The sequence below is a fragment of the Marinobacterium alkalitolerans genome (genome assembly GCF_017776525.1).
GTDB classification, from domain to species: domain Bacteria; phylum Pseudomonadota; class Gammaproteobacteria; order Pseudomonadales; family Balneatricaceae; genus Marinobacterium; species Marinobacterium alkalitolerans.
Map to the genome: position 1 here is coordinate 1 of NZ_JACVEW010000002.1, position 56,102 is coordinate 56,102.

At 57.4% G+C, this 56,102-nt stretch carries 54 protein-coding genes, 2 tRNA genes, 1 other RNA gene and 1 pseudogene (1 of these 58 running past the window's edge); 35 read left to right on the forward strand and 23 right to left on the reverse strand.

The features are described 5' to 3' along the window. Position 1: 1 nt before the first annotated feature. A tRNA-Pro gene (locus H9C73_RS01300) sits at positions 2-75 on the reverse strand. 24 nt (positions 76-99) lie between these two features. Then, positions 100-176, reverse strand: a tRNA-Pro gene (locus H9C73_RS01305). Between the two features lie 173 nt (positions 177-349). Here H9C73_RS01305 and H9C73_RS01310 point away from each other — a divergent pair. The 10 genes from H9C73_RS01310 to H9C73_RS01355 all read left to right on the forward strand — a co-directional run bounded on the left by H9C73_RS01310 (position 350) and on the right by H9C73_RS01355 (position 7,870). Further along, positions 350-718, forward strand: coding sequence for a CidA/LrgA family protein (locus tag H9C73_RS01310; RefSeq protein WP_209285977.1), 369 nt, complete (start codon positions 350-352; stop codon positions 716-718). Further along, positions 711-1,424: an LrgB family protein gene (locus H9C73_RS01315; RefSeq protein WP_209285978.1), complete on the forward strand. Its 714-nt coding sequence runs from the start codon at positions 711-713 to the stop codon at positions 1,422-1,424. The genes H9C73_RS01310 and H9C73_RS01315 overlap by 8 nt, the downstream gene beginning before the upstream one ends. A 97-nt stretch (positions 1,425-1,521) precedes the next feature. Continuing rightward, positions 1,522-2,628 (forward strand): cell division protein ZapE, encoded by a 1,107-nt coding sequence (gene zapE, locus H9C73_RS01320; protein WP_209285979.1) that lies wholly within the window; start codon positions 1,522-1,524, stop codon positions 2,626-2,628. 181 nt (positions 2,629-2,809) lie between these two features. Continuing rightward, entirely contained in the window at positions 2,810-3,238 is a 429-nt protein-coding gene (gene rplM, locus H9C73_RS01325) for a 50S ribosomal protein L13 (protein ID WP_209285980.1), read from the forward strand. Positions 3,239-3,251: 13 nt separating this feature from the next. Next, positions 3,252-3,644: a 30S ribosomal protein S9 gene (gene rpsI, locus H9C73_RS01330; protein ID WP_209285981.1), complete on the forward strand. Its 393-nt coding sequence runs from the start codon at positions 3,252-3,254 to the stop codon at positions 3,642-3,644. Positions 3,645-3,907: 263 nt separating this feature from the next. Continuing rightward, entirely contained in the window at positions 3,908-4,504 is a 597-nt protein-coding gene (petA, locus tag H9C73_RS01335; RefSeq protein ID WP_209285982.1) for a ubiquinol-cytochrome c reductase iron-sulfur subunit, read from the forward strand. Further along, positions 4,504-5,760 (forward strand): cytochrome b, encoded by a 1,257-nt coding sequence (locus H9C73_RS01340; protein WP_209285983.1) that lies wholly within the window; start codon positions 4,504-4,506, stop codon positions 5,758-5,760. The genes petA and H9C73_RS01340 overlap by 1 nt, the downstream gene beginning before the upstream one ends. After that, positions 5,760-6,530: a cytochrome c1 gene (locus tag H9C73_RS01345; protein ID WP_209285984.1), complete on the forward strand. Its 771-nt coding sequence runs from the start codon at positions 5,760-5,762 to the stop codon at positions 6,528-6,530. Before H9C73_RS01340 ends, H9C73_RS01345 begins: the two co-directional genes overlap by 1 nt. Positions 6,531-6,623: 93 nt before the next feature. After that, positions 6,624-7,256 carry a glutathione S-transferase N-terminal domain-containing protein gene (locus tag H9C73_RS01350; RefSeq protein WP_209285985.1) on the forward strand — a complete coding sequence of 211 codons (633 nt, stop codon included), beginning with the start codon at positions 6,624-6,626 and terminating at the stop codon, positions 7,254-7,256. A 134-nt stretch (positions 7,257-7,390) separates the two neighbouring features. Then, complete coding sequence (locus H9C73_RS01355; RefSeq protein ID WP_209285986.1) at positions 7,391-7,870, forward strand: ClpXP protease specificity-enhancing factor; 480 nt, start codon at positions 7,391-7,393, stop codon at positions 7,868-7,870. A gap of 42 nt (positions 7,871-7,912) precedes the next feature. Here H9C73_RS01355 and H9C73_RS01360 read toward each other — a convergent pair whose 3' ends face one another. The 4 genes from H9C73_RS01360 to H9C73_RS01375 are packed head-to-tail and all read right to left on the reverse strand — an operon-like array spanning position 7,913 to position 11,367. Beyond that, positions 7,913-8,488 carry a BON domain-containing protein gene (locus H9C73_RS01360; protein WP_209285987.1) on the reverse strand — a complete coding sequence of 192 codons (576 nt, stop codon included), beginning with the start codon at positions 8,486-8,488 and terminating at the stop codon, positions 7,913-7,915. Between the two features lie 6 nt (positions 8,489-8,494). After that, positions 8,495-9,079, reverse strand: a complete 585-nt coding sequence (locus tag H9C73_RS01365) for an SIS domain-containing protein (protein ID WP_209285988.1) — start codon at positions 9,077-9,079, stop codon at positions 8,495-8,497. An 18-nt stretch (positions 9,080-9,097) separates the two neighbouring features. Continuing rightward, the gene (locus H9C73_RS01370) at positions 9,098-9,457 is read right to left on the reverse strand and encodes a YraN family protein (RefSeq protein ID WP_209285989.1); all 360 of its coding nucleotides are present in this window, start codon (positions 9,455-9,457) and stop codon (positions 9,098-9,100) included. Between the two features lie 14 nt (positions 9,458-9,471). Beyond that, positions 9,472-11,367 carry a penicillin-binding protein activator gene (locus H9C73_RS01375; RefSeq protein ID WP_209285990.1) on the reverse strand — a complete coding sequence of 632 codons (1,896 nt, stop codon included), beginning with the start codon at positions 11,365-11,367 and terminating at the stop codon, positions 9,472-9,474. 35 nt (positions 11,368-11,402) lie between these two features. Between H9C73_RS01375 and rsmI the strand changes: the two genes are divergently transcribed. From rsmI to H9C73_RS01390, 3 genes are all read left to right on the forward strand, one after another. Next, on the forward strand, positions 11,403-12,236 hold the full coding sequence (rsmI, locus tag H9C73_RS01380; RefSeq protein ID WP_209285991.1) for a 16S rRNA (cytidine(1402)-2'-O)-methyltransferase: 834 nt from the start codon (positions 11,403-11,405) through the stop codon (positions 12,234-12,236). 41 nt (positions 12,237-12,277) lie between these two features. Beyond that, positions 12,278-12,630: RNase P RNA component class A (rnpB, locus tag H9C73_RS01385), an RNA gene on the forward strand. A gap of 128 nt (positions 12,631-12,758) precedes the next feature. Then, positions 12,759-13,313: a DUF2238 domain-containing protein gene (locus tag H9C73_RS01390; RefSeq protein ID WP_328797916.1), complete on the forward strand. Its 555-nt coding sequence runs from the start codon at positions 12,759-12,761 to the stop codon at positions 13,311-13,313. Here H9C73_RS01390 and H9C73_RS01395 read toward each other — a convergent pair. Next, positions 13,308-14,129 carry an endonuclease/exonuclease/phosphatase family protein gene (locus H9C73_RS01395; RefSeq protein ID WP_209285992.1) on the reverse strand — a complete coding sequence of 274 codons (822 nt, stop codon included), beginning with the start codon at positions 14,127-14,129 and terminating at the stop codon, positions 13,308-13,310. The genes H9C73_RS01390 and H9C73_RS01395 overlap by 6 nt on opposite strands. Before the next feature lie 59 nt (positions 14,130-14,188). Then, complete coding sequence (locus H9C73_RS01400; RefSeq protein WP_209285993.1) at positions 14,189-14,884, reverse strand: pseudouridine synthase; 696 nt, start codon at positions 14,882-14,884, stop codon at positions 14,189-14,191. A 188-nt stretch (positions 14,885-15,072) separates the two neighbouring features. On the opposite strand from H9C73_RS01400, the gene H9C73_RS01405 reads away from it, so the two are divergent. Both H9C73_RS01405 and H9C73_RS01410 read left to right on the forward strand, forming a co-directional pair. After that, positions 15,073-15,615: a heme NO-binding domain-containing protein gene (locus H9C73_RS01405; protein WP_209285994.1), complete on the forward strand. Its 543-nt coding sequence runs from the start codon at positions 15,073-15,075 to the stop codon at positions 15,613-15,615. Then, a complete protein-coding gene (locus tag H9C73_RS01410; protein WP_209285995.1) occupies positions 15,612-16,565 on the forward strand; it encodes a sensor histidine kinase in 954 nt (317 codons plus the stop codon). The genes H9C73_RS01405 and H9C73_RS01410 overlap by 4 nt, the downstream gene beginning before the upstream one ends. Here H9C73_RS01410 and H9C73_RS01415 read toward each other — a convergent pair whose 3' ends face one another. After that, positions 16,566-17,546 carry a nucleoid-associated protein gene (locus tag H9C73_RS01415; RefSeq protein WP_209285996.1) on the reverse strand — a complete coding sequence of 327 codons (981 nt, stop codon included), beginning with the start codon at positions 17,544-17,546 and terminating at the stop codon, positions 16,566-16,568. Between the two features lie 324 nt (positions 17,547-17,870). On the opposite strand from H9C73_RS01415, the gene alr reads away from it, so the two are divergent. Genes alr through H9C73_RS01445 form a run of 6 tightly spaced genes read left to right on the forward strand, consistent with a single transcriptional unit; the run spans position 17,871 to position 23,246 of the window. Then, complete coding sequence (gene alr, locus H9C73_RS01420; RefSeq protein WP_209285997.1) at positions 17,871-19,016, forward strand: alanine racemase; 1,146 nt, start codon at positions 17,871-17,873, stop codon at positions 19,014-19,016. Continuing rightward, a complete protein-coding gene (locus H9C73_RS01425) occupies positions 19,017-19,802 on the forward strand; it encodes a putative hydro-lyase (RefSeq protein ID WP_209285998.1) in 786 nt (261 codons plus the stop codon). Between the two features lie 12 nt (positions 19,803-19,814). Next, a complete protein-coding gene (gene pxpB / locus H9C73_RS01430; protein WP_209285999.1) occupies positions 19,815-20,504 on the forward strand; it encodes a 5-oxoprolinase subunit PxpB in 690 nt (229 codons plus the stop codon). Then, complete coding sequence (locus H9C73_RS01435; RefSeq protein WP_209286000.1) at positions 20,497-21,447, forward strand: 5-oxoprolinase subunit C family protein; 951 nt, start codon at positions 20,497-20,499, stop codon at positions 21,445-21,447. Before pxpB ends, H9C73_RS01435 begins: the two co-directional genes overlap by 8 nt. An 18-nt stretch (positions 21,448-21,465) precedes the next feature. After that, positions 21,466-22,338 (forward strand): DUF4392 domain-containing protein, encoded by an 873-nt coding sequence (locus tag H9C73_RS01440; protein WP_209286001.1) that lies wholly within the window; start codon positions 21,466-21,468, stop codon positions 22,336-22,338. A 50-nt stretch (positions 22,339-22,388) separates the two neighbouring features. After that, entirely contained in the window at positions 22,389-23,246 is an 858-nt protein-coding gene (locus H9C73_RS01445) for a D-amino acid aminotransferase (protein ID WP_209286002.1), read from the forward strand. Between the two features lie 69 nt (positions 23,247-23,315). Here the strand turns inward: H9C73_RS01445 and H9C73_RS01450 are convergent, their stop codons facing one another. After that, positions 23,316-24,668: a DASH family cryptochrome gene (locus tag H9C73_RS01450; protein ID WP_209286003.1), complete on the reverse strand. Its 1,353-nt coding sequence runs from the start codon at positions 24,666-24,668 to the stop codon at positions 23,316-23,318. Positions 24,669-24,794: 126 nt separating this feature from the next. Here H9C73_RS01450 and H9C73_RS01455 point away from each other — a divergent pair, with 126 nt between their 5' ends. Then, entirely contained in the window at positions 24,795-25,238 is a 444-nt protein-coding gene (locus H9C73_RS01455) for a phosphate-starvation-inducible PsiE family protein (protein ID WP_209286004.1), read from the forward strand. A gap of 37 nt (positions 25,239-25,275) precedes the next feature. Here H9C73_RS01455 and H9C73_RS01460 read toward each other — a convergent pair whose 3' ends face one another. Next, complete coding sequence (locus H9C73_RS01460; RefSeq protein ID WP_209286005.1) at positions 25,276-26,196, reverse strand: LysR family transcriptional regulator; 921 nt, start codon at positions 26,194-26,196, stop codon at positions 25,276-25,278. Between the two features lie 229 nt (positions 26,197-26,425). Here H9C73_RS01460 and H9C73_RS01465 point away from each other — a divergent pair, with 229 nt between their 5' ends. After that, on the forward strand, positions 26,426-27,742 hold the full coding sequence (locus tag H9C73_RS01465) for an aspartate aminotransferase family protein (RefSeq protein WP_209286006.1): 1,317 nt from the start codon (positions 26,426-26,428) through the stop codon (positions 27,740-27,742). A gap of 104 nt (positions 27,743-27,846) precedes the next feature. On the opposite strand, the gene csiR is transcribed toward H9C73_RS01465, so the two are convergent. Continuing rightward, on the reverse strand, positions 27,847-28,530 hold the full coding sequence (gene csiR / locus H9C73_RS01470; protein WP_209286007.1) for a DNA-binding transcriptional regulator CsiR: 684 nt from the start codon (positions 28,528-28,530) through the stop codon (positions 27,847-27,849). A gap of 221 nt (positions 28,531-28,751) precedes the next feature. Between csiR and glaH the strand changes: the two genes are divergently transcribed. The 8 genes from glaH to H9C73_RS01510 all read left to right on the forward strand — a co-directional run bounded on the left by glaH (position 28,752) and on the right by H9C73_RS01510 (position 37,016). Then, entirely contained in the window at positions 28,752-29,720 is a 969-nt protein-coding gene (gene glaH / locus H9C73_RS01475; RefSeq protein ID WP_209286008.1) for a glutarate dioxygenase GlaH, read from the forward strand. A 76-nt stretch (positions 29,721-29,796) separates the two neighbouring features. Next, on the forward strand, positions 29,797-30,996 hold the full coding sequence (lhgO, locus tag H9C73_RS01480; RefSeq protein WP_209286009.1) for an L-2-hydroxyglutarate oxidase: 1,200 nt from the start codon (positions 29,797-29,799) through the stop codon (positions 30,994-30,996). 154 nt (positions 30,997-31,150) lie between these two features. Beyond that, a complete protein-coding gene (locus H9C73_RS01485) occupies positions 31,151-32,599 on the forward strand; it encodes an NAD-dependent succinate-semialdehyde dehydrogenase (protein WP_209286010.1) in 1,449 nt (482 codons plus the stop codon). Positions 32,600-33,134: 535 nt separating this feature from the next. Then, complete coding sequence (locus H9C73_RS01490) at positions 33,135-34,157, forward strand: TRAP transporter substrate-binding protein (RefSeq protein ID WP_236014021.1); 1,023 nt, start codon at positions 33,135-33,137, stop codon at positions 34,155-34,157. 59 nt (positions 34,158-34,216) lie between these two features. Further along, positions 34,217-34,753, forward strand: a complete 537-nt coding sequence (locus H9C73_RS01495; protein ID WP_209286011.1) for a TRAP transporter small permease subunit — start codon at positions 34,217-34,219, stop codon at positions 34,751-34,753. Beyond that, positions 34,753-36,069, forward strand: a complete 1,317-nt coding sequence (locus H9C73_RS01500) for a TRAP transporter large permease (protein WP_209286012.1) — start codon at positions 34,753-34,755, stop codon at positions 36,067-36,069. Before H9C73_RS01495 ends, H9C73_RS01500 begins: the two co-directional genes overlap by 1 nt. A gap of 3 nt (positions 36,070-36,072) precedes the next feature. Then, entirely contained in the window at positions 36,073-36,492 is a 420-nt protein-coding gene (locus H9C73_RS01505) for a universal stress protein (protein ID WP_209286013.1), read from the forward strand. A gap of 65 nt (positions 36,493-36,557) precedes the next feature. Next, positions 36,558-37,016: a methyltransferase family protein gene (locus H9C73_RS01510; protein ID WP_209286014.1), complete on the forward strand. Its 459-nt coding sequence runs from the start codon at positions 36,558-36,560 to the stop codon at positions 37,014-37,016. Between the two features lie 5 nt (positions 37,017-37,021). Here H9C73_RS01510 and H9C73_RS16405 read toward each other — a convergent pair whose 3' ends face one another. From H9C73_RS16405 to doeB2, 10 genes and pseudogenes are all read right to left on the reverse strand, one after another. After that, entirely contained in the window at positions 37,022-38,023 is a 1,002-nt protein-coding gene (locus H9C73_RS16405) for a substrate-binding periplasmic protein (protein WP_407944003.1), read from the reverse strand. A 111-nt stretch (positions 38,024-38,134) separates the two neighbouring features. Beyond that, a pseudogene (locus H9C73_RS16410) lies at positions 38,135-38,584 on the reverse strand (methyl-accepting chemotaxis protein); the annotation flags it as partial. 18 nt (positions 38,585-38,602) lie between these two features. Further along, entirely contained in the window at positions 38,603-38,869 is a 267-nt protein-coding gene (locus H9C73_RS01520; RefSeq protein WP_209286016.1) for a hypothetical protein, read from the reverse strand. Between the two features lie 175 nt (positions 38,870-39,044). After that, positions 39,045-40,781 (reverse strand): SulP family inorganic anion transporter, encoded by a 1,737-nt coding sequence (locus tag H9C73_RS01525; protein WP_209286017.1) that lies wholly within the window; start codon positions 40,779-40,781, stop codon positions 39,045-39,047. 21 nt (positions 40,782-40,802) lie between these two features. Beyond that, positions 40,803-42,536 (reverse strand): bifunctional protein tyrosine phosphatase family protein/NAD(P)/FAD-dependent oxidoreductase, encoded by a 1,734-nt coding sequence (locus tag H9C73_RS01530; RefSeq protein ID WP_209286018.1) that lies wholly within the window; start codon positions 42,534-42,536, stop codon positions 40,803-40,805. Positions 42,537-42,580: 44 nt separating this feature from the next. After that, positions 42,581-43,444, reverse strand: coding sequence for an MBL fold metallo-hydrolase (locus H9C73_RS01535; protein ID WP_209286019.1), 864 nt, complete (start codon positions 43,442-43,444; stop codon positions 42,581-42,583). Positions 43,445-43,655: 211 nt separating this feature from the next. After that, on the reverse strand, positions 43,656-45,026 hold the full coding sequence (locus H9C73_RS01540; protein WP_209286020.1) for an NAD-dependent succinate-semialdehyde dehydrogenase: 1,371 nt from the start codon (positions 45,024-45,026) through the stop codon (positions 43,656-43,658). A gap of 10 nt (positions 45,027-45,036) precedes the next feature. Next, positions 45,037-46,317, reverse strand: a complete 1,281-nt coding sequence (doeA, locus tag H9C73_RS01545) for an ectoine hydrolase (RefSeq protein WP_209286021.1) — start codon at positions 46,315-46,317, stop codon at positions 45,037-45,039. Further along, positions 46,317-47,573, reverse strand: coding sequence for an aspartate aminotransferase family protein (locus H9C73_RS01550; protein WP_209286022.1), 1,257 nt, complete (start codon positions 47,571-47,573; stop codon positions 46,317-46,319). Before H9C73_RS01550 ends, doeA begins: the two co-directional genes overlap by 1 nt. A gap of 202 nt (positions 47,574-47,775) precedes the next feature. Next, positions 47,776-48,933, reverse strand: a complete 1,158-nt coding sequence (gene doeB2 / locus H9C73_RS01555; protein ID WP_209286023.1) for a N(2)-acetyl-L-2,4-diaminobutanoate deacetylase DoeB2 — start codon at positions 48,931-48,933, stop codon at positions 47,776-47,778. 131 nt (positions 48,934-49,064) lie between these two features. Between doeB2 and H9C73_RS01560 the strand changes: the two genes are divergently transcribed. After that, positions 49,065-51,014: a sensor domain-containing diguanylate cyclase gene (locus tag H9C73_RS01560; RefSeq protein WP_209286024.1), complete on the forward strand. Its 1,950-nt coding sequence runs from the start codon at positions 49,065-49,067 to the stop codon at positions 51,012-51,014. An 81-nt stretch (positions 51,015-51,095) separates the two neighbouring features. Here the strand turns inward: H9C73_RS01560 and H9C73_RS01565 are convergent, their stop codons facing one another. After that, on the reverse strand, positions 51,096-52,448 hold the full coding sequence (locus tag H9C73_RS01565; RefSeq protein ID WP_209286025.1) for an HD domain-containing phosphohydrolase: 1,353 nt from the start codon (positions 52,446-52,448) through the stop codon (positions 51,096-51,098). A 103-nt stretch (positions 52,449-52,551) separates the two neighbouring features. Between H9C73_RS01565 and H9C73_RS01570 the strand changes: the two genes are divergently transcribed. The 3 genes in view from H9C73_RS01570 to H9C73_RS01580 are tightly spaced (at most 47 nt apart) and all read left to right on the forward strand, a layout consistent with a single transcriptional unit that may run on beyond the window. Then, a complete protein-coding gene (locus tag H9C73_RS01570; RefSeq protein ID WP_209286026.1) occupies positions 52,552-53,115 on the forward strand; it encodes a response regulator in 564 nt (187 codons plus the stop codon). Positions 53,116-53,162: 47 nt separating this feature from the next. After that, positions 53,163-55,124 carry an EAL domain-containing response regulator gene (locus H9C73_RS01575; RefSeq protein WP_209286027.1) on the forward strand — a complete coding sequence of 654 codons (1,962 nt, stop codon included), beginning with the start codon at positions 53,163-53,165 and terminating at the stop codon, positions 55,122-55,124. 16 nt (positions 55,125-55,140) lie between these two features. After that, a protein-coding gene (locus H9C73_RS01580) for an HDOD domain-containing protein (RefSeq protein WP_236014033.1) crosses the window boundary here: on the forward strand, positions 55,141-56,102 show its 5' portion. 163 nt of this gene lie beyond the right edge of the window; only the first 962 of its 1,125 coding nucleotides appear in the window; the start codon lies at positions 55,141-55,143; its stop codon lies beyond the right edge, outside the window.

Genomic DNA, 56,102 nt, shown 5'->3' on the forward strand with positions numbered 1-56,102 from the left:
GTCGGGGTGACAGGATTTGAACCTACGACCCCTGCCTCCCGAAGACAGTGCTCTACCAGGCTGAGCTACACCCCGACTCGATACTCAGATTTCAGCAAGTGGTCGGGGTGACAGGATTTGAACCTACGACCCCTGCCTCCCGAAGACAGTGCTCTACCAGGCTGAGCTACACCCCGACAAAGCTGAAAGCTAAGTATTTGTTCTGATTGAAAGGAAAGTGGCGGGAGCGCCTCAATCAGGAACGGGGCGCATTATAGAGAGCCCGGCTGCACTTGCCAAGAGTCGAAGGGAAAAATGTTAAGAAAATGAGTACACTCGCTGCTTCGGCTGGGAAAAAGAGGAAAAAATCATGTTGGTCGGGCTGCTGTTGCTGTTGCTGTGCCAGTTGTTGGGTGAGTGGCTGGTGCTGGCGCTCTCGCTGCCGGTACCGGGGCCTGTTGTGGGCATGGTGCTGATGCTGGTGGGGTTGATTGTGCTGCGGCGGGTTCCGGATATGATTCGTGAGCCATCGGAAGGGCTGTTAAGGCATCTGGCGTTGCTGTTTGTGCCGGCAGGGGTGGGTTTGACAGTCCATGCCGAGCTGATCGCCGATGAATGGCTGATCATACTGGTGGCGCTGGTGGTGAGCACCGTACTGGCGATCATCGTCACGGCGCTGGTCCTCAAACGCCTGACTCGCAACCTCAATCTTGACGCAAAGGGTGAGGGGCATGACTGATTTCTGGGTCTATTTTGAAGCCAGACCGCTGTGGTGGATCATCGTGACCATTGCCACGTTCATTTTCACCAGTTGGTTGAACAGACGGGTAGGGGGCACTCCCCTGTTGCACCCCGTGCTGGTGGCGCTGACATTGATCATTGTCCTGCTCAGGCTCACCGGGACCGACTACGAAACCTATTTCGACGGGGCGCAATTTATCCATTTCATGCTCGGCCCTGCAACGGTGGCACTGGCGATTCCGCTGTATGACCACTTTGAGCGGGTGAAGAAAATGCTGTTGCCGCTGTTGATCGCCTGCTGCGTAGGGGCCGTAACAGCTTCCCTGTCGGTCGTGGCCGTTGCCTGGGCGCTGGGTGCATCGGAAGGAACAGTGCTGTCACTGGCGCCCAAGTCGGTGACATCACCCATTGCCATCGGGATTGCCGAGAAAATCGGCGGCTATCCATCGCTGGCTGCTGGGCTTGTCCTGATTACCGGTGCCATCGGCTGTTTGACCGCGCCTGTTATTTTTCGGGTACTCAAGGTGAACGATGATGCTGTCAGAGGCTTCACGCTTGGCCTGTCTTCACATGGCTTTGGTACGGCTTTCGCGTTTGAGTTCAGCTCCCTGGCCGGTGCGTTCGCCGGACTTGCGATGGGAATGACCGGATTGATGACGGCGTTTCTGGTGCCCCTGCTGGTGCGGCTGCTTGGACTGGGGTAGGGGTGGCAGGCGTGCCGGATTTGCCAAAAAAAACGACCGGCAGTAAAGTTCGCGTCCGTTAAGGCGTTCATAAACTGATCAGAGGTGCAGATTCGAGATGACTCCGCTTGAGCGATATCGCAAAGACCTGGAACGGGATGACTTTTCCTATGATCCGACCCAGGAGATGGCCGTTGGGCACCTGCAGCGGTTGTACGATGATCTGGTAGCCGCCGAGCGGGCACCCAAGCCGGGCTTGATGCAGCGCCTGAGCGGCAAGCTCAAGCGGCAGAAAGAGGAACCCATCAAGGGGCTCTATTTCTGGGGCGGTGTCGGGCGAGGCAAAACCTATTTGATGGACACCTTTTACGACAGCCTGCCTTTTGAGCGCAAAATGCGTACGCACTTTCACCGCTTCATGCAGCGAGTGCATGCTGAGCTGAAGGCACTGGACGGCACCAAGAACCCGCTGGTCGAAATTGGACGCAAGTATGCCGATGAGGCGCGCATCATCTGCTTCGATGAGTTTTTCGTGTCGGATATTACAGATGCCATGATTCTGGGTGGCCTGATGCAGGAGCTGTTCAACAACGGCGTCTCGCTGGTGGCAACATCCAATATCGTGCCGGATGGCCTGTACAAGGACGGGCTGCAGCGCCAGCGCTTCCTGCCCGCCATCGATATGCTCAAGCGTTACACCGAGGTTGTGAACGTGGACGGTGGCGTCGATTACCGTCTGAGAACGCTGGAGCAGGCTGAGCTTTATCACTGGCCGCTGGATGAAGCGGCGGACAAGAGTCTGGCTAAGAGTTTTGAAAGCCTGGTGCCTGATCTGGAAGAAGAGCAGCAGGATGCCAAGGTGGAGATCAACGGCCGTATGATTCAGGCTCGCCGGGTATGTGAAGACGTGGTCTGGTTTGATTTCAGTGCCCTCTGCGAGGGCGCGCGCTCTCAGAACGACTATATTGAGCTGGGCAAGATCTATCATGCGGTGCTGCTGAGTAATGTGCCTCAGCTGGGACGCCGAAACGATGATGCCGCACGTCGATTCATCAACCTGGTGGACGAGTTCTACGACTCGGGCGTGAAGCTGATCATTTCTGCTGAAGTGGCCATTCCCGACATCTATACCGAGGGGCGGTTGAACTTCGAGATTGAGCGTACCCAAAGCCGACTGCTGGAGATGCAGTCGCATGAATATCTGGCACGCGAACACCGGGCCTGATTATCGATCAGAGGGCTTTCAATGAAGGGCCTCTGTCGGTATAATGCGCGCTCCCTGATAGCAGGGTGCCGAAAAAGTGTACGTTAGTGTCCCTCCGGATACTAACCAATAACTATAAGGTAAGTCGGGACTGTCCGATCCTGTCGGAGTCCGAGGCTTAAATTTTAAGGTGAAACCATTCATGACTACTTTTACTGCCAAACCGGCCGAAGTAAAACGCGACTGGTATGTTGTTGACGCCGAGGGTAAAACCCTGGGTCGACTGGCCACTGAAATTGCACGTCGTCTGCGCGGCAAGCACAAGCCGGAATACACTCCGCACGTTGATACCGGTGACTACATCGTTGTTGTCAACGCCGAGAAAGTGAACGTGACCGGCAAGAAGCGCAACGACAAAATGTACTACCGTCACTCCGGTTTTCCGGGTGGCCTGAAGGAAGCCAACTTCAACAAGATGGTTGAAACCTTCCCTGAGCGCACCATCGAGCTGGCTGTTAAAGGCATGCTGCCGAAAGGACCGCTGGGTCGTGCCATGTACACCAAGCTGAAAGTGTACGCTGGTGCCGAGCATCCGCATCAGGCTCAGCAGCCGAAAGAACTGAACATCTAAGGGGAAGGTGAACATGTCTACTACTCAGTATTACGGTACCGGCCGTCGTAAAACCTCTACTGCACGTGTATTCCTGCGTCCGGGTACCGGCAAGATCATGATCAACAACCGTACTCTGGAAGAGTACTTCGGTCGTGTAACTGCACGCATGATCGTTAAGCAGCCGCTGGAACTGACCGACACAGTCGAGAAGTTCGATGCTCACATCACCGTTAAAGGCGGTGGTGGCTTCGGCCAGGCGGGTGCGATCCGTCACGGTATCACCCGTGCACTGATGGACTACGACGAAACTCTGCGCGGTGCTCTGCGTGAAGCGGGTTACGTTACCCGTGATGCACGTATGGTTGAGCGTAAGAAAGTCGGTCTGCGCAAAGCCCGTAAGCGTCCGCAGTTCTCCAAGCGTTAATCGCCTGGCGGCACGTCCGCCTACTGCGTTGCAAAAAAGCCTGCAGCCCGCGTGGTTGCGGGCTTTTTTCGTTTCTGGGGTCAGGTCAATAAAATGGGTGTTCGCCTAATGGAGGGCGTATTTTACCTTGTAAAAAAAGGGTATTTTCTTTAACATTCGGCGCATTTGAACAAACCGGTTTTGTGTTTTTTCATGACTGAGCGGCCCGTTTGTCTTTTGTGTCCATGCAGAAGCGGCAGGTCGATTGAGGGGAGATGAAGTTAATGAGCAATGACGGCGTGAATAAGGGTCGACGTCGTCTCCTGATCGGTGCCACATCTGCAGTAGGTGCAGTAGGTGCTGTGGGAGCGGCCGTCCCGTTCGTGGCTTCCTGGAATCCGAGTGCCAAGGCGAAAGCTGCTGGCGCACCTGCAAAGGCGGATATCAGCAAGCTGGAGCCTGGTCAGCAGATGACCGTAGAGTGGCGTGGCAAGCCTGTGTGGATCGTCCGCCGCGGCGAAGAGGCACTGGCCAACCTGGAAAAGCTGAACGACCGTGTAGCTGATCCAAATTCCGAGAAGCCACAGCAGCCGGATTACATTCCGAAAACCGCTGCTCGCGCGATCCGTCCTGAAATTGCCGTAATGGTCGGTATCTGTACCCACCTGGGCTGTTCCCCGACCTATCGTCCAGAAGTGGCACCGGAAGACCTGGGGCCGAACTGGCTGGGTGGCTTCTTCTGCCCCTGTCACGGTTCTCGCTTCGACCTTTCAGGCCGTGTATTCAAGTCTGTACCGGCGCCGACCAACCTGGTCATCCCGCCTCATTCGTACGAAGACGACAATACACTGATTATCGGTGTTGATCCGGAGACTGCATAATGGCTGGCACACGAAATAAAGGGAATCCGGGCCTGATGGGCTGGATTGACGATCGCTTCCCGGCAACCGCCATGTGGGAAGATCACCTGTCCAAATACTACGCGCCGAAGAACTTCAACTTCTGGTACTTTTTTGGCTCCCTGGCACTGCTGGTGCTGGTTAACCAGATCCTGACCGGTATCTGGCTGACCATGAGCTACAACCCGAGCGCAGAAGGAGCGTTCGCGTCCGTTGAATACATCATGCGTGATGTGGAATACGGCTGGTTATTGCGTTATCTGCACTCCACCGGTGCTTCTGCCTTCTTCGTTGTGGTCTACCTGCACATGCTGCGTGGCATCATGTACGGCTCTTACCGCAAGCCGCGCGAGCTGGTGTGGATCTTCGGTATGACCATCTACCTGGCGCTGATGGCTGAAGCCTTCATGGGCTACCTGCTGCCCTGGGGCCAGATGTCTTACTGGGGTGCTCAGGTCATCATCTCCCTGTTTGGTGCCATCCCGGTTATCGGCCCTGACCTGCAACAGTGGATTCGTGGTGACTTCCTGATCTCGGGCATCACTCTGAACCGCTTCTTCGCGCTGCACGTGATCGCACTGCCGATCGTGATTCTGGCGCTGGTTGTGCTGCACATCATTGCCCTGCACGAAGTGGGTTCCAACAACCCGGACGGCGTTGAAATCAAAGAGAAGAAAGACGAAAACGGCGTACCGCTGGACGGCATCCCGTTCCACCCGTACTACACCGTTAAAGACATCGTCGGTGTTGTTGTCTTCCTGTTCGTGTTCTGTACCGTAGTCTTCTTCTTCCCGGAAGGTGGCGGTTACTTCCTCGAGAAGCCCAACTTCGAACCGGCCAACCCGCTGAAGACGCCTGACCACATTGCGCCGGTCTGGTACTTCACACCCTTCTACGCCATGCTGCGTGCGATCACCTTCCCGATGTTTGGTCTGGACGCCAAGTTCTGGGGTGTTGTGGTGATGGGTGCTGCGATTGCTATCCTGTTCGTACTGCCCTGGCTGGATCGCAGCCCGGTCAAGTCCATCCGCTACAAGGGCTGGCTGAGCAAAATCTGGCTGCTGATCTTTATCGTCAGCTTCGTGATTCTGGGTGTGCTCGGTGTACTGCCGGCGACTGAGGGCCGTACCCTGGTGTCTCAGATCTGTACCGCGCTGTACTTCGCATTCTTCCTGCTGATGCCGTTCTATACACGCATGGAGCGCACTAAACCGGTTCCGGAAAGGGTGACAGGCTAATGAAAAAGTTTTTTATGACATTGATGTTGGCACTGGCGCCGATGACAGCCAGTGCCGCCGGTGGTGCCGGTGTGCCGCTGGACTCCTTTGAGGCAGACCTGACCAACAAGGCCTCTCTGCAGCGTGGCATGCAGACCTTCGTGAACCGCTGCATGGGCTGTCACGAAGCGGGCTTCCAGCGCTTTGAGCGCGCGGCTCAGGATCTGGGTATTCCCAACGAACTGGTTGAGCAGTACCTGATTTTTGATCCGGAAACCAAAATCGGCAGCCACATGACCAATGCGATGCCGAAAGAAGTTGCCGCTGGCTGGTTTGGTGCGCCGCCGCCCGACCTGACACTGGAAACGCGTCTGCGTGGTTCTGCCTGGGTTTACACTTACCTGCGCAGCTTCTACACCGACGAGAGCCGCCCCTGGGGTGTGAACAACGCGGTATTCCCGGATGTGGGCATGCCGAACGTTCTGGAAGATCTGCAGGGTAAAGTGGTTAACCACTGTACTCCGGCTGAGCTGGCACATGGTGGCAGTGCAGAGATCGATCCGCTGACCGGTGAAACCATGGGCGGATGTCTGACCGTATCCGAGTCAGGTGCACAGTCTCCGGAAGAGTTCGACAAGACGGTTTACGACCTGGTCAACTTCATGACCTACATGGGTGAGCCTTCTCGACTCGAATCCGAGCGTCTGGGTACCAAGGTACTGATCTTCCTGGCGATTCTGTTTGTATTCGCCTTTGCTCTGAAGAAAGAGTACTGGAAAGACGTACACTGATCTCTGGTTGTAACCCGAGGTCCAAAACTACGCGGTCGAAAGGCCGCGTAGATTTTTTGTTTTCAGCACCAACCTTTTGATGGGGATAGTTCGATGGGCGTAGTGGCCAAACGTTCTTCCATGACCTTTTATTCTGATGGTTACGACCATTACAGTCACCGTGTACGCATCGTGCTCTGTGAGAAAGGCGTGGCAGTTGATGTTGTGGATTGTAAAGCAAGCGAGCTGCCGGAGGATGTTGCGGCACAGAACCCTTACAACAGCCTGCCGACATTGCTGGATCGCGATCTGGTACTGTATGAGCCGAACGTCATGATGGAATATCTTGACGAGCGCTTCCCGCACCCGCCGTTGTTGCCGGTGTACCCGGTTGCACGCGCGGAAAGCCGCCTCTACATGCACCGTATTCAGCGTGACTGGTGCGTACTGGTAGACCGCATTCTGGCGGACGAGGGCACTGACGCAGAGCTGGACGAAGCGCGTAAAGAGCTGACCGACAGCTTGGTAGCAGTATCCCCGATCTTTGCCGAAAAGCCGTTTTTCATGAGTGATGAGTTCACGCTGGTAGACTGCTGTCTGGCCCCGATCCTGTGGCGCCTGCCGCAGCTGGGTATCGAGCTGCCGGAAGCCCAGACTCAGCCGCTGCATGACTACATGGACCGCCTGTTCGAGCGCGATGCGTTCCAGGCCAGTCTGTCAGATTACGAGCGCGAGCTGCGTGACTGATCGCTTTCGGTTGCTGTAAAGGCAGCCACGGGCTTTAAAAACGGGATGGAGGTCACTTCATCCCTTTTTTATGCACCGGATGTGCGTCTGCCGCTTTCAGGGATGGAGGATGCGGCATAATCAGGAGACCCTTGATGAGTACAGTCAAACCCAGTCGACCCTACTTGTTGCGCGCGCTTTACGAGTGGGTGCTCGATAATGATATGACACCGCACATTGCGGTGGATGCGCGGGTTCAGGGCGTGCAGGTTCCTGAGCAGTTTGTCCAGGATGGGCAGATTACCCTCAATATTGCTCCGGGTGCCGTGCAGGGCCTGCTGATCGATGATGACGGCATCAGTTTCAGTGCCCGCTTTGGCGGTGTGCCCATGAATGTCTATGCACCCATGGTGGCCGTACTGGCGCTCTTTACCCGTGAAACGGGCATGGGGATGGGCTTTGGCATGGAACCGGGGGCCGAGGTGTTGATCGAACAGGCCGAGCAGGCAGAGGAAAACGAGCCTCAGCTGGCGCCTGTCCCGGACAGCGGGGCAGAGGCTGATGAAACCGATGCACCGGCTTCAGAAGAGGGCAGCAAGAGCAGCTCCAAGCCGACCCTGCGTGTAGTGAAGTAAGCCTTCAGCGGCTGCCTGTTCAGGGCAGCCGCCTCGGCAGGATCAGTCGATGTATTCAAATACCTTGACGATCTTGCGCACACCCGCGACTGAACGGGTGATATCCACCGCCGTGTCCGCTTCATCTCTGCGTACCAGGCCCATCAGGTATACCACGCCGTTTTCAGTCACCACCTTGATCCGGTTGCCGGCTACACGCTTGTCTGCGAGCATCTGCACCTTGATGCGGCTGGTCAGGTACACGTCGTTACTGCGCACGATGGTTGAGGTTGGGCCTGCGATCTCCAGCTCGTTATGCACCTTGCGCACGTGGCGCGTCTGGCGTGCAATCCGCTCGGCCTCTGCCTTGATACCTTGGTCGGGAACCTGGCCAACCAGCAGAACCTGACCGTTATAGCTGATCACATTGATATGAGACTGGGCGAGTGCCTGTGACCCCTTGCTGATGTTGACCAGGATCTTGGTCTCAATGGACTCGTCTTCCAGATAGTGTCCCAGAGTGCGCGAACCGGGATCTTCCTGGATCGGTGCTTCACGGGTTTTGCTGATAATCGTTGAACAGCCGGACGTGAGCAGAGTCGACGCCAGGACCACGGCAATCAGAGGGCGCTTCAGCATTGGGGGTCAGCCTCCAAACAGTTGATATTCGATCAGGTCACACAGGCAGTGAAGCACCAGCAGGTGGGCGCCGTGTATCAGCGCATCTTCTCCGCCCGGAATACAGATTTCGATTTCGTCAGGCAACAGCAGGGCCGCCATGTTGCCACCATCGCCTCCACTGAGTGCAATGACCATCATGTCACGATCGTGGGCCGCCTGTATGGCCTGCACCAGGCTGTTGGCTCGACCGTGGGTTGAGATCAGCAGCAGAATATCGCCCGGTTGTCCCAGCGCACGAATCTGCTTGGCATAGACATCGGCAAAGCCGGTTTCTTCACTTATACCACTGATGGCCGCCGCATCATTCAGCGTCATGGCCGGAAGGCCCGGGCGTTCGTGACGGAATCGGTTCAGCAGCAGTGAGCTGAAGTGCTGTGCCAGTGCCGCTGATCCGCCGTTGCCGACACACAAAATCTTCTGTTCACTGACCAGACATTGCAGCAGGAGTTCACCGGCTTCAGCTATCAGGGGAGTGTGTTGCTCAATGGTGAGAGCATTGATCTCCATGGTGTTGTGAAACTGGCTGACAATACGGTCTTCGAGTTCCATTTAAAGCCTTTCCGGTGTTCAGGGTCTAAAAGCGTCTTTATACCATATCGGAGGGGTAGACTCCGAGTCTCCTTCATACGCAATCACATCAAAGCGACAAGGTGACAGGCTCCAGTGTGGGTTGCGGCTGAGCAGGTAGCGGGCGGCACGAATCAGCTTTTGCTGCTTTCGCCAGTCGACCGACTCGGCTGCACCGCCATGATCACGGTGGCTGCGTGTGCGTACCTCTACGAACACAAGCTGTTCGCCGTCCTGCATGATCAGGTCAATTTCGCCCAGTCGGCAGTGTGCGTTTCGCTCAATGGCCTGCAGGCCCTGTTTGAGCAGCCACAGCTCGGCACGCTGTTCGGCATCCTTGCCGATTTGATTGCGATCCATCGCATTCTCCGTTTTTAAAGGGGGTTGGTGGTTTGCGGTGTCTCCGGTGTTTCTGTCTCGGCGGCATCAGAAGCCTCGGCTGCTGCCTGCTCCATGGCCTCCTTGTACTCACTGACGCTGGCAGGGATGCCGTCCTTGAACTCGGTGCAGGCCAGCTGCCGCTTCAGGCGGCGGTTGGGCTGCATGCTCAAGCGTCCTGTTTCAGCTTCAATGTAGGCACCAGGGGTCTTTTCGAGCTGTTCCAGCCAGGGGTAGACCTCAATGGTGTCGATGCCAAGCGCATACAAGCGCCCGAAGCGTGACAGGGTGTTCTTGCCGCTGCTGCTGAGCCAGCGGTGGGCATCCGACGGTGCCTGAAGGATCCAGGGCAGGTCACAGAAACGAATACCGTTCAGATCCACATCACGCGTTGCGTCCGGATGGCCCGGGTACAGGTGTGAGGTGGCATAGACCGGAAGGTCGGCTGCAAAATGGTAATCCAGCATGGGCTTGATCAGTCGGGCAGCGTCCGGCAGGGCGGTCATCAGGATGGCATCAGCATCCTGTCGGCGGCGCTCCTGGAACTCCAGTCGGTGACGCAGCACCTTGCGCAGCGCGTCTTCGCGGGTCTGGCTGGCATCCGTCATCATCAACTGGGCCACCTGGTGGTCATAATTGGCGCGGGCGTCATATGCCAGGGTACCGACGATCTGGCCACCGGCCTGCTCGATGCTGGCTCGCAGGGTGTCACGGACACGCTCACCCCAGGGGGCGTTGGGGGTAATGACCAAAAAGCGGGTATGCCCATCGTTCAATGCCTGCTCGGCGACGGTGCGGGCCTCGTGCTCGGACGAGAGTTCCAGCTGCCAGGGCGTGGAGGGGCCTTCAGGTGCCGGGTTCAGCGCCAGTACGGGCACGTTCAGATCCGGCATCAGCGCCAGTTGCTCGATCAGGGTCGAATCCAGTGGGCCGATCAGCAGGTCAAGGTTCAACTGTTCGACCTGAGGCAGGATCTGCGATGCATCGACCAGACGAGACGAGTCGATATTGACCAGGGTCGGGGTGGGCTGGCCCTGTTGGCGGGCAACCTCCAGCGCAGCATCCATACCTTCACGAATGGCTGCTGCAGGTGTCGCCAGATCCCCGGTGAGGGGCAGGATGACGCCGATTCGGTTGGCTGAGAGTATTTCGCCACTCATTTGAATGCCCATCAGGCCTTCGGGCGGCAGTTTTATGGCGGGGTGTGACTCCCACAGCAGGCGCCATTCACTGAGGGCTTTTTCACGGGCCGGCAGGTCGGTGACCGGACGCAGCATCAGGGCCAGCTCGAACCAGCCCTGCTCGAAATAGTCATTGCCCTTGGCAAGTGCGTTTCGCAGTTGGGACTCGGGGACCTGCAGTAACGTCTGCCAGATTTGGTTGTGGTATTGCTGCTGCTCGTCTGGGTCCAGGCTCAACTGGCTGCTCAGCATCAGTTCGCGCGCGGCTGCAAGTGGATTGTTCTGCTGCAGCAGGGCGCCGGCACGCAAGCGGGCCATCTGGGCCTGGAGCTCGGCCGGCAGCTGATTCAGGCTGTCGCGGTCCAATTGCTCAAGCATCAGGCGGGCGTTGGCATCGTTTTCAATCGGCAGCCGCAGGGTCACGACCTCCAGCAGGAGCTCCGGTGGCAGGCTGGTCAGCTCGATCTCGCGCAGTGCGTTCAGTGCCGGCTCCTGCTGGTCTGCTTCCAGCAGCATCTGGGCGGCTCTGAGTCTCAGGCGAGCGGCCGGCACCGGTGGCTGGCTGGCCGCTTCAGCCAGGAGCTGCTGAGGTGTTTGAGTTACGACAGTCGTGGTATCGACGACCTGAGGAGGCTTTTGCGGGGTGGAGCAGCCGCTGACCAGTGCCGCTGTCAGCAGGAGGCCAAAAGACAGCCGGTGCAAAATCGTCATATAATCAGGGTCCTAGCAACCAATGGGTATCCTTAATGTCTGAACCGGTTCTCTATATCGTCGCAACGCCGATCGGTAACCTCGCAGACCTCTCTGACCGCGCGCGGGATGTGTTGGCAAGCGTGGATCATGTCGCTGCCGAAGACACCCGTCATAGCGGACGTTTGCTGTCTCACTTTAACATTAAAGTGCCCATGATTTCAGTGCATGATCATAACGAGCGCCAGCGGGCAGAGCATGTCATCAACCTGCTGCGTGCGGGCGAGAGTGTGGCGCTGGTCAGCGATGCAGGAACGCCGCTGATATCCGACCCGGGCTATCACCTTGTACGTGCCGTGCGCGAGGCCGGCTTTAAAGTCTCGCCTGTGCCCGGTTGTTGTGCCTTCGTGGCGGCACTGTCGGCCTCGGGTCTGCCATCAGACAGGTTCCAGTTCATCGGTTTCCTGCCGGCCAAAAGCGGTGCGCGTCAGCAGGCACTGGAGGCTCTGGCCGGAAATACTGAAACCCTGGTGTTTTACGAATCGACACACCGCATTGTGGATAGCCTCAAGGCGATGACGGCGGCATTTGGTGCCGAGCGATATGCCGTCGTTGCGCGCGAGCTGACCAAAACGTTCGAGACGCTTCACGGTGACAGCCTGGACAATCTGGTGACGTGGATTCAGGCAGATACCAACCAGCAACGGGGCGAGTTTGTGGTACTGGTACAGGGTGCCGAAAAAGTGCTCGATGATGAGAGCATCGACCCCGAAGCCGAGCGCATACTGCGGATTCTGGCCAGGGAACTGCCTCCGAAAAAGGCAGCAGGTGTGGCGGCCGAGATCACCGGTTACAAGAAAAACCGCCTTTACCCGTTGCTGATCGACTGATTTGCTTGCGTAACGGGCGCAGACCTATATACTGCGCGCCGAGAGTCTGCCAGGCAATCGCTGCTGCGTTCGCGCAGGGGAGGAAAGTCCGGGCTCCACTGGGCAAGGTGCCAGATAACGTCTGGGCGGCGTGAGCCGACGGAAAGTGCAACAGAAAGTATACCGCCTAAGCATCTTCGGATGCCGGTAAGGTTGAAATGGTGCGGTAAGAGCGCACCGCGTGGGTGGCAACACTCCACGGCGATGGTAAACCCCACCCGGAGCAAGACCAAATAGGGACCCATTAAGGCGTGGCCCGCGCCGGGTCCGGGTAGGTCGCTTGAGGCCAGTGGCGACGCTGGCCCTAGATGAATGATTGCCCACGACAAAACCCGGCTTACGGCAGACTCTCACTCCTGTTTCCCTCCGTTCAGTTCTCCAGCGCGGTATTGACCCAGCCTGTGAGCTGCGCTGTACTGATTCCGTCAAGCCTGACAGGAGTCTGCCGCCATCAAGTATCTCTGGAGTCTGATTTTCCTCGCCGTGCTAGCCTGGTCTGCCGTTGAGCCCCATGACCGCCTGACCTGGTGGCTTGAAGTGGCCCCGGCGCTGATGGCGGCTGCGCTGCTGCTGTCGACACGCCAGCGCTTTCCCCTGACCCCTCTCTTATACGGCCTTATACTGGCACACTGCATCATTCTGATGATCGGTGGGCATTACACCTACGCTCAGGTGCCGCTGTTTGATGGGCTCTTTGGGGCCGAACGCAATAACTACGACAAGCTGGGGCACTTCTTTCAGGGCTTCGTACCTGCCATTGCTGCGCGAGAGGTTCTGCTGCGTTTACAGGTGGTCAATGGGGCTGCCTGGCGCAACCTGCTGATTACGTCATTTTGCCTCGGCTTCAGTGCCTTTTATGAATTGATCGAGTGGTGGGTGGCGCTGCTGTCGGATACGGCGGCCGAGTCGTTTTTAGGCACCCAGGGCTATGTGTGGGACACCCAGTCCGATATGGGGTTCGCGCTGTTGGGAGCTGTACTGGCGCTGCTGCTGTTACCCCGACTCCATGACAGGCAGATCAGCCACCTGCGTTCATAAGTAGTGCAGGCATTCGGGCAGGCCGACTTCCATGGCGATGGGGCGATGATCTGAAATCGTCCAGTCCAGCACTTCGGCCTTGCGCAGCTCCAGGTCAGGCGTAATCAGGATATGATCCAGGGCGTGTCTGGGTTTCCAGCTCGGGTAGGTATGCAGTGTTTCCTCCGCGTAGATCAGGTCCAGCCCTTTCAGTGCTGGCCGGGACAGGAGGTGCTCAAGCGGGTTGTTCATATCCCCCATCAAAATGACGTGCCGGTGGTGCTCAATCAGTTCACGCACATAACGCAGTTGGCGGTCTTGTGCCCGTGCGCCGAGCGCCAGGTGCAGCACGATGATCAGCAGGCTGTGCTGCCCCTTTCCCAGTCGAGCCAGGATGGCACCGCGGCCGGGAATGAGACCGGGAAGCGGGTGGTCTTCAATTTCGGCCGGCTCGATTCGGCTGAGGACACCGTTGCTGTGTTGAGCGACGCGCCCCAGGTTTCGGTTCAGCTGCTGGTACCAGAACGGAAACTGGCCCGCTTCAGCCAGGTATTCGACCTGATTGATGAACCCGCTGCGCAGACTGCCGCCATCACACTCCTGCAGGGCAACCAGATCATAATGTCGCAGCAGGCGCCCAATCTGCTCCAGTGTTTGCTGGCGCCGGGTATGGGGAAGCAGGTGCTGCCAGCTGCGGGTTACATAGTGGTGAAAGGCGTTGGTCCGAATCCCCACCTGAATATTGAAGCTGAGCAGTTTGAGCGACGTGCGCGCCTTAGTGCCGGGGGAGCCGGGTGGCTCGGGGTGGGGCATCTGTTTGAGAACAGCTTCATGCATGGGCGGGCTCCGGGCAGCAACACCCCTTGAGCCTAATCAAGGGTCTTGCCTGCGTCCAGTCAGGGCATGAAAGCCTGAACTTCATCCTGTGTCAGTGGCCGGCTGTCGCCCGGCTCAAGCGCGCTATCCAGCGTCACCCTGCCGATACGCTCACGGTGCAGGGCGGTGACCTCATTGCCAACGGCGGCGAACATGCGCTTGACCTGATGGTGGCGGCCTTCATAAATGGTCAGCCGGCACTCGGTGTCGCTGAGGCGCTCAATACTGGCTGGCGAGGTATACACCCCTTCGCGCTGCAGCCAAATACCTTCTTTGAACCGCGATTCAGCCTCCGTTGCTATGGGAGTGGCGGTTCGGACCCGGTAGGTTTTGGGAATGCGGGTTTCGGGGGCCGTGACCCGGCGTGACCAGCGCCCATCGTTGGTCAGCAGCATCAGCCCGGTGGTGGCGCGATCAAGGCGTCCAGCCAGGTGAAGTTGCGTGCGCAGCTCCGCAGGCATCAGCTCAAGCACGGTAGGGTGAACTGGATCCTCTGTAGCGCTCAGGTAACCGGGTGGCTTGTTCAGCATCCAATAGAGCGGAGTGCTCCCCTGCAATAACTGGCCGTTGAGCAACACCTGATCAAATTGATTGATCTGCTGGCGTGGGTCAGTCGTGCACAGGCTGTTGACCTGCACCTGTCCAGTCGCGACCAGTGTGCGTGATGTCTTGTGACTGAAGGCGGTGTGTTTGCAGATGAAACGGTCAAGGCGCAAGGGCTCAAATCCTGGCTATGAATGTTGATGTCTGTCGAGGCCTGTTGATATCGGCCATGGTATCTTGTCGCTTATCAGAAACGGAATCGGTATAAGCTTCACAATTTCACGCCTTTGAACTAGCGTGTGGAGTAATCAAGGCACCCGGCAGCCGTACTTTATCAAGCTGCCTGCAAGAGGTCAGTGTTATGAAGGGAGTTGTATTTAATATCCTTGAAGAGATGGTCCTCGAGGAAAAGGGCATGGAGGCCTGGAATGAGATCCTGTCACGTACACAGGCTGCCTCCGGTGTTTATACCTCCGCCATTTCTTACCCGGATGAAGAGCTTTTTGCGCTGGTAGGAACGGTTTCCGACTACCTGGAAATACCGGCTCAATCAGTGGTGAAAGCGTTTGGCGAGTACATGTTCGGCGCTCTTGCGGAGCGCTATCCCGTTTTCATTGAGCGCTGCCCGGACCTGTTCAGCTTCTTGGACAGCATCGACAGTGTGATCCATGTCGAAGTCAACAAGCTGTACCAGAACCCGGGGTTGCCGCGTATTCGGTGTGAAAGAACCGCCGAGCACCAGCTGCTGATGTATTACTTCTCGGAGCGTAAGCTCTGCATGTTGGCCGAAGGGCTGACCTTTGGGGCTGCCAGGCGCTACGGTGATACCGTCGAGATTCGGCATCGCCAGTGCATGCATGATGGAGCTGACCAATGTGTGCTTGAGGTGAATGTGGTTGCATGAATACACCGGCCGATAACCCATACAAGGCTGCCTATGAGCGTGAACGTGCTGCACGCCTGAAAGCCGAACAGTTGCTGGAAGACAAGTCGCGCGAACTGTACCAGCAGAATCGGCGGCTTGAAGAAAGCTACGAGCAGTTGCAGCAGCAGCAGGCTGCGCTGGTACAGAATGAAAAGCTGGCAACGCTGGGGACGCTCACCGCTGGTGTGGCGCATGAGATCAACAACCCGCTGGCCTATGTGATCAGTAATGTTTCGGCGGCCAGGGACTATATAGAAGCCTATGACCAGCTGGTGCGCTTCATCCAGCAGCCAGAGGTGATGGGAGCGTTGCCGGCTGCACTGCAGGAGGAATGGGCGCGACTGGAGCAGGCGCAGGACCTGGCGTTCATGCAGGAAGATTTTCCCGACGTGATTGCCGACACTCAGGAAGGGCTGGACCGGGTCAGGGATATTGTGCACAGCCTGCGCAGCTTCTCGCGCCTGCAGGAGGGGGAGCGTGAGCCGTCCGATCTGGTGGATGCGCTCAAGTCGACGCTTCGCCTGCTGCATAACGAGTTGAAGAACCGCGTCACCGTCGAGCTGGACCTCGACCCCTTGCCGCCGGTTCGGTGTAACCTCAACGAAATCAATCAGGTTTTTACCAATCTGATCGTTAATGCCGTGCATGCCATGGAGGAAACCGCTCGGCCAGCACTCAAGCTCAGTTCACGGGCTGATAATGGTCAGGCCGTTTTGATGTTTGAGGACAACGGTTGCGGCATGGATGAGGGCGTGCTGAAAGAGATCTTTACGCCTTTCTATACCACCAAGCCTGTGGGGGAGGGGACCGGCCTTGGTCTTTCAATCACCTGGGGCATCATCCAGGATCATGGTGGCGAGATATCGGTGGACAGCGAACCGGGACAGGGCACCCGGTTCGTGATCAGACTGCCATTGATGGCCGAATAGCTATTCGCCCTTGAGTTGCTTGATCAGAGCGGAGGGCAGGTCGTTCAGGGTCAGGGTTTCACTGGCCGGGTCGAAGGTGATGGATTTGCCCAGTGATTCGTTGCTGAAGCTGATCGAGACTTCCTTGGTGCGGCCGGTGTAGCGGATATATTTTTTCAGGCTGCTGCGATCCGGAATAAACTCTTCCTGCATCTCCGGTGCACGCTCGGCAATGAAGTCATCCAGTGAAACGTCTGCGGCCGAGTCCACGCAGCCGGCCAGCTCACGGTAATTCACGGCGGCCCCTTCCTTTGATTGCTCCATGCAGAACTCGGCGACTTCCTTCTGGTAGCGTTTGGCGTTCTCTTCCGGCATGGATTCGGCGTAGTCTGAAACGACTTCCATAAAGCGCTCGGTATCGGCCTGAGTATCAACGGTATCGGTGAAGCCGAAGAAGCCCATCAAGGGCTGTTGCAACGGGCGGTCACCGAAGCCGAAGCTCAGGGTCAGGTAGCGCTTGCCCGCGGGGTTGTTCAGCTCGTGCAGGTCGATACAGGCGCACAGCCCGGTCTTGGCGAAGTCGATATAGCCGGTTTCCTGCAGGTCGTTATCGCTGTTGAGCAGCAGTCCGTCTTTCTGCTTGAGCTGGGCGATCCAGAGCCGGTGCGCGGCTTCAAGCTCCTCCTCGATAAACAGCCAGTGGCCATCGCTCTCCAGATCTTCCTGTTCCATCAGCATCGCCAGGTGTTCGATCACCTTGGCGGTGAACTGAGTAAATCCCAGGGTCTCGTCACGCCAGTTCAGCAGCAGTCCCTTGAATACGGTGGCTTCGTCGGCGAAACAGCCATAGCGCTTGCTGGCGCGGCGGGTAAACAGTGGCTTGAGTTCGGCCAGCAGGCGGTTGTTCAGCCCTTCCCGGTCGAAGGGCGTGTCGCGCAGGCTGTAAGACTGGTCACCGGTGCGACGTGTCAGGCGATGAGCGATGGCGGCGGTGGCTGGCATGGTCAAACTCCGGGCTTGGGATGAACGGGAGGGGGATTATAAACAAGCTTGGGGGCGATCGTCTCTTTCGCTCATCAGCGGTCGTTGGCATATGCTGTTAAAGCAGCCGGTCAAAGCCGGTATCGACGGTTGTCGCGTCCACGAGTGTCCACGGAGTGAAGGTCGCTTTAAGGCGGCTAATGGCTATGTTTAGAGTAATTTTCTGTTTTAAGTTTTCTGGTGACAGAAAAATCTATAACTGGATGTATATTTGTTAATATAAAACTGTATAAGGGCGAGCCTAAAGGTAAAATCTATATAAACAAAAATTCTGAGTGCGGCGCGATGTACTACCGTGACACCTGGGCCGAGATTGATCTCGACCGAATTCAACACAATGTCAGCAGAATCAAACAGCATTCCGGCTTTGAGCACCTCTATGCCGTGGTGAAGGCCAATGCCTATGGCCATGGGGACGTAGAGGTGGCGAGAGCCGCTCTGGAAGCCGGTGCTGACATGCTCAGCGTCGCATTCCTGGATGAGGCCCTGCACCTGCGCCGTGCCATCAAGGATGTACCGATTCTGGTGATGGGCGCGATTCGTCCGTCCGACCTGGCGGTTGCCGCCGAGATGGATATCGACGTGACGGCGCATGACCTTCAGTGGATTGAGGCAGCCCTTTGCTACGAAGGCAAACCGGTGAATCTTCACCTGAAGGTGGATACCGGCATGCACCGTATCGGTATGACCGATGCGGAGAGTGTGCGCCAGGCCTGTGAGCTGATCGACAGCCACTCGCAGCTGAACCGGGTGGGGCTGTTTACACACTTTGCAACTGCCGATGCGCAGACGCGCGCAGGCTATGATGCCCAGATGCAACAGCTGGAGCGCCTGACGGCCGAGGTGGATTTGAGCACCTTCCGTTACGTGCATCTCTCCAACAGTGCAGCCCTGCTACGCTTCGGCGTGCAATCCGGTGCGAACACGGGCCGGTTGGGGATTTCCATGTACGGGCTCCCGCCCAGTCATGATTTTGAACTGCCGTTCGAGCTGGAACAGGCATTTTCACTGCACAGCCGCATCACGCAAGTGAAAACGCTGGAGGCGGGCAGTGCCGTCAGCTATGGCGGCACCTTTGTTGCCGATGAACCCGTGCGTATCGGTGTCATTCCGATCGGGTATGCCGATGGCTGGTTGCGGTATCACCAGGGGCGTTCGGTCGAAATCCACGGCAAGCGCTATCCTATTGTAGGTCGTATCTGTATGGATCAGTGCATGATCCAGATAGATGACAGTGTTCAGGTCGGGGATCAGGTGGACCTGCTGAATGACAACCTGAGGGTTGAACACGCTGCGCGCGACCTGAAAACGATCAGTTACGAAATTGTGTGCTCCATCTCCGACCGGGTGCCCCGTGTGTACAAGCGAGGTGGAGTCGTGGTTGGGGAGCGCAACGAGCGCTTCCGGCCGGATCTGACAGGAGACGTATAAATGGATGCGAACAACCCGCAGGCAATACGCCGTGCGATCCGCAGCGGTCAGCACAAGGGCAACACTTCCGGGCTGGCGCGCGGTTTCGTGCAGGCCAATCTGGCAATCCTCCCCAGCGACTGGGCGGCCGACTTTCTGCTGTTCTGTCAGCTGAATCCCAAGCCCTGTCCGCTGGTGGGTGTGGCGTCCAATCCGGGCGACTTCCAGATTGATAGCCTTGGCGCAGACCTGGACATTCGCACGGATGTACCCCGCTATCGTGTCTTCGAGAATGGCGAATGCGTCAATGAAGTGGAAGACATTCAGGCACTCTGGCGGGATGATCTGGTGACCTTTGCACTGGGGTGTTCGTTTTCGTTTGAAGAAGCACTGCTGGCCGATGGTCTGGAGATTCGCAACATCACCGAAGGGGTGAATGTTCCCATGTACCGGACCAATATCGCCTGTAAGCCGGCGGGTCGATTCAGCGGTGACATGGTGGTTTCCATGCGCCCGATGAAACCGGCCGATGCCATCCGCGCGATTCAGATCTGCAGCCGCTTCCCGTCCGTGCATGGCGCTCCGGTCCACTTTGGAGACCCGGCAGCGATCGGAATCCAGAATATCGATGCGCCGGACTTCGGTGATGCCGTCAGCATCCGCGATGGTGAAGTCCCCGTATTCTGGGCCTGTGGCGTGACCCCTCAGGTGGTTCTTGAACAGTCGCGTCCGCCGTTCTGTATTACTCATAGCCCGGGCCATATGCTGGTCACCGACCTGCCCAACAGCAAACTGTCCGTTTTCTGAGGTGGGGTGTCTATGAGAGTGGAAATCGCCGGCGAAAGCGCCCTGATTATCTATTTTGGCGAGCATGGTCAGCCCGGTGTCGCAGCGGCTGTGGCACGGGCGGCGAGCCTGTTGCGGGATGAGCTTGGCTATCGCCTGATTGATCTGGTGCCCTCCTATGCCTCCCTGCTGGTGCTGTACGACCCCTTTCGTACCGATCACCTTGAAGTGCGCCACCTGATCGGCAAGGTGCTCAAGCGCAGTGAAGAGGCCACCGAGCAGGAGGCGGGTCGTCTGGTTACCTTGCCCGTGTATTACGGTGAAGATGCCGGCTATGACCTGACCTCGCTGGCCGAACGTGTCGGGCTGACACCTGAAGAGGTGGTCGAGCTGCATCAGCAGGGCGAGTACCGCGTCTATGCGATGGGGTTTGCGCCCGGCTTTGCCTATCTGGGTGATGTGGATGAGCGCATCGCCTGCCCGCGACTGGCGACTCCGCGCAAGCGTGTGCCCCGCGGAGCCGTGGGGATTGCAGACCGTCAGACGGCGATCTACCCCGCCGTATCGCCGGGGGGCTGGAATCTGATCGGACGTTGCCCCAAGCGGATGTTCGACCCCGACGCAGAGCCACCGTCCCCGGTTCAGGTCGGTGACCGTGTTCGCTTTGAGGCGATCAGTCGCGATGAGTTCTTCGCACTGGGGGGGAGTCTGGACGATGAATGATATGACCCGAACAGGCTTCAAAGTCCGTCAGCCGGGCCTGATGACGTTGATACAGGATGCCGGACGCTTTGGCCAGCATCACCTCGGCCTGACCACGGGCGGGCCACTGGATCCGGATGCGTTTTACTGGGCCAACCGCCTCTGTGGCAACGACACCGGCAGTACCTGCCTTGAGGTCAGCTTTGGCGGGCTGGTGCTCGAAGCGCAGGTTGCCACCCGCATCGCCGTGACCGGTGCCAATATGCCGCTCAAGCTGAACGGCCGTGAGCAGGAATGCTGGCGCAGCCATGCCGTACAGCCGGGGGATCTGGTTGAGCTGGGATATGCGACTCAAGGCTGTCGCGCCTATCTGGCCGTTGCCGGCGGCTTCCAGATACCCCAGCAGTTTGGCAGTACCGCAACGGTGGTGCGCGAAGGCATTGGAGGGCTGCACGGCAGCAAGCTCGGGCCGGAGGACTTCCTGCCCTGTGAAGCCAGTACGACCTCTGATCTTTGGGTACTGCCTGAAGCCGAGCGTCCGGAATATGGGCGTGAGGTTCGCCTGCGCGTCATACCGGGCTATCAGCAGGATCATTTCGATGCCGTACAGCAGGCCCTGTTCTACAGCAGTGAATATACCACCACCGAGCGCAGTGACCGCATGGGTTACCGGCTGGAAGGTCAGGTCGTGAAGGCTGATATCGAAGGCATCCTGTCTGAAGGCATCTGCCTCGGGGCGATCCAGGTACCGGCCGACGGCCAGCCGATCATTCTGCTCAACGACCGTCAGACGATTGGTGGCTATCCCAAGCTGGGTTCGGTCTTCTCGCCCGATCTGGCACGCCTGGCCCAGTTAACGCAGGGTGCCCGTGTGTGGTTTGAGAAAACCGGCATTGATGAGGCTCACAACCAGCTCTGGCTGTCACGCTTGCGTCGTGAACGTATTCAATTGTTGCCCGCATAGGGTGTACGGAGTTTTTGCATGATTCACCCCATGATGGAGCACAGCGTCCAGGATGCCATGGCGCTCAGTCATCGTATCGAAGACCTGCTGGTTAAACGCAACCTGCGCGGCATGGCACAGGTTCAGGCCAGCATGCTGCCGGGTTACTGTCTGCGCGCGGCGCTGATGTTGCAGCAGGCGCGTGGCACTGTGCTGATCGGCACCGGGTTTCCGGTCGCCGGTACCTTTGAAACGGATGGGCCTGTCGGGGCCATTTCACTCTATCAGGCACTGGAGCAGGTCGGGCTTCACCCCGTGCTGGTGTGCGGTGATCCGCTGGCCAGTGCGCTGGAAGGCGACTACCGCATCCAGCGGTTGCCGCTGAATGAACGCAGTCTGGAAGCGCGCCGAGAGCTGGCCAATGACATTCTGGCCCAGCATCAGCCCTCGCTGGTGATCTCCATCGAGCGACCGGGGCAGGCAGAAGATGCCGATTACTACAACATGCGCGGTGAATCGATCGGCCAGCATACCGCCAGCTTTGACGAAATCATGCATCAGGCCGGTTGTCCGACCATCGCCATCGGCGATGGTGGCAACGAGATCGGCATGGGCAACGTGCGTCCGGCGCTGCAGAGCCTGGACATCAAGGCGGCCGTGACGCGCTGCAATGAGCTTGTGGTGGCAGATGTGTCCAACTGGGGTGGTCATGCGCTGATCGCGCTGTTGGGCTGGCTGATCGGGCGAGACCTGCTGGAAGGCTTCGATAACACCGCCGTGCTGCAATACCTGTCCGAGCGGGGCAGTGTGGATGGCGTGACGCGTCTGAATGAATTGACAGAAGACAGCCTGCCCGCGGCAGACGGGCAGGCGATGTTGCTGGCGCTACGCCAGCTGACCGGTTTTGCCTGAAGTGGCTCTGGCCACTTTGAGGGCGTTGTTTTATTAGTTGGAGACAGAGTATGAGTATTGTATATCTGGACGGCGCATACATGCCGATGGAAGAAGCCCGCATCTCCCCGATGGACCGTGGCTTCCTGTTTGGTGATGGCATCTATGAGGTGATTCCTTCCTATGACGGCAAGCTGGTGGGCTTTGGTCCGCACATTGAGCGCATGAACGAAGGCCTCGGGCTGATCGATATCAACTGCCGCTTTACCGATGCCGACTGGCGCGAAGTCTGTGACACCCTGATCGAGAAGAACGGTGCCGGCAACTTGGGGATCTATCTGCACGTGAGCCGTGGTGCGGACAGCCGTCGCCACCATGCCTACCCGGAAAATGTTGAGCCGACCATCTTTGCGTTTGCGTTCGAGATTCCGGCGGCCCCCGTGGCTGACCGTGACAAGGTGAAGCCCTACAAGGTTTCCAGCACCGAGGATCTGCGCTGGAAACGCTGCAACATCAAATCGACAGCGCTGCTGGGCAACGTGATGCACTTTCAGCAGGGTCACGCCTCCGGCAATCAGGAAATCATCCTGTATAACGCCAACAACGAGATGACCGAAGGCAGTGCCTGCAACGCCTACATCGTCAAGGATGGCGTGGTGATTACGCCGCCGCTGGATCACCAGATTCTGCCGGGGATCACCCGCCTGATGCTGCTTGATATCCTGCGCAAGGATGGCAGCATTCCGGTTGAGGAGCGTGTCGTCACCATGGATGAAGTTCGCAATGCGGATGAGATCTGGCTGACCAGCTCCAGCAAGGAAATTGCGCCGGTTATCGAGCTGGATGGACAGCCGGTTGGCGATGGGCGTGTCGGTGCGGTATGGGAAAAAGCGCAGGCGCTGTATACCGCAAACAAGTACAACTATTGATCAGTTGCGAGGCACCGGACCGCTCGGTGCCTCGTCTTTCTGTTCGCATTATCCTGCCGGGTGGTGTCATTAATGCAGGCTCGAGTCCTGCGGCATCACCGGCCAGTCGGCGGCATCCACCGTGTGCAGTGGTGTCGCCGGCTGATTTCCTTCCCAGCGCTGTATGAACAGGCCTTCAGGATCAAACTGCCGTGCCTGTTTGCTGATATCAAAGTGGCGCTTGCCACGCGGATCAGCCCCGACTCCCGCCAGGTATTGCCAGTTACCCCAGTTGCTGGCCATGTCGTAATCGATCAACTCCTGCTCGAACCAGGCCGCGCCGTAGCGCCAGTCCAGCTCCAGCTCGTTCACCAGGCAACTGGCGACTATCTGCCGTCCTCGATTGGACATCCAGCCGGTGGCTTTCAGCTGTCGCATGCAGGCGTTGACCAGAGGCCAGGGAGTGGTGCCCTCACACCAGGACTTGAAGCGCTGGGGATAGAAACTGGTCAGCGGAGGCTTGCTGCCGATACCCTGTGGGTGAAAGAGGCGGTGGCCGTGGTGCTCGGCATACCACTGGAAGTATTCGCGCCAGAGCAGCTCAAAGAAAATCCAGTAGGTGGACTCGTTGCTGCCATGCGTGTGCTCGTACTGACCAAGTGCATGCATGACCCGTCGCGGTGACAGGCTGCCCTGCGCCAGCCAGGGTGAGAAACGGGTGCCGTTGTCCAGTCCGTCCAGTGCATTGCGCACCTCTTTATAGGACAGAGGCAAGGCTGAGGTGAAATAGCGCTCCAGATGCGCCTGTGCCGCCAGCTCACCACCGCTGAACCAGTCGCTGCAAGTGAACACTGATGATACGGCAGCAGAGGGGGCGGCCTGGGGTATTTCAACTTGAGGTATTTCAACGCCGGGGGGCGGCGGCAGCTGGTTGGGCCTGCCCAGTGGCGCAGGATAGGCCTGGTTTTCCACTTGACGGCGAAAGCGCGAAAAGCCTGGTGGAAACGCCTCAAGCACGGGCGTGATATCCCGCCGGTCAAACAGGGTGTAGCTGTCGGGAGTGGAAAGCTGCAAATGGGGGAAACGCTGCTGTATGGCGTCCAGTTGCCGGGTTTCATAGCAGCCGTTGGGCCGTGCGCAGAACAGGCAGCGAACACCCAGCTGGCTGATCAGGGATGACAGCAGCTCGACGGGATCTCCGTTCAGCTCTACAAGGTTCTGTCCGAGGCTGCTCAGCTGTTCCGACAGATCTTTCAGCCCGGCCGCCAGAAAGCGCTGACGCTTTGAGCCCAGGCGAATCGAGTTGAACTGCTGTCGCTTAACCAGAGCCGGGTCGTGAAGGTACACACACAGCAGTTGATCGCAGGTTTCGGCTGCCTGTATCAAGGTCGGGTTGTCGTCCAGTCGCAAATCGCGGGTGAACCAGAGAATACCAGTCGTCATGAGCGCTCCTTGTCGTTCACGGGCTGATACGCAGCGGATAACAGCTGTGGTTTACCGGATTCCCGTGCAATTACTCATCAGGTGTAGTATTGAGAAGTAAAGGGGGCAACCTTTTGCGGGGGCGTAATGGAAAAAACACCACATGATGAGAAGTTGCTGTCTGTACTGGGGCGCTTGATAAAATGGTCAGTGCGCCTGCTGGCGATCCTCATGGTGTTCGTCATCATGATGGGTGTCGTGGATGTAGGGTGGACGCTGTATGAGAGACTGATTACACCCCCTCACTATATTCTCACCATCTCGGATATGCTGGCGACGTTTGGTGCCTTTATGGCGGTTCTGATCGCCATTGAGATATTCATCAACATCACCATCTACCTGCGTGACAATATCATTCACGTCAAGATTGTGATTGCTACGGCTCTGATGGCGATATCACGGAAGGTCATCATTCTGGACCTGGACACGACGCCATCAGAGTACCTGTGGGGGATTGCGCTCATTGTAGTGGCCATGAGCGTTGCTTATCTAATTGTTCAACGTCACGGGTCTGATGAAGGGGATCACTGACCCCCCTGGTACTTTGACATTAAGTGGGTGGGGCGGCTCAACCCAGTTTTTGCCGCAGCAGTTCAAGAAAGAGGTCGCGTGCCTTGTTGGGGCGGGCCGATTTGCGCACGATAGCGCCGGAATCCAGATGGTAATGGCGCTTTTCAGGTTGCAGGGCGCGCAGTTCGCCCGTTGGGGTGTTCTGCTCAACGTAATATTCGGGCAGGAAACCGACATACATGCCTGAGCGGATCATCGCCAGCCGGGTTTCGTAATAATAGGCCGTGGCCCGTGGGTCCATGGGCTCAATCAGGTGGATGGCGCCCTTGTGTGGCTTGAGTCCGGCCTGGATCAGGGCCTGGGAGTCGATCACCTCATCGGTTAGCTGGCGCTCAGGCACCTTGTACAGCGGATGTGTGCGGTGGCAGTAGAGGCGGCATACATCCGTGAACAGGTGGATGTACTCCAGCCCTTCAATTTCCCGGTGCAAGGGCACGAAGCCGATTTCCGCTTCCTCGTTGATCACCTTCTGCTCAATCGTGCTCATGGATGCCACATCAACGGTGATGTACACATCCGGTGCCTGCTCATGCAGCTGATGAATCAGCTCCGGCAGCTGCAGCCTGGGATCACCGCTGACCGTATCAGAGAACAGCAGCCTCAGGTCGCCTGAAAGGGTGGAGTTCAGGTTGTTCACGGTTGATCTGAACTCTTCCAGCGCATCGAACAGCTGCCTGGCCGAGTCATAAATGATGCGCCCTTCATCCGTCAGGGAAAAGCCGGCCCGTCCGCGCTGGCAGAGCGTCAGGTTCAGGCGGGATTCCAGGTTGGCGATATGAATGCTGATGGTGGAGCGCGTGATATTGAGCTCGGTCTCTGCCGCGGAAAAGCCGCCGCAATCAACAACCGTGGTGAACACCTTGAGCTGCTTAATCTCGTAGTCACCCACCTGGCCCAGCCAGAATTTGCGTTGTCCCATAGTGTGTCCAGGCGCGATGGGGCATGAGAGCAGGCTGTCGCTGCCGGTCGTGCATGCCCTGAGTGAATTGCATGATCGAGATTCATCTTAATCAATTTCCCTGAACGGGAACAGGCTGGCTAAGTTTGATCGGCGTAAAACCATGCTTTTACCCGTGATGCTTTTTACCCAACCAGCCCGGCCCTACACTGGCTTCACTTCTTTACGAGTGGTTTGGTAGGTCTGCACAATGAAAAATTATCAGAGCATGGATCATTTCTGGATGCCGTTCACGGCAAACAGAGCCTTCAAGGAATCTCCGCGAATCATTGAGCGCGCCGAAGGCATGTGGCTATTCAATGATGAAGGGCGTCAGATTCTGGATGCCACTGCGGGCCTTTGGTGTGTCAACGCCGGCCATGGCCGCAAGCAGATCGCGGATGCCGTCGCGGCACAGATCCAGACACTGGATTACACGTCGCCCTTTAACCTTGGGCACGATATCGGCTTCGAGTTTGCGGAGCGTCTCGTCAAGCACTCGCCGCAGGGGCTGGACCGCGTTTTCTTCAGCTGCTCCGGCTCTGAAGCCGTGGAAAGTGCGCTCAAGATTGCGCTGGCGTACCAGAACGCACGTGGCAAGGGCGGCAAATACCGCTTTATCGGCCGCGAAAAGGGCTACCACGGTGTCAACTTCGGCGGTATCTCAGTGGGTGGCCTGACGCCCAACCGCAAGGGGTTTGGTCCCTTGCTGCCGGTTGATCACCTGCCGCATACGCTGGACGTGGAGCGCAACGCCTTCTCCAAAGGACTGCCGGAGTTTGGCATTGAACGTGCGGAAGCACTGGAAAACCTGCTGCAGTTCCATGGCTCGGACAGCATTGCAGCCGTCATCGTCGAGCCGGTGAGCGGCGCGGGCGGTGTGGTATTGCCGCCGGTCGGGTACCTCAAGAAGCTGCGCGAGATCTGTACTCGACATGATGTGCTGCTGATCTTTGATGAAGTGATCTGTGGCTGGGGCCGTCTGGGTGACAGCTTCGGTGCCAACCGGTTTGATGTTCAGCCGGACATGATCACGTCGGCGAAAGGCATCACCAACGGTGTGCTGCCACTTGGGGCCGTATTTGTGCGCAACGAAATCTACGACACTGTCCTCAACGCGGCACCCGAAGGCCAGGTGGAATTCTTCCACGGCTATACCTACTCGGCTCACCCGGTTGCCTGTGCCGCGGGGCTTGCGGCACTGGACATCTATGAGTCCGAAGGCCTGCTGGAACGTGGTGCTGGCGAGATCGGCCAGTACTGGGAAGAAGCGCTGCACTCCCTGAAGGGGCTGCCGGGCATCGTCGATGTGCGCAATTTCGGCCTGATCGGCGCGGTTCAGTTTGCCGCGGCGGATGGTTCGCTGGTTGGTCCGACGATCATGAAGCGCTGTTACGAGCTGGGTATGTCGATTCGTGCCGTGGGCGACATCATTGCGCTGTCTCCGCCGCTGATCATCGAAAAATCACACATCGATCAGATCGTGGACATCTTCACCCAAATCTCGAAAGAGATGTTCCGAGGCTGATTGCCTGACCCTGGTTTCCTCTGCATGGGCTTTTGCTTAGGAAATGACCGAAAGGTCGACCCCTTTCCGGGCATCTGTAAGGATGCCCGGTTTTTTTGGTGGGCTTAATCCGCAAGGCCGCGTTCGTGCAGAATCTTCTCGATAATCGGCACCGGGTTCATCATGTGCTCAAACATCATGCGCCGGGCCTGGTCACTGTCACGTGACATCAGGGCATCGATCAGGCATCGGTGTTCTTCGCGCTTGGTTTCCAGAGCATCGGCCGAGAAAACGGTTTGGCGCAGCCATAGCTGGCGGTAGCGCTCGGCCTGATCGAGCATGGTCGTGCGCAGTTCCATCAGCTTGTTGGAGCCGCATCCGCTGGCGATAGCGTTGTGAAAGGCCTTGTGACGACTGTCCCAGAGCGTCAGCATCTGGTCTGCACTTTCGACCGTATCCACGCGTGCCAGCGTGTGGGCCGTGGCAATAACCGACGCTTCCCAGCTGTCATCCCCCCGCTCAACAGCCAGTGCCGTAATCATTGCCTCGAGGCTGGCGCGTGCGAAGTAGATATCCTGCAGCTCCTCAATCGACATGGGGGCAACGCGAAACCCTCTCTGACTGGCGGCCGTCACCAGGTGCTCGGCAACCAGACGTGACAGGGCTTCTCGCATGGGGCCCGTACCAATCTCGTACCGCTCTCTAAGATGACTCATTAACAGCTTGTCGCCCGGCTGGAAGACGCCGGAGGTGATATCCGTTTTCAGCTGCTGGTAAGCGATGTCAGCCTGGTTGATCTTGGTCGTCATAATGCTCAGGGCCATGAGAAGTAGGGAACTGATTATATCGGCAGGGATGGATATACAGCAAAAGGAAGGAATATATACATAATTTAAAAATGTAGATATTTTTTGAAAATATATTTTTTATTGTGTATTGTCTTCAGTACAAGGATCGCTACTGAAGCCCTCCCGGGGTTTGTGGAAGGTCCGCTCTATAACGATAAACAGCACACAAGACCGAGGTTCTCATGCACGCCACCGTTCAACCGATTACGAAAAACATGCCGTCTGGACAGGGCTTCACCCTGCAGGCCTCCGCTCTGAGTGAGCGTCTTCTGGAACTGAAAATTGAAGCTGACGTGGTTCAGGCTTTTCTTGAGCAGGTGGCTGAATGGCCCGTTCAGGCACTTGAATACAAGTCCATGCTGCGTTTTCGCGTGGCTGCCATCCTGAATGAGCTGTGCGGCAAGGCGCTGCAGCCGCTGCTGGTTGAAGCACTCACCAATCGTGATACCGGTGCGCTGCTGATTACCCCGGAAGGCCTTAACCAGGTTGAGCAGGCTGAAGAGATGGTCAAGTTCACGACCGCTGTGGCCCACCTGTTCGGACGCTCAAACTTTGATGCCATGAGTGGCCAGTACTACGCCCGCTTTGTGGTCAAGAATGAGGACAACTCGGACAGCTATCTGCGTCAGGCGCACCGTGTCATGGAGCTGCACAACGATGGCACCTACGTGGATCAGGACACGGACTACGTGCTGATGCTGAAAATCGACGAGCAGAACATGGAAGGTGGCAACTCGCTGCTGCTGCATCTGGATGACTGGGCCGATCTGGACCGTTTCTACTCTCATCCCATGGCACACAAGGAGATGCGCTGGGCCGCTCCTCCCAGCAAGAATACGGGCAAGGATGTGTTCCATCCGGTATTTGATGCCGACCGCAGTGGCCGTCCGATCATGTCCTACATCGACCAGTTTGTGCAGCCTGCCAACTATGAAGAGGGCAACTGGCTGACAGACCTTTCTGAGTCACTGGAAAGCAGCCCGTCCATCCTGTCGGTGCGGGTGCCGGTCGGCAGCTTCCTGCTGATCAATAACCATTTCTGGCTGCACGGGCGTGACAAGTTCACCGCGCATCAGGGCCTGCGTCGTGAGTTGATGCGTCAGCGCGGTTACTTCACGCACGCCAAAACACTGCGCAACCCCAAACAGTAACGGGCTTTCGCTCAGGCAAACCCTTAAAGACCATCCGTAGTGCGGGTGGTCTTTTTCCGTTCTAGCTGGAGACACAATGTACGATTTCATTATTGTGGGCGGCGGGATCATCGGCATGTCCACCGCCATGCAGTTACTTGAGCGTTATCCTGACAAGAAGCTGCTGCTGATTGAGAAGGAAAGTGGCCCGGCACGGCATCAGACCGGCCATAACTCGGGTGTTATTCATGCTGGCGTGTATTACACGCCGGGCAGCCTCAAGGCCCGCTTCTGCCTGCAGGGCAACATTGATACCAAGCGTTTTTGTGACGAAAACGGTATTCGCTATGACGCCTGTGGCAAATTGCTGGTGGCGACCAATACGCTCGAAATGGAGCGCATGAAAGCCCTCTGGGAGCGAACGGAAGCCAACGGGCTGGAGCGTTACTGGCTGTCGGCAGAGGAGCTCAGGGAGCGTGAGCCCAATATCACGGGCCTGGGCGGTATTCTGGTGCCCTCAAGCGGTATCGTGAACTATGCCGAAGTGACTGAGGCGATGGCAGGCCGTATCCGCGCCATGGGTGGTGAGGTGCGCTATGAGACAGAAGTCATCGGCCTGAAAGAGAAAGCGACTGACGTTGAGGTCACTACACCTCAGGGCAGCCTTTCGGGGCGCTACCTGATTACCTGCTCGGGCCTGATGGCGGACCGCGTGGTTCGCATGCTGGGGCATGAGCCGGATTTTCGCATCTGCCCGTTCCGGGGGGAATACTACCTGTTGCCGCCCGAGCACAACCGGATCGTCAAGCACCTGATCTACCCGATTCCTGATCCGGGCATGCCGTTTCTGGGGGTTCACCTGACACGGATGATCGACGGGACCGTCACCGTGGGTCCCAATGCGGTACTGGCCTGGAAGCGAGAAGGCTATCGCAAGACCGATTTCTCCCTGAGTGACAGCCTGGAAACGCTGGGCTATGCCGGGATTCGCAAGGTGCTCCGAGCCAACCTGAAGCCCGGGCTGGTCGAGCTCAAGAACTCGTTGTTCAAGGGCGGGTATTTGAAAGAGGTTCAGAAGTACTGCCCTTCGATCAGCCGTGAGGACCTCAAGTCCTATCCTGCCGGGGTACGTGCCCAGGCTGTATCCCGCGATGGCAAGCTGGTGGACGACTTCCTGTTTGTCAAAACCGGCCGCACCATCAACGTCTGCAATGCTCCCTCTCCGGCGGCGACTTCGGCGCTGCCGATCGGACGCCACATCATTGCCGAAGCCCAACAGCAGTTTGGCCTGAAGTAAGGCTTCCCGCGGGTTGTTTGGCCGTCTTAAAACTGAACGTTTAAAGCGGTCGACGGCCCGCTGTGAGCAGGGTGTTAGTATCGAGCAAACCGCATAACCGACCGGCCATGCACCTCGCTGCGCAGGCGCCGGTCTCTGATTCAGAGGGGCATCCATGCAGAGCCGTGAATTATTGAAAAACCAGGCGTATATCGATGGCAAATGGGTCAATGCCGCGTCCGGCAGCACCCTGGCTGTGCTTAACCCGGCAACGGGCGAGCAGGTGGGCGAGGTGCCGGACCTGAATGCCGCTGAGGCCAATGCGGCAGTCGAAGCGGCCCATCGCGCCTTTTCCCACTGGAAGAAAACAACGGCCAAAGAGCGCTGTACGCTGCTGAAACGCTGGTATGAGCTGATTATGGCGAACCAGGAAGAGCTGGCGCAGCTGCTGACGGCAGAACAGGGCAAGCCGCTGGCCGAGGCGCGTGGGGAAGTCGGTTATGGCGCTTCCTTTGCCGAATGGTTTGGTGAAGAAGCCAAGCGTACCTACGGCGACCATATCCCCTCACCGTCTCCGAGCAGCCGTCTGGTGACGATCCTGCAGCCGGTGGGCGTGGTGGCGGCGATTACCCCCTGGAACTTCCCGGTCGCCATGATTACACGCAAGATTGCGCCGGCACTGGCTGCCGGATGTACCGTTGTACTCAAGCCGGCAGAAGACACGCCTTTGTGTGCCTTGGCGCTGGCGGAACTGGCCGAGCAGGCCGGGTTCCCGGCCGGTGTCATCAATATTGTCACCACGGCTGATCCTGTTGCTGTGGGGGATACCCTCACCTCACACCCGCTGGTCAACAAGGTGTCGTTCACCGGTTCAACTCCGGTTGGCAAGCACATCCTGCACCAGGCAGCGGACACGGTGAAAAAGGTCTCCATGGAACTGGGAGGCAATGCGCCCTTCATCATCTTTGATGATGCGGATCTGGATGCGGCCATCAAGGGAGTGCTCATCTCCAAGTACCGCAACGCAGGGCAGACCTGTGTCTGCACCAACCGCATCTATGTGCAGCGCAGTGTTCAGGAAGCCTTCGTTGAGCGTTTCAGGGCTGCTGTGGCTGAACTCCGTGTGGGTGAGGGGGCTGCGGATACAACCGATGTGGGGCCACTGATCAACCTGAAGGCGGTTGAGCGGGTAGAAGCCGTGGTCGGGCAGGCACTGGAAGAAGGGGCTGAACTGCTGCATGGCGGCGAACGTCATCCGGCCGGTGAGCTGTTCTTCCAGCCGACCCTGCTGGGGAACGTCAATGAGCAGATGGCGATTGCTCAGCAGGAGCTGTTCGGTCCCATTTCCACGCTGTTCGTATTCGATACGGAAGACGAAGTGATCGAGCGGGCCAATGATACGCCCTTTGGTCTGGCCGCTTATTTCTATTCACGTGACATAGGTCGTTGCTGGCGCGTGGCAGAAGGGCTGGAATACGGTATGGTCGGCATCAACGAAGGCATCATCTCCAATGAGGTTTCGCCGTTCGGTGGCGTGAAGGAGTCCGGCATTGGTCGAGAGGGTTCACGCCACGGGATCGATGACTACCTGGAGATCAAGTACCTCTGCATGGGCGGCATTTAGTCCCTACCTGCGGATGCAGGACCTGCAATGCATGCGTGAAGGCGACCCGAGAGGTCGCCTTTTTCGTGCAGGCAGGCGAACGGGGCGTGAAAAATTTCACCAAGGGGCGGCCACTCAAACTGGAGGCCTGCTGTGAGCAAAACTGTGGATAGATGTGGCGCCAGTACAGTGATGCACCTTAATTGTGCTTGGGCAGGGTGCAGTAGAGGGGATTGGGTTCTGAATGGGCAATGGCCAGCAGGGGGTTGGGTGGATAAACGGTCCAAAAAGGCGTCAATTTGGCTATCCGATTGAAACGCTGCACGCATTGAGTGCAGCAGGCCACTCATCGGTGCGCACTCGCCAAGCTATTCACAGGGCTGCTTTTGTTTGAACACTATCAAAGTAAACGTATGCGAGCAGCCGTTTAACGCCACTCCTCGGTTTGCGATAGTCGAAATGTGTCCTGTGGATATCCATGTAACAGGAATGACTTAACCAGCATGCACCCATAAAGCATGTGTGACTAAATCTAAAAACAAGCGGGTAAGTGAACATGAAAAAAATACTGGGCAACATGTCGCGACGACTGACTGCTGGTGCACTGACGCTGGCGCTTTCAGCAGGGGCCAGCATGAGCGCTGCGGCGGCTGAATTCAACTGGCGCTTTGCCAACCTGTACAGCCGTGGAACCGCCTTTGGCGAGGTTTATCAGGACCTTGCTGACAACATTGAAACCATGTCCAATGGGCGCATCTCCGTACAGATGATGTACGCCGGCGAAGGGGTCAGCACCAATGGCATCTTCGGCGCCGTCAAGTCCGGCCTGATTACCATGGGCGCACCTTTCCAGCCGATGCACGCCGGTGAGATGCCTGCCGGCATTGTTGAAGTCGGTCTGCCGGGCGGTACTGACAAGCCGGCCGAGCTGATGGACCTGTTCTACGAGAAGGGCTGGGGTGACATTCTCAAGGATGCGTACGCCGAGCATGGTCTGGTCTGGCTGGACCCCTACATTCAGCCCCCGGTCTATATCCTGACGAAGGAACCGATCAACTCGGTGGAAGACTTTGAAGGCCTGAAAATCCGAGCGCCGGGCGCCTACGGCAAATTCCTGCGTAACCTGGGCGCGTCGCCGGTTAACCTGACCTGGGGTGAAATCTACACCTCGCTGTCTACCGGCGTTATTGATGGCTCTATCGGTTCCAACCTGATTGACCACCGTGACGGTAACCATGTTGAGGTTGCCAAATACATGTACCGACTGCCGCTGGCAGGTGCTCAGGTATTGCCGGTCATCGTGAACCAGAAAGCCTGGAACCAGCTGCCGGACGACCTGAAAGCGGTTGTCAGCGCGGCAACTGCCGTACATGCCAAGGAACAGCTGACCAAGTCCCGTGAGTGGGAAGCGAAAGCGGTTGCGGATATGCAGGCCAAGGGCATGCAGTGGAGCCCTGAGCCGAGCGATGCCGACAAGGCAGCCTGGAAGGCGGCGGGTGCCAACCTGTGGGAAGACTATGCCAAGGAAGGACCTTACAGCAAGAAGCTGGTAGAAGTGCTGAAAGCCGAAAGCATGTAAGCACGCCTGTCATGAACGGAGGGGAAACCCTCCGTTTGCCGTTTACGGGGTAAATAATAATGACCACATTGCTTCGCGGCTATTGTCTGGCAGTTGAGTTCATCGTCCGCTTTCTCGGTCGATCGGTTGCCTGGCTGGTTCCTGTGCTGTCACTGGTGGTGGCGTCTGAAGTCTTTGCACGTTATGTGCTGAACCGCCCAACCGTGTGGGCATACGATCTTTCACTGTTTCTGTTTGCCTATATCGCGGCATTGGGTGGTGCCTATGCGCAGCAGAAGCAGGCTCATATCAATGTCGATATTCTCTACCTGAAAGTGTCAGAGCGTACGCGTCGCCTGTTTGATCTGGTGACCTACCTGCTGGCCATGTACTTCATGCTGGTGCTGATCAAGATCGGTGTGGAGCAATTGGAGCAGACCATCAAGTTCAACTACCGTCGCCAGAGTGAATGGGCGCCGCCCATGCATCATTTCTGGGTGATGATGATCAGTGCCGGGGCACTGATGCTGTTGCAGCTGTCCGCGCAATGGATCAGTAATTTTTACAGTCTGGTAACGGGCAACGAGCTGATTGAGCAGCAGGAGAGTAAAGAATAATGGGCATTGAACTTCTGACAGTCGTGCTGCTTGTCTGCGTGCTGGCCTCCTTTGCACTGGGCGCGCCGGTAGGCCTGGCACTGGGTGGCATCGCCATGGCGATCGGCTACCTCACCTGGGGCGAGGGGATTTTCAACCTGATCCCGTCGACCATCGATACAACCTATTTCAGTTTTATTCTGCTGGCGATCCCGCTCTACATCTATATGGGGCAGTTGCTGACGCGCTCGGGCATCGGGGATGCCATGTTCAATGCCAGCCAGCTCATTATTGGTCGCATCCGAGGCTCACTGGCCGTCAGTGTGATCGGCGTGTGCTCCATGATCGGTGCCATGGTCGGCATCATCGGTGCCGGTATCATGACCTCCGGCAGTATCGCACTCAAACCCATGCTGGAACGTGGCTATGACCGCCGGCTGGCGCTGGGTGTCATCATGGCGGGCGGTGGTCTGGGGATTCTGATTCCTCCCAGTGTACCCATGATCATGTTTGCGTCATCGACCCAGAACTCCGTGGGCCGCATGTTTATTGCCGCGCTGATTCCGGCCCTGATTTCGGTCGTGTCGCTGGCGCTCTATGTGATCATCAGCTGCAAGCTGAAACCGAGCCTGGCGCCCATGGGCACGGGCGACGAAGCCAACATGACACCGCGCAAAAAGCTGCTGACCCTGCGCGATGGGGTGTTCTCCGTGCTGCTGATCGTGGCGGTGCTGGGCAGCATTATCAGCGGTATTGCCACCCCGACGGAATCCGGTGCGATCGGTGTTATCGGTGCCCTGATACTCGCCATACTGTTCAAGCGTTTCAAGACCAGCATGTTCAAGGCCGCCGGCTTTGAAACGGCTATTTTGATCAGCGTGGCGATGTGGATCATCTTTGGTGCCACGCTGTTCAGCAACTTCCATCTGATGATGGGCATTCAGGGCATGGTTGCCTCCTTTACCCAGGACCTTGGCCTGCCACCCATCGGCGTCATCATCATGATGCAGCTGATCATGCTGTTGCTGGGCTTTATCATCGATGAGTTCATCATCGTATTGATGTGCGCGCCTCTGTTTACACCGATTGCGGTCTCGCTGGGGTACGACCCCATCTGGTTCGGGATTCTGATGATCCTGAATATCGAAATCGCGGTGCAGACACCGCCCTATGGCTTTGCGCTGTTCTACCTGAAAGGTATAGCGCCACCGGGTGTCACCATGGGTGAGATCTACAAGTCCGTGACCCCGTTTATCTGTATCAAACTGGCGGTTCTGATTCTGTGCATGCTGGTACCGGAACTGGTGCTCTGGCTGCCGAACAAGTTGATGGGGTAAGGCATGTATACCAATATTCTGATACCGATGGACCCTGATTACACCGATAACTTTGATCCCCTTGTAAAGCTGGCGCTCAAGGTGATTGAAGAGGGGGGCACCATCTCAACCCTGTACGTCAACAAGAACTATATCCACCATGCCATGGCAGCAACCTCGCCGGACAAGCCGACCGAGATTGAAAAGGCCATCCTGGAGACGGTGATTAACAAGTTCGAGGCAACGGTGCCGGAGGACGTGCGGGGTCGCGTGTATACGCAGAGGGGCGTTGTGCACGATGAAATACTGCGTGTGTCCAAGCGCATGCAGGCAGACCTGATCATCATGTCGCCCAACAAGCGGCCCTGGCTGGACCGCTTCATGGGGTCCAATACGCGCAAGGTGATGACCGAAGCGCACTGCAGCGTCTTTGTAAGGCGTTGATCCTCTCTGGCTGCTGAATGAGGTAGACTCGGGTCGTTAATCCCCTTCAGCAGCAGAGGTCTGTCATGGCTGCACTTGAACTCAAGGTGCCTCCACCCCTGATCGCCACACTGGTTGCGCTGGCCTTGTATGCCGGCGCACGCATCTCGCCCGACTGGCTGAACGTGACGATTCCCTTTTTCTGGATTGGACTGGTGCTGGCGATCGCCATGCTGGTCGGTGCATCGGCCGTGCTGCACTTTTTCCGAGCCGGTACCACCGTGCACCCGCATTGCCCGGAAAAGAGCCGGGTGCTGGTCGCCCGGGGGATCTACCGGGTCAGCCGTAACCCCATGTACCTCGCACTCCTGCTGATACTGGTGGCCTGGTCCCTGCACTTGGGTTGGCTTCTCTCCCCGCTGGGGTGGGGGCTGTTCGTGGTCTGTATCACCCGTTTTCAGATACGCCCCGAGGAGCGGGTGCTGACGCGTCTGTTTGGTGATGAATATCGGGACTATTGCCAGCGCGTGAGGCGCTGGCTGTAAACCGGTCAGGCGGCGCTGTTGAGTGAAAGAAGCTCCTCCAGGCCGATCAGGTTCCCCGGCAGGTCACGATGGTTAAGGGTATCGCTGATGACCTGTCCCTGCCATTCCTGCTCCAGTCGCTGGCGTTCCGGCGATGCCTTGAAGGTTGTAATGAAGCGGTTGACCTCTGCCAGCAGCCCCGCGTTTTCGCTGTCGGCGGCAACGGCCATGCAGTAGAAATAGGGCTGCTCGGCCAGATTGCCGGGCAGGATTTCGATCTTGCCGTACCAGGGGCTTTGCGGGTTGTTGCAGGCCCAGTAGTAGATCGGCAGATCGACCATAAAGGCATCCACCAGCCCGTTGGCCAGACAGTCGTGAATACGACTCTGGTCGGAATAGGCCAGCAGGTTGGACAGCCGGGTGCGTGCTCGCTCGTCCGTGCCGATTCCAAGTTCATCCAGCACCGCGAAAGCGGCGGGGTCATTAATGATCCCCAGCGTTTTGCCTGCCAGGTCCTGTGGTCCCTTGATACGCTGATCGCCCGACCGCCGTGCCAGAACGCAGTGCAGGTAGGTATAGGGCTCCGAGTAGGCGACGTGGCTGTAGCCTTCATCCGGCGGCAGAGCGCTGATCACGATATCTGCAGGCAAGCCGCCGGGGGTACTGCTGCTGAACAGGCGCTCGGTGCACAGGTCCCAGGGCGTTTCGACGAACTCGCAGCTGACCCCCAGGTATTTGGCCAGTGCCTTGGCATAGAGGATATCCAGCCCCTGCAGTTCACTGCCTTCCCGTGGCCGGAACGAGAGCCCGACAAACTGAGGCTCGACCGCCACGCGCAGGGTCCCTCGCTGTCGGATCTGCTGCAGCCGATCCTGGCCCCGGCTGATGCCCAGCTGCCGTCCCATGCGCTCAATGGGGAGCTGCGCCGATGAGAGGTTATCCAGTGTGGGCGGAAGCTGGTTCAGGCCCTGCCCGACCTGGCCGGCGATCTCGCTCACCCAGAGCTGCTTGTCGCGTACTCGGCCCATGGCATCCTGAAGCAGGTGCAGCGTTTCAAACAGAATACCGGTATTCTCGCGCACCTGACCGATATCGTCGTTGATATGGCTGAAGAGTGTGCCCAGACGCTCACTGGAGTAGTCCACGGCCTGGTCTGAGGCTTCCAGCTTGTCCATGCTATGTTGGCGCAGGCCCTGAAGGTCCTGTTCAATCACCGAAAAATCCAGCTGTTCCCGTGCTTCATCCACATGCCGTACAGTCACCTCTGCCAGATTGCGCACCTCGTTGGCGACCACCGCAAAGCCACGTCCGTGCTCACCGGCTCGGGCGGCTTCAATGGCAGCATTCAGAGCCAGCAGGTTGATCTGGGCGCCGATACGGGTAATGTTTTCCAGCACCGCATGAGCACTTTCCGCTTTCGCCTCCAGCTTGAGCGCAATACGCTCCATCGCTTCAATCACGGCGTTACTGGTGTCGCCCACGGTATCACGCAGTGTCTGCTGTAACTGGTGTACCTCGTCCCAGGATTCTCCGACCTTGCCGGCGGCAGCATTGAGTTCTGACTCCAGCAGGCGGGACCGCTGTGACATCTGGTCGATCAGATTATCCTACTGCTCCAAAGCGCGCTGCGTATGGCCCGCGAAGAGCCGAGTGCGCTGCAGAATGGCGGACAGGGACTGTGTCATCTCGTGAAGCGCTTCGGGGCGGGCCGAGCCGGATTCTCGCAGCCGTGACTGGAGTGCCTGCAGGGCCGATCTGAGCCGAGCGTCAGGCACGGACCGGTTATCCAGCGTGGCTGTTTCCAGATGTGTAAGCAGCTCGCTCATTGCGTCGATGGATGCTGCTGCGGAGGTGTGAGGGCGTCTGAATAGCATGGAAATCTGCTCCCAATAATAATTACTGGTGATAAAGCAAATTTCGTTCCAGTAAAGAACGCCCCGCTTTACGGGCTCCTGAGCCGGCGGGGGTGAAGACTGGTGCAGCCCGGCATCCCGGCTGCACCCTGATGGCGCATCAACCCTTGGTTCAGTCTGAAAGGGGGCGCGGTAATCAGGCCGAGTCAGTCACCGGCGTTCTGGCAGCGCACGTGTTGAGGGCTTTCCAGGCGTCGTACTGGCTCAGGAACACCTGCCCCGTGAGATCATCCAGAAAGTGAGTATGTTTCAGCTTGTCCATCACCGGGCCCTTGACCTCGGAGAGGTGGAAACGTACCCCGCTGTCTTTCAGACGTTCGTTGATGGCCTCGAGGCTTTCCAGTGCTGATGCATCGATCAGATTGACGGCAGGACACATCAAAATCAGATGCTCGAGTTCCGGCTGGTTGGCGACCAGGTCATAGATCCGGTCTTCCAGATAGCGGGCATTGGCAAAGTAGAGGCTTTCATCCACTCGGAGTGTCAGTACACGGGTGCAGGTTTCCACCTCAAAACGGTCCACATTGCGGAAGTGCTCGGTGCCGGGCACTCGCCCAACCACGGCGCTGTGCGGTTTGCTGGTGCGGTACAGGTACAGCAGCACCGACAGGCCGACCCCCGCAATGATGCCCAGCTCCACGCCTTCCACCAGCGTGAGCAGAATGGTGGCCAGCATGGCTGCGAAATCGCTGCGTGAGTAATCCCAGGTACGCTTGAGTGCTCCCAGGTCTACCAGGGACAGCACCGCTACGATGATGGTGGCGGCCAGTGTTGCCTTGGGCAGGAAAAAGATCAGCGGGGTCAGTACCAGCGTGGCGATGGCAATCCCGACCGCCGTGAAGGCACCTGCCGCGGGTGTTTCGGCGCCGGCATCGAAATTCACGACGGAGCGGGAAAAGCCACCGGTCACCGGAAAGCCGCCGGATGTGGCAGACGCAATATTGGATGCACCCAGACCGATCAGCTCCTGATCGGGTGAAATCCGCTGGCGACGTTTGGCTGCCAGGGTTTGTGCAACCGAAACCGACTCCACAAAACCGACAATGCTGATCAGCAGTGCCGACACGAAGAGTTGCTGCCAGAGGTCGGTATCGAAGCTGGGCAGCTGCAGCCCGGGCAGACCGGTGGGCACCTCACCGACCACGCGAACACCCTGTTCGGTCAGGCCCAGCGCCCAAGTGACCAGAGTCGTGGCGACGACCGCCAGTACCGGGCCTGCCTTGGCGACGATATCGGCCAGGCGGGGCCCCATCCCGAACTTGATCAGCAAGGGCTTCAGCGCCTTGCGGACCCAGAACAGGAAGGCGGTTGCCGACACGCCGATCAGCAGTGTTGGCAGGTTGGCCTGGTCCAGACCCGCCGCCAGTGCCAGCAGGATATCCAGCAGGTTATGACCGGACGCATCAACACCCAGAATATGCTTGAGCTGGCTGGCGGCGATGATGATGCCCGAGGCCGTAATAAAACCCGAGATCACCGGGTGGCTCAGGAAGTTGGCCAGAATCCCGAGCCGCATCAGCCCCATCAGGACCAGAATACCGCCGGAAATGAAGGCGAGCGCCGTGGCTGCGGCCAGATATTCGGCCGTGCCCTGAAGGGCCAGGTTGCCCACGGCGGCGGCGGTCATCAGTGATACCACCGCGACCGGGCCAACCGCCAGCGTGCGGCTGGTGCCGAAAATGGCGTAGGCCACCAATGGCAGGATACTGGCATACAGACCCACTTCCGCCGGCAGTCCGGCCAGCAGTGCATAGGCCAGTGACTGCGGAATCAGCATGATGGTCACAATCAGAGCTGCGATCAGATCACTGGTGAAGGTGCTTCGGTTGTAGCTACGAAGCCACTGCAGAATGGGGAAATAGCGTTCTAGCATGCAAGTATCCTTGGTGCCCTGTTACTTCTTGTCGGCAAAATTACAGGCTTCCTGCGCCTCTTGCTCGGTGGGGCTGTGGTGAAGAATCTCCGGCTTGGCCATCCATTCATGTCCCTTGAGCATGGCATTCCAGTAGATCCACGGCAGCATCTTCTCCTTCAGCAGCCAGGAGAATCGGCTGGCCTGTTTGCCATCGACGATCCATTCGGGGAAGCTCGGTAGCAGCTTGCCGCCATAGCCAAATTCGGCCAGCACAATCTTGCCGCGCTCGACCGTGAGCGGGCATGAGCCGTAGCCATCATAGATGGCACGCGGGGCTTCGCCTTTCAGTGCCCGCAAGACGTTTTCGGCAACCACCGGGGCCTGCTTGCGGACCGCCGCAGCGGTTTTCGCGTTGGGTGTGTTACCGGCATCGCCCAGACCGAAGATATCGCCGTAACGGCTGTGCTGCAGGGTTTCCGGGTTGAGTGCGATCCAGCCTGCCTCATCTGCCAGCGGGCTCTCACTGATGAAGGAGGGAGCGCGCTGTGGCGGGCATACATGCAACATGTCGAAAGATTTTTCCACTTCCTGACTGTTGCCCTCGGCATCGGTAACCCGGAAGCGAGCCGTGCGACTGTTGCCATCGACCGCGATCAGGTTGTGCTGGAAGTTCAATTCAATGCCGTAGCGCTCAACGTACTGCATCAGCGCCGGTACATAATCGGCGACCCCGAACAGGGCTGCGCCTGCGGTACAGAATTCGACCTCAATATCACTCAAGCGTGACTCGCGCAGCCAGTGGTCACAGGCCAGATACATCGCTTTCTGAGGCGCGCCGGCGCACTTGATCGGCATGGGAGGCTGGGTGAACAGGGCCTTGCCCTTGCGCGTGCTCTGCACCAGTTCCCAGGTGTAGGGGGCCAGGTCGAACAGGTAGTTGGAGGTGACACCATTGCGGCCCAGAGTCTCACGCAGGCCGGGGATGGCATCCCAGTCCAGTGTCAGGCCGGGAGCGACCACCAGGATGCGGTAGCCAATCGGCTCTCCATCTTCAAGGATGACGCGGCGAAGCTCGGGTTCAAAGGCATGAGCAGCGGCCTGATACCATTTGACCTGATGCGGCATGACGTCGGACATGGGGCGAACCGTCTCACGACGCTCGAATACACCACCGCCCACCAGTGTCCAGCCGGGTTGATAATAGTGCTCCTGACGCGGTTCGATGATCGCAATATCAATATCCGGATCGCGCTGCAAAAGGCTGCCCGCAACCGACTGACCTGCGGCACCGCCACCGATAATCAGTACCTCGTGGCGTCGTTCCGGCGCTTTCATGGCTCCCTGGCTTGCCTGACCGGAGCGGGCCTGCAAGCGGTCACGCTGGGCGCTCAAGTCGTAACCGGCCTGACTGGCGGCGGTCAATATGGCATCGGCGTCCAGATGATGCGCTTCCGACAGCGCCCAGAGCGTGCAGCAGCGTGTTCCGGTGCGGCAAAAGGCCAGCACCGGGCCCTGAAGCTGGTTCATCAATGTCTGGAACTGCTCCACATCCGCATCGGTGATTTGACCCGAAATGACCGGCTGGTAGTGCCAGGCAAGGCCATGGCGCTCGGCAGCCGCACGGATCTCGGCCATATCGGGCTGGTCCTGGCTTTCGTGCTCGGGCCGGTTGCAGATGATCGACTTGAACCCCTTGGCGGCGGCCAAACCCACATCAGCTGCACTGATCTGTGGACTCACACTGAGAAATGGGGTGAGCTGATGAATTTCCATGCGCGTCTCCGGATATCGTTATTGTTATGAATGCTCAAGCCTGTTCAGAAGAGGTTGACCGGAACCTTCAGGTACACCTGACCGTTGTCCTCGGCCGGTGGCATCTGGCCCGCACGCATGTTGACCTGTACCGATGGCAGGATCAGGCGGGGCATGGACAGAGTTGCATCACGCTCGGTACGCATGCGCACAAAATCCTCTTCACTGATGCCATCACGCACATGAATATTCTGCTCGCGCTCGGCCGCCACGGTGGTTTCATGGGCATACTCGTCACGTCCCGGTGCCTTGTAGTCGTGACACATGAACAGGCGCGTTTCTGGCGGCAGTTCAAACACGCGCTGGATGGAACGGTAAAGAGTTCGTGCATCGCCGCCCGGGAAGTCACAGCGAGCCGTGCCGAAATCCGGCATGAACAGGGTGTCGCCAACGAAGGCGGCGTCGCCGAAAACATAGGTCATGCAGGCGGGGGTATGGCCGGGGGTGTGCATGGCCTTACCCTCCATTTCGCCCACCTGAATACGATCACCGTCGTTCAGCAATACATCGAACTGGCTGCCATCGCGCTGGAATTCTGTGCCGGCATTGAATGCCTTGCCAAAAGTATCCTGCACCGTGGTGATATGGGAGCCGATGGCCAGACGGGCACCGGTTTTTTCCTGCAGGTAGGGGGCGGCTGACAGGTGGTCGGCGTGCACATGGGTTTCGAGAATCCAGTCAACGCTGAGCCCTTCTTCCTTGATGTAGGCCAGAATGGCATCGGCCGAACGGGTATCCGTGGTACCGGCGGCATAGTCAAAGTCCAGTACCGAGTCGATGATGGCACAGTGTCGAGATGCCGGGTCCTGAATGACATAGCTGTAGGTAAAGGTCGGCTCGTCAAAGAATACCTGTACTTTGGGTTGCATAACGCCTCCGATTTATAATTACTTATTATTATATACTTATAACCATTTAAATCTATCCTAGTATAGTTTTTTGGCTTATAGAAATAATTATAAGTTATATACGGCGGCGCACTCATTCACTTTCCGGTCGGAGCGGGAGCAGGAGGGATACGAACAGGATATGGAAGGGGAGAGATGGCAGGGCCGAAGAGAGGCCCCGCCCGGTGGGAGGTCAGCCCTGCTTGGGGCCGACCCAGACTTGCTGAATGTTCACGAACTCCATGATGCCGTGCGGGCCCAGCTCGCGGCCGTAGCCGGAGCGCTTAATGCCGCCGCTGGGCAGGCGCGGGTCCGTCTTGACCAGCCCGTTGACAACGACTTGCCCCGTTTCTATATCCGAGGCGAGTGCTTCGCCCCTTGAAGTTTCCGTCCAGATGGAGCCGGCCAGACCGAACTCCGAGTCGTTGGCGATACTGAGTGCCTGCTCGGCCGAGTCGGCCTTCAATACCACGGCGACAGGCCCGAAGGTTTCCTCGCGGCATGCGGGCATGTCATTGGTCACATCGGCCAGCAGGGTGACGGGATAGAAGTAACCCGGTCCATCGGGCACTTCACCCCCCAGCAGGCAACGGGCACCTGCCGCCCTGGTCTGATCAACCTGACGTGCCAGTTCGGCACGCAGTTCTTCACGTGCAATTGGCCCGATATCCGTATCGTCGCTGGCGGGGTCACCCATCTTCAGTGGTGCCAGACGGGCTTCCAGCAGCTCCAGGAAGCGGTCATAAACCGGCGCCTCGACGATAATGCGCTTGGCGGCGATACAGGACTGACCCGCATTGATGATGCGCGAAAAACCGATCAGATCGGCCGCCTGCTCCAGATCCGCATCGGCCAGTACGATGGCAGGGTCTGAGCCCCCCAGTTCCAGCACCGCAGGTTTAAGCTCCGAAGCTGCCATGGACGCGACCTTGCTGCCGCCCACACTGGAGCCGGTGAAGGACACGGCCTTGATGTGAGGGTGCCGGATGGCCGCCTCAACGTCCGGTGTCTTCAGGGGCAGGCTCTGGAGTACACCCGGGGGCGCATCGGCCTGGACAAAGAGATCGGCAATCGCTTCGGCACAGGCCGGAACGTGCGGGTCATGCTTGATCAAGCAGGTGTTGCCTGCCATCAGTGCCGGTGCACAGAAACGAAATGCCAGCCAGAAGGGAGCGTTCCAGGGCAGAATCCCCAGCACCGTCCCCAACGGCAGGTGCTGGATATAACTGCGGGTGGCATCCGAGGGCAGCTCATAGGTTTTCAGATAGGCTTCCCCGTGCTCGGCGTAGTGCTCTGCGCACCAGGCGGCCTTCTGAACCTCGCCCCGGGCTTCCTTGATTGGCTTGCCCATCTCATCGGTCATCAACCGGGCCAGACGCTCTTCCTGATTGCGCATCAGGTTGGCGACGCGCTGTAACAGCCGCGCGCGCTCGTTGAAAGAGGTCTTGCGCCAGTGCGTGAAACCCTCATGCGCAAGCTGAATACGCTCTTCCATGCCGACACGGTCAAGCGCCGGATAGCTGTGCAGTGTTTGTCCGTTGGTCGGGTTGGTAACTGTCAGCATGCTTCCCTCCTTAGCGCTTCTTGTCTGCTTTGTGCTTTTTGCCGGAATGCTTCAGCTCTTTTTCCTTTTCCGCTGCCGGCTCCCGGGCCGGCGTGTCCGGTCTTGGCGTCGGGGCCTGAGGCACTTCAGGGCGCAGCGAAAAGTCCTGGGGGACATCCTCGAAGAAGGAGCCACAACCATCCTCTGTTATGTAGAAGGTATCCGAAATACCGCAGGTCTTGTCCCCGTCTACGCCCCACATCCAGGGAATCACGTGGAAGGTCATACCCGGTTCAAGCACGGAGCTGTCACCGCCCTTGAGGCTGACAATGTATCCCTCGTCCCAGCTCGGCGGGAAGGCGATGCCGATGGAGTACCCTGAGCGGGTGATCAGCTTGGCACCCACATCATTCTCCGTAATGATGGAGCGCACGATATGGTCGGCATCCGATACTGTCAGGCCCGGTCGCATCTCGGCACGGATGTGGCGTAATGCTGACTTCATGGTTTCCTGAGCCTTGTACATGGAGTCGGTCAGCTCGCCACAGATTACGGTTCGCATCAGCGCTGCATGGTAGCGGCGGTAGCAGCCACCGATCTCGAGGAAAACATGGTCACCGGGCTGTACGGTGCGGCCTTCCCAAGTGGCATGACCGATCATGGTCCTTGGACCGGAGGTGACATAGGGCATGACGGCCGGGAAGTCGCCTCCGGCACTGAACATGGCTTCGCTGATGGCCCCCCCGATTTCGTTTTCGGTGACGCCTGCACGGCAGGCATCAATGCCCGCGTACAGACCGGCCTTGGCAGCTTTGGCCGCAATGCGCATGGCATCCAGCTCGTAGTTGGACTTGCACTTGCGACCCTCTTCCACGATGCCGAAGCAGTCCATCAGGCGACCGCCCTTGAAGGCGGTCTTGAAGTAATCTTGATGGTAGGCCGGGAAGAAGTAGCTGTTGCGCTCATATCCCAGCACCTTGTCGGACAGGCCGAACTCACGCAGCGCTTCGATCAGCATCTGAATGGCATCGCCGGTATCGGAGTAGGGGCGTGTTTTCTCGACCCAGGTACGCGCATGCACGTTGGACTCCTCCATCATGCGCGTAATCATGAAAGGTTCGTCCTCCAGTGGTACCACCAGCGCCTGGAAGTAGGAATATCCGGTTGTCTGATAATCGGTGAGATACATCAGGTTTTCCGGGTCCGTAATGATGACGGCATCCAGCAGGCGCTTGGCCATCCGCTGGCGCAGCTCGCTTAAACGGCGCTGATACTCCTCAAACGGAAACGTCATGTCATCGCGTTCGCGCATCATGCACCTCCCATTACGGTGTCGACAGCCTGCTCCAGTGTCTGCAGTCCCTGCTCCAGGTCTTCATCGGAGATAGTCAGTGGCGGAATCAGTTTGATTACGCGTCCACCCACCCCGCACGGGCCGACCAGCAGGCCGGATTCAAAACAGGTCTTGGCGATCGCCTTGGCACGCGCACCGTCCATCACGTCCAGTGCCTGGATCATGCCCTTGCCACGCACTTCAAAACCCTGCGCGTGATAACGCTGTGCCAGTGTCATCAGGCGTGCGCGCATCATTTCACCGCGGTCACGGGTCTGCTGCATCAGCTCATCGTCTTCGAAGTAGCGCAGCGCTTCACGGCCGGCGACAAACGAGAAGCCCTGACCGCGGAAGGTGCCGGTATGTTCGCCCGGCTGCCAGTGCGCATCATGCTCCGGTTTGACCAGGTTCATGGCCAGTGGTGTGCCGAAGCCGCCGATGCCCTTGGCGAGACAGACAATGTCCGGGTCCAGACCCATGCCGTCAAAGCTGAAGTAGTGACCGGTACGACCACACCCCACCTGGATATCATCCACGATCAGCAGAGCGCCGGTATCACGTGCCAGCTGTTGCAGCTCCAGCAGCCATTCGCGGCTGGCAACGTTCACGCCGCCTTCAGCCTGAATGGTTTCAATGATGAAAGCCGCAGGCGGTTCCACGCCGCTGGAATTGTTTTCAAGTGCCTCACGCAGGGTGTTGAGACAGCCCATGCCGCAACCGGAGGTGGTTTCAAAGGGGGCATGGCTGACGTTGTTCAGAGGCACGCCGGCTGCATTGCGGAAGTAGCTGTTGGCGGTACAAGCCAGCGACCCCAGTGTCATGCCATGGAAGCCCTGCGAAAATGCGACCACATGGGTTCGCCCCGTAACACGGCGAGCCAGCTTGAGTGCCGCTTCAACCGCATTGGTGCCGGTCGGGCCCATGAATTGCAGTTTGTAATTCATGTTGCGTGGCCGCATGACCGTGTCCACAAAGGCACGGATAAACTCGCGCTTTACACTGGTTGCCATATCCAGGCTGTGAGCAACGCCATCAGACTCAATGAACCGAATCAGAGCTTCTTTCATGCGCGGGTTGTTATGGCCAAAATTAAGCACGCCGGCCCCGGCAAAGAAGTCGATATAACTTCGTCCCTGTTCATCCACTTGTCGTGCGTTGGACGCCGAAGCAAAAACTGTTGGATAAGCTCGGGAGTAACCGCGAATTTCGGATTCCCATTTTTCAAACAGTTCCATGCTGATCTCCTTGTGCGACTAGGCCATTCCAGGCAAGCCCCGGATTGGGCCAGCCTGTGGCGTGAGTGATAATGTTGCCGGTGTTTTACCGGGAGAGTGGCAGCGAGATATCAAACAGGGCTCGAAGGCCGTCTTTGAATGTTGTTTGTTTCACCGTAGGAAAGAAAATGTTCCCCAGCAAGCGGTTTGCAAAACTTTTTTTCTAGGGCTCCGGCGCCCCCACCAGACGGGAAAACACCTTGACCACCTGACCGATCAGGTCATCGTTGAACGCATATTCCGGGCTGTGACAGGGCGCCTTGTAGGCATCCTCTTTCGACATGCCGATCAGGGCGAACGCCCCCGGTATTTCATTCAGGTAGTAGCTGAAATCTTCAGAGGCCATGATCGGGATGTGTATCGGCTTGCACTGCCAGTTCTGGCCCAGAGCATCTGCCAGCGCATTACGATAGTCCTCCGCGGCATCGGGGTGGTTGATGGTGGCCTCATAGCGCTTGGTGGTGGTGACATGAGCGCTGACACCATAGGTACGCGCCGTTTCCTCGCTGATATCGGTGATCAGCTGGTTGATGGTCTCTCGTAGCTCTGGCTGGGCCAGTCGAATACTGCCTCCCATTTTGACCCTGTCAGGGGTGACGGTCGGCGCGTTGATGGCGTCGATACTGGTGACGCTCACCACTGTAGCGGACTGGGGCGGCAAACGACGGCTGACAATCTGCTGCAGGTTCAGCGTGATGGCAGCGGCGGCCAGGACCGGGTCGCGGCAAAGTTCCGGTTGACTGGCGTGGCCACCTCGTCCCTTGAGCTCGATCTCGAAGGTCCCGTTACCGGACATGACGGGGCCATCGGGACACACGGCCTGACCGAACGGAATGGCGGGCCAGTTATGCCAGCCATAAATGCGGTCAACGCCTTCCAGAGCACCATCTTCGATCATGCTGCGGGCGCCGTGACCGCCTTCCTCGGCGGGCTGGAAAACCAGCGTGACAGGCCCCGGCAGTTCTGCCTCATGGGCTTTTAGCCAGGCCGCCGCAGCCCAGAGAGCAGCCGTATGCCCATCATGCCCACAGGCGTGCATCTTGCCCTCGACCTCTGATTTGTAGGGCAGGTCAGTCAGTTCGTGAATGGGCAGGGCATCAATGTCGCCGCGCAGTGCAATATGCGGTCCCTTGGCATTGGGTGCCAGAGTGGCCAGAGTGCCGAAACGCGCACAACTGCGCCATTCAATGCCAAGGCTGTCGAGTTGTTCACGAATCAGGGCGGAGGTGTTTTCCTCCTCCCAGGTCAGCTCAGGCCGGCGGTGCAACTGGTGCCGGAATTGAACTGCCTGCTGGATAATCTCTTGCCATTTCGCTTGCATCTCCACCTCCTTGCCTGTAAGCCTGATTTCAGGCTAGCGTCTAAGCCATCAACACTCAAACGTCGTTGATGAGAACTATTCACGCATTGATGCGTATACCCTCCATACAGGACTGCCAACGGAGGCAATTGATGATTTTTTTCCGCTCACTTCACAATCGCCTCCTGCTGGCTCTGGGCCTTGTATGGTTCACCCTGCTGTTTTCGGTCATGTGGCTGGTGTGGAGCTCAGGGCATCAGATGCTTGAGCATGACCTCCGGCGTCATTTGGACTTTGAGTCCAGGCTCATTTCGCAAACACTGGAACAGCGCCTTCAGCTCAGGATCAGGGCCCTGCAAAAAGTGGCAGGGGCCATGACGACAACCGCTGAATATCAGCTGTCTCTGATCGCTCGTGATCGCCTGGGGCGAGAAGTGGGGCTTTTGGCCTTTTTTGATAACGTACTGGTTTTTGACACCGCTGCCGACATTATTGCTGACCGACCTCAAGTACCGGGACGCCGGGGCATCAATGTGGCAGATCGAGAATACTACCAGCACGTCATGGCAACCGGTGAGGTTCACATCAGCGAGCCCTTTATCACCAAATCCAACCCGCGCCCGATATTTAACATCTCGGTTCCGATAAAGAATTTCAATGGTACCGTGATCGGCGTACTGGCCGGCTCCATGGAACTGCAGCGCAGTGATTTCATGGGTAATCTGCAGAGCTTGTCGGTAGGGGAAACCGGGTATGTCGCCATTGGCAGCCGCGGCAAGCTGAATATCCTGCATCCGCGCCCGGAAGTGCTGATGAAGCCCATTCCGGGCCCGGACCGGCTGCCGCTGCTGCATGCCGCGTATGAGGGGTTTGAAGGCGTTGAGCGCGGCCCCTTGCTTGATGGCCGAGAGGCACTGATTGCCTACCGGAAAGTGCCGGTTGCCGGCTGGGTGATCGGGGTTGTGCTGCCGGGGAAAGAGGCGTTCCAGCTCGTATACGAGATGGAGCGCAAGATGCTGATTGGCGGCGCCATGCTCTTTGTGTTGGCGGCAATCCTGTTTGCGGTGTCCCTGCGCTGGCTGCTCAAGCCACTGACTCAGCTGGTCGAGGCGGTACGGCGGATTGGCTCGAAGGAAGCCCTTGCGCTGCCCGATGCACACGTAGAAGAAGTGGACCTGATCAGCAGGAGTTTTAATGAGCTGCTGGATGCCAATGCAGAAGTGGTCGCCGACCTGCATCGACGGGAAAGCTACCTCAACTCAGTGCTGGAAAGCACGCCGCTGGGTGTGTTCATCGGCAATGAGACGGGTGAAGTCAGCTATGCCAACCCGGCGCTGCGTCAGTTGCTGCCGGTTGGGGCGGGCAACTCGGTGAACTGGGAAGATGCCGTTCATTCGGATGACTCATCGCGTGTACAGCAGGCCTGGCAGGCCACGCTCACCGAGCAGAAAGCCCTGAAGGAAGTGTTTCGCCTGGTGGATGCGCTGGGGCAGCAGCACTGGATGGAGATGCGTGCCTCACCGGTTCAGTCTGGAGAGGTGATGGTCGGGGTGGTGGCTATCCTGTCGGATATCACCGAACAGGTCACCCAGACCAATGAAGTGCGCTGGCGTGCCGAGCATGATGAGCTGACGGGGCTGTTGAACCGCCACGGGCTGGAGTCGCTGATGACACGGCTCAAGCAGGAAATGGCACTGAATAATGACAAGGTGGCCCTGATGCTGATTGATCTGGATGGCTTCAAACAGGTCAATGATGTCGGCGGGCATGTGGCCGGGGATGAAATGCTCCGTCAGCTGGCAGAGCTGTTTCACCAGCGGGTGCGCCAGAGTGATCAGCTTTGCCGGCTGGGAGGGGATGAGTTCCTCATTGTGATGCCGGGCTGTGACGCAGAGCATGCGGCAGAGGTTGCGGAAGTGGTCAGATCCAATGTCGCACGTTTTGAGCTGGTGTTGGGCGAGCATGTTTTCAGAGTGAGTGTCAGTATTGGTGTGACCGAGCTGCGCAAAGAAGACAGCAATATCGATGACGCTATTCATCGGGCGGATATGGCGTGCTACACCTCCAAGAAGGAGGGTAAAAACCGGTTTACAGTCGTTTGATAAGGGGGGCAACGAGCACCTCAGGCCCAAGGCCCAGCAATATTTTTGCCACTGCCCTGGCCACACATAATCCGTATTGAATTACTTTCCTGAAAGCACGAAAACTTCCAGTGGCTCCGTCTTGTTTTCTTCGTACGATTTAAGGCGCTCAATCGTTTCTTCAGTAAGCCGGTGCCCTTCAGACAACAGTAAAAGGCCACTAAAGCCCATCACGTCGCGTGTCAGTTGCATACCGGGTTTGAGATGTGCCGTGGATACGACTTTTTCGTCACGGTTGAGCAAATCCGCTTCCAGTTTTGGAATGATCCCGGGAAGCACTTCAACCAGGTTGGGGTCGTAAATATGGCCCGAGCGCTTGCGGAGTATATCCAGCGCGGACTTGCTGCTGTATCGGGTTCTGTGACTGATGCCTCTGATCAGGAAAATGTAGTCTCTTGAAAGCGCCAGAACCCGAGACCCCAGAGGTACCTTTTCGCCGGCCAGCCCTTCGGGTGACCCCTTACCGTCAAAACGCTCAAACTGGTGCTTGATTGCATGCGCAATAGAGGACAGGTGAGCCACGGGTGACATGGCCTGAAATGCAAGTTGAGGGTGAGAGAGGAATTCGTTTTTCTGCTCCTCGGTCATTTCGAACCTTGGGGTGCCGGCAAGCTCAGACGGAAGACACAAAACCCCCACTTCTGCCAACAAGCCGGTCAGCTTTATCTGTCGGGTTTCGTTTTCATTAAGCTCAAGCGCCTGAGCGATTAGCTGACAAAGCAGGCTGATTTCATTTGCATGGCTGGAACTGTCCAACCCACTGAGTGCGAGCAGGTTATAAAAAACACGCACGGTTGCTCGTACTTGTTCCTGAATCTGGCGGTTACGTGTTTCCAGATTCTTCATGGCTTTGCGGATCTGCTCTGTTCGAAGACGTACCTTGTCTTCAAGCTGATTATTCAGGGATTGCAGCTTTGCATTGCTGTCCTGAAGTTGCTCATTCTGTTGTTGAACAATGTCTAACAGAGCCTGGTTTTCCGTGCGCAGTCGCTTGATTTCAAGCTCTTCGTCCAGAATTGCAAGCAGCTTGGCTGAGTCCCAGGGTTTTTGTATGTAGCGATGAATTCGACCTTCATTAACAGCGGCGATGGTTGATTCCATGTCGGCATAGCCAGTAAGGAGTAGCCGTATTGATTCGGGGTGATGAGTTGCAGCCTGAGCCAGAAACTCGGCTCCATTCATGCCGGGCATACGCATGTCGGAAATGATAAGGTCGTAGTTGTCTTGCCGAAGCAAAGCCAAACCGTCCTCTCCGTTGTCTGTGGTGACAACTTCATACTGATGTTGAGTGAGCAGCCGCTTCAACGCTCTCAGAATGCTGTTTTCATCGTCAACGCAGAGCACTTTCCAGGCGGGTGGAGGGGCATGCGGTGTTTCCGTCAGTTCTTTATCCAAGAGGGCAACCTTTGTTCATGCAAGTCTCAAATGTCATACTTGTAATATGAAGCACCTGTGTTATAAATGCTAGGGCAGATTGCGATAAAATCAAGGGCTGAGAATGAAAACGCTAACCACCGGTGAGATAGCAAAAATATGTGATGTAAACCTGCGTACTGTCATTCGCTGGATTGAGAGGGGAGACCTTAAGGGCTTCAAGCTCCCGGGAAGGGGTAACAATCGTGTTCTGGTGGAGGATTTCGTTGCGTTTTTGGAGAGTCACAACATGCCGGTGCCTCCGGAATACGCTCCCAAAAGCAATAATCGTGTGCTGGTTCTGGATGATGAGCCTGCTATTACACGCCTTATCAGCCGTATTTTGCGGACAGCAGGTTACAGCGTTGATGTGGCGACTGACGGGTTCCAGGGAGGCGCCAAACTGCTGCAGGACAGGCCTTATCTCATCACGCTGGATCTGAGCATGCCTGGTTTGGATGGATTTCAAGTACTAGACTTTATACGCTCCACTGAAGAGATCAAACACACCAAGGTGGTAGTTGTATCAGCACTCAGCACGTCCGAGTTGAACCGTGCGCTGGATGCCGGTGCAGATGCTGTTCTGCAAAAGCCTTTTAAAAATCAAGAGCTTACAGATATGGTGGCGCAGCTTTCTCATGCGGAATAGTAGTTGAGTGCTGTAAATTCCTTATCAACCGTCCTGCTGGGGGTGGTATGTCACAAAAGCTCTTGATCATTGATGACGAGCCGGCCGTTCTGCGAAGTCTCAAGCGTATATTTCGCAAAAAAAACTATGAAATTCTGACTGCAGGATCGGCGGAGGAAGGGCTGCAGACATGTCAGGCGCACAAGCCCCAGGTAATTCTCTCAGATTTCATATTGCCCGGCGCCAATGGTAGCGAGCTGTTACAAAGCACTTCCCAGCTGGTACCTGCTCCGGTCGGTATACTCATGAGTGGGCATGCGGATTTAAACCTGGTGCTGGCTGCACTCAACAGCGGCCAGGTTTTCAAGTTCATCACCAAGCCCTGGGATGAGGAAGAGCTGCTGGATCAAGTGCAGACAGCATTTGAATTGTATAACCACCGGGTGTTGCCTCCCTTCTCTCCGAACGAACGGGAATGTGTCGTATGTGTTGATGAGAGAGGCACAATGCTGGAGCCACCGCGTGGGCAGGTTGATCTGTTTCAGTTGTCAGCCCTGGCTTGCGGAGAAAGTGTGCCAGGTAGACTGCCCGGGCTCAACGAGCAAAAACTTGCCCATCTGGCACATCATCCCGGCAACAGCATTACTCTGTCGAATGATTTTGGTGAACCTCAGTATCGGGCCTGTATGCGAGCCCGATCTCAAGGGGTATACGAACTGCTTCTTACTCACCTGGTTGACAATGAGACATTTGGCCAGGAAAGGGACTTGATCAGTCAGTGTCAGGTTCAAGAAGCGATTAATCAACGCCTTGAGAAAGCTGAAACATCCAGTGTTGTAGCCTGTATTGAAGTTGCGCGTTTCAGGGAGTTGAGCCGACAGTCAGGTTTTATGGCTTACTCTCGACTCATGACCCTGCTATGTAAACATATCAAGCAGTTTCTTCCACACGGCTCAGTGATATCAGCTTCAGGGGCAGAGCAGCTTGTCGTGTTGCTGCCAGTCAGTGAGGGGGCAGCGATTAAACACCTGCAGGGGGTTGTGGAGCACTTTGCACGGCCTGTTGAAGTTTTTGATAAAGCGACACTGGTACAGGTGTACATCGGATATGCGATTGCACACCCCAGGGATGCAGCGGTTGATGCTCAAGTGATGCTTCAAAGAGCCAGCTCAGCGGTGCATACCCTGGTTGAAGGCGGCAACGTGGGACAGGTGCATGCCTATGATCCTCGTTTTGATCGTGATATTGCCAACAGAGACCGACTGGAAAATTCACTGTTCGGTGCCCTGGAGCGCAATGAATTCAGTCTCGTCTATCAGCCCAAGGTTGATCTTTCGACTGGAAAAATTGTAGGGGCGGAGGCCCTGCTGCGCTGGAGGCATCATGAACTCGGGCTTGTCAGTCCTGCCGTTTTTATCCCGTTGGCGGAAGAAAACGGTCTTATCCATATCATTGGAGATTGGGTTTTGGCTGCGGCATGCGCACAGGTACGCGTCTGGCGACTGCAGGGCGTGCCCAGCGTACCGATATCCGTGAACCTTGCAGCGCCACAGCTTCGCAATGATTCTCTTGTGAACCGGATTAAAAGCATCATTCATGAGTCCGGTTCCTTGCCCGAGGATCTGAAAATTGAGCTGACAGAAACGTCCCTCATTCAAAACGTTCAATCCAGCTATGCTCAGATAGAAGAGCTACGCGCTTTGGGTATAGGGATAGCGCTTGACGACTTTGGTACGGGGTATTCTTCGCTGGGATATCTACACCAGTTGCCCATTGATGTACTGAAAATAGACAAATGCTTTATTGATGAAATCAGTCCCGGAAACCGGCGGGGAAGACTGGTCAAGCACATCATCAATATGGCGCACGATATGGGGTTTGAGGTAATAGCAGAGGGGGTTGAAAGCCCTTATCAGTTAGATGTCCTGCATCAGTATGAGTGCGATATCGTACAAGGATATGTATACAGCCCCCCGGTTGCGCCGGATATTCTGCGCGACATGATACGAGAACAGCCTTTTGAGATGTGAACCTTTGGGTGAATATATGAGTGAGGACAGAGTTGAGGGCACCTCCCGGCCCGAGGTATTGGTGGTTGATGATGAGGCCGCTGTACTCAGCTCGGCAAGACGTCTGATTCGCCGCAGCCACCCGAACTGGACGGTTCTGATGGCTGAGTCTGTCAGTGAGGCGCTATCCTTGCTCGAGGATCACTCTCCAAGGGTTTTGATAGCCGATAAGCTTATGCCCGGCCCCGGTGGCATTGACCTGCTCGAACATGTACGTATCTCACACCCTCGTATTTTGCGTGTGATGCTGACAGGCGATACGTCCAGAGCGGCACTGCTTGAGGTGGCAGGTCTGGCACACCTTATTTTTGCCAAGCCTTTTGATCCCGGCGCTATTGCTTCCATACTGGATCGAGCGACATGCATACATCATTTGCCGGTCAATAATGAAATAAAAACGGCTATTGGCAGCCTGAGGCAGCTACCGGTTGTGTCCCATACCTTCAGTCAGCTTTCAGTAGAGCTGGCCCGTGACGAAGTGTCGCTGGACAGGATTGTGGATCTGGTTGAAATGGATCAAGCCCTGACAGCCAGATTGCTGCAGTTGGCGAACTCTGCCTTTTTCGGTTTCAGTAGTGAAACTGCTTCAATACGGGATGCGGTGGTTCGGCTTGGCAGTGAGCTGATTCGGGCCATTGTGTTAGCTCTGGAGCTCTTTCACCCCGCTTCAAATGCACGTTCCGATGGTGCTCACGCCTGCAGCTTCAGTATAGCTCGCCAAGTCGCAGAGCGGGCCCTTGTGCTCGGGCGCGCGCTGGAGTTGGATCGACATGACCGTGACGCTGTTTTTGTCGCGGGCATTTTGCACAATATTGGCGCTTTGATCACACTTGAATTGAGCTCGTCAGCGTGTGCGAATGATGAAATCTCGGCTGTAGGGGCCTATCTTTTAACACTATGGGGATTTAACACGCAGTATGCTCAGCTGGTACTGGATAT

Bases quoted from the DNA above. Each gene is read 5' to 3' on its own strand.
- H9C73_RS01570 (WP_209286026.1), top strand. From the start codon at position 52,552: ATGAAAACGCTAACCACCGGTGAGATAGCAAAAATATGTGATGTAAAC.
- H9C73_RS01415 (WP_209285996.1), bottom strand. From the start codon at position 17,546: ATGCCAGCCACCGCCGCCATCGCTCATCGCCTGACACGTCGCACCGGT.
- H9C73_RS01455 (WP_209286004.1), top strand. From the start codon at position 24,795: ATGGAAAAAACACCACATGATGAGAAGTTGCTGTCTGTACTGGGGCGC.
- rsmI (WP_209285991.1), top strand. From the start codon at position 11,403: ATGTCTGAACCGGTTCTCTATATCGTCGCAACGCCGATCGGTAACCTC.
- H9C73_RS01505 (WP_209286013.1), top strand. From the start codon at position 36,073: ATGTATACCAATATTCTGATACCGATGGACCCTGATTACACCGATAAC.
- doeB2 (WP_209286023.1), bottom strand. From the start codon at position 48,933: ATGCAAGCGAAATGGCAAGAGATTATCCAGCAGGCAGTTCAATTCCGG.
- H9C73_RS01340 (WP_209285983.1), top strand. From the start codon at position 4,504: ATGGCTGGCACACGAAATAAAGGGAATCCGGGCCTGATGGGCTGGATT.
- rplM (WP_209285980.1), top strand. From the start codon at position 2,810: ATGACTACTTTTACTGCCAAACCGGCCGAAGTAAAACGCGACTGGTAT.
- H9C73_RS01355 (WP_209285986.1), top strand. From the start codon at position 7,391: ATGAGTACAGTCAAACCCAGTCGACCCTACTTGTTGCGCGCGCTTTAC.
- H9C73_RS01460 (WP_209286005.1), bottom strand. From the start codon at position 26,196: ATGGGACAACGCAAATTCTGGCTGGGCCAGGTGGGTGACTACGAGATT.
- H9C73_RS01425 (WP_209285998.1), top strand. From the start codon at position 19,017: ATGGATGCGAACAACCCGCAGGCAATACGCCGTGCGATCCGCAGCGGT.
- H9C73_RS01345 (WP_209285984.1), top strand. From the start codon at position 5,760: ATGAAAAAGTTTTTTATGACATTGATGTTGGCACTGGCGCCGATGACA.
- H9C73_RS01315 (WP_209285978.1), top strand. From the start codon at position 711: ATGACTGATTTCTGGGTCTATTTTGAAGCCAGACCGCTGTGGTGGATC.
- H9C73_RS01560 (WP_209286024.1), top strand. From the start codon at position 49,065: ATGATTTTTTTCCGCTCACTTCACAATCGCCTCCTGCTGGCTCTGGGC.
- glaH (WP_209286008.1), top strand. From the start codon at position 28,752: ATGCACGCCACCGTTCAACCGATTACGAAAAACATGCCGTCTGGACAG.
- H9C73_RS01310 (WP_209285977.1), top strand. From the start codon at position 350: ATGTTGGTCGGGCTGCTGTTGCTGTTGCTGTGCCAGTTGTTGGGTGAG.
- H9C73_RS01500 (WP_209286012.1), top strand. From the start codon at position 34,753: ATGGGCATTGAACTTCTGACAGTCGTGCTGCTTGTCTGCGTGCTGGCC.
- H9C73_RS01440 (WP_209286001.1), top strand. From the start codon at position 21,466: ATGATTCACCCCATGATGGAGCACAGCGTCCAGGATGCCATGGCGCTC.
- H9C73_RS01435 (WP_209286000.1), top strand. From the start codon at position 20,497: ATGAATGATATGACCCGAACAGGCTTCAAAGTCCGTCAGCCGGGCCTG.
- H9C73_RS01445 (WP_209286002.1), top strand. From the start codon at position 22,389: ATGAGTATTGTATATCTGGACGGCGCATACATGCCGATGGAAGAAGCC.
- H9C73_RS01540 (WP_209286020.1), bottom strand. From the start codon at position 45,026: ATGCTGACAGTTACCAACCCGACCAACGGACAAACACTGCACAGCTAT.
- H9C73_RS01360 (WP_209285987.1), bottom strand. From the start codon at position 8,488: ATGCTGAAGCGCCCTCTGATTGCCGTGGTCCTGGCGTCGACTCTGCTC.
- H9C73_RS01535 (WP_209286019.1), bottom strand. From the start codon at position 43,444: ATGCAACCCAAAGTACAGGTATTCTTTGACGAGCCGACCTTTACCTAC.
- H9C73_RS01575 (WP_209286027.1), top strand. From the start codon at position 53,163: ATGTCACAAAAGCTCTTGATCATTGATGACGAGCCGGCCGTTCTGCGA.
- petA (WP_209285982.1), top strand. From the start codon at position 3,908: ATGAGCAATGACGGCGTGAATAAGGGTCGACGTCGTCTCCTGATCGGT.
- H9C73_RS01510 (WP_209286014.1), top strand. From the start codon at position 36,558: ATGGCTGCACTTGAACTCAAGGTGCCTCCACCCCTGATCGCCACACTG.
- lhgO (WP_209286009.1), top strand. From the start codon at position 29,797: ATGTACGATTTCATTATTGTGGGCGGCGGGATCATCGGCATGTCCACC.
- zapE (WP_209285979.1), top strand. From the start codon at position 1,522: ATGACTCCGCTTGAGCGATATCGCAAAGACCTGGAACGGGATGACTTT.
- H9C73_RS01530 (WP_209286018.1), bottom strand. From the start codon at position 42,536: ATGGAAATTCATCAGCTCACCCCATTTCTCAGTGTGAGTCCACAGATC.
- H9C73_RS01490 (WP_236014021.1), top strand. From the start codon at position 33,135: ATGAAAAAAATACTGGGCAACATGTCGCGACGACTGACTGCTGGTGCA.
- H9C73_RS01450 (WP_209286003.1), bottom strand. From the start codon at position 24,668: ATGACGACTGGTATTCTCTGGTTCACCCGCGATTTGCGACTGGACGAC.
- H9C73_RS01410 (WP_209285995.1), top strand. From the start codon at position 15,612: ATGAATACACCGGCCGATAACCCATACAAGGCTGCCTATGAGCGTGAA.
- H9C73_RS01525 (WP_209286017.1), bottom strand. From the start codon at position 40,781: ATGCTAGAACGCTATTTCCCCATTCTGCAGTGGCTTCGTAGCTACAAC.
- pxpB (WP_209285999.1), top strand. From the start codon at position 19,815: ATGAGAGTGGAAATCGCCGGCGAAAGCGCCCTGATTATCTATTTTGGC.
- rpsI (WP_209285981.1), top strand. From the start codon at position 3,252: ATGTCTACTACTCAGTATTACGGTACCGGCCGTCGTAAAACCTCTACT.
- H9C73_RS01485 (WP_209286010.1), top strand. From the start codon at position 31,151: ATGCAGAGCCGTGAATTATTGAAAAACCAGGCGTATATCGATGGCAAA.
- H9C73_RS01550 (WP_209286022.1), bottom strand. From the start codon at position 47,573: ATGGAACTGTTTGAAAAATGGGAATCCGAAATTCGCGGTTACTCCCGA.
- doeA (WP_209286021.1), bottom strand. From the start codon at position 46,317: ATGCGCGAACGCGATGACATGACGTTTCCGTTTGAGGAGTATCAGCGC.
- H9C73_RS01365 (WP_209285988.1), bottom strand. From the start codon at position 9,079: ATGGAACTCGAAGACCGTATTGTCAGCCAGTTTCACAACACCATGGAG.
- H9C73_RS01370 (WP_209285989.1), bottom strand. From the start codon at position 9,457: ATGGATCGCAATCAAATCGGCAAGGATGCCGAACAGCGTGCCGAGCTG.
- csiR (WP_209286007.1), bottom strand. From the start codon at position 28,530: ATGACGACCAAGATCAACCAGGCTGACATCGCTTACCAGCAGCTGAAA.
- H9C73_RS01520 (WP_209286016.1), bottom strand. From the start codon at position 38,869: ATGCTATTCAGACGCCCTCACACCTCCGCAGCAGCATCCATCGACGCA.
- alr (WP_209285997.1), top strand. From the start codon at position 17,871: ATGTACTACCGTGACACCTGGGCCGAGATTGATCTCGACCGAATTCAA.
- H9C73_RS01495 (WP_209286011.1), top strand. From the start codon at position 34,217: ATGACCACATTGCTTCGCGGCTATTGTCTGGCAGTTGAGTTCATCGTC.
- H9C73_RS01395 (WP_209285992.1), bottom strand. From the start codon at position 14,129: ATGCATGAAGCTGTTCTCAAACAGATGCCCCACCCCGAGCCACCCGGC.
- H9C73_RS01405 (WP_209285994.1), top strand. From the start codon at position 15,073: ATGAAGGGAGTTGTATTTAATATCCTTGAAGAGATGGTCCTCGAGGAA.
- H9C73_RS16405 (WP_407944003.1), bottom strand. From the start codon at position 38,023: ATGGGCCGAGTACGCGACAAGCAGCTCTGGGTGAGCGAGATCGCCGGC.
- H9C73_RS01465 (WP_209286006.1), top strand. From the start codon at position 26,426: ATGAAAAATTATCAGAGCATGGATCATTTCTGGATGCCGTTCACGGCA.
- H9C73_RS01350 (WP_209285985.1), top strand. From the start codon at position 6,624: ATGGGCGTAGTGGCCAAACGTTCTTCCATGACCTTTTATTCTGATGGT.
- H9C73_RS01375 (WP_209285990.1), bottom strand. From the start codon at position 11,367: ATGACGATTTTGCACCGGCTGTCTTTTGGCCTCCTGCTGACAGCGGCA.